This is a genomic window from Puniceibacterium antarcticum (assembly GCF_002760615.1).
GTDB classification, from domain to species: domain Bacteria; phylum Pseudomonadota; class Alphaproteobacteria; order Rhodobacterales; family Rhodobacteraceae; genus Puniceibacterium; species Puniceibacterium antarcticum.
On the sequence record NZ_AWWI01000067.1, the window covers coordinates 1 to 41209 of the forward strand.

Below are 41209 nucleotides of genomic sequence, written 5' to 3' on the forward strand. Positions count from 1 at the left end.
AGCCTACAACGTCACCGCAAGCAGCGGCGCGCTCACCAGCGTCACATTTGCCCTGAGCAACCTTGATGTGACTGCGCCGTCGGTCATTCTTTCGACACTCTCGACGGCTACCGTGCCTGACCAGACTTTTGCAGTGACCGCCATCTTCAGTGAACCTGTGGACGGTTTTACCTCTACGGATGTCGCCGTCACCAACGGAAACGCAACCGCCCTGTCCGGTAGTGGCGCAAGTTATGTCATCACGATTAGTCCGACAGGTGGCGGTGAAACCAGTGTTTCCGTGCCCGCAAATGTGGCTCAGGACGCGTCTGGCAATGACAATCTGGCCTCGAACACGTTGTCGATCCAGAGCAACACGGTCACTGAAACGACCCGAGTCTTGACCAGGTTTATCGAGAGACGTGCTGGTCTTTTGCTGGGCAGTCAGCCGAGTTTGACAGGCTTTCTATCCGGGAACACGAGCAGTCTCTTCAACGCGAATATAACGAGCAGCCAAGGAAGTTTCAAATTCTCGTCCAGCCCAAAATCCGCAATCTGGACCAGCTTTCAAGGCTCGATGGCCAAGGATGATGACACTGAAAGCGCGTATTTTCTGGGCGCTGTAGGTGCACACGTCAAACTCAATCAAAACCTGCTGGGCGGGGTACTTCTTGAGTATGACTATCTGGAGCAGGACACCGGGGCGTCCAATGTCACGGGTCATGGCTGGATGGTTGGGCCATATATGGTAACGAAGATACCGAATAAAGATCTCTATTTTGAAGGTCGACTCCTGTATGGCCAAAGCTCAAACGAAATTTCACCGTTTGGGACATATACGGATTCGATGAGCACAGAACGTTTTCTTGCGATGATGAAAATTTCGGGTGACGTGCAGTATCGTGTTACGACGCTGACCCCGAAACTGCAGCTTTCCTATGCATCTGAAGACCAGGACGCCTACAAAGATAGCCTTGGAAACGAAATCCCTAGCCAAGGCGTCGCGTTGAGAGAACTCGAAATTGGCCTCGACTTTGCGACGGAAGCATCGTTCCCCCAAGCCAGCGGCGAACTAACGCTGACAGGAGGTGTCAGCGCCATTTCCAGCGACATGACTTATTCGGGTGCCGCAAGCGAAACATCCGGCGGCTCAGGCGGGCCTCGCGCCAGGGTAAACCTTGGCTTCAACTATCGGCTATCCGACCAGGGATTGATCATTTTCGACACCTATTATGACGGTCTCGGACTTTCTGACTATGAGAGCTATGGACTTAAAATCGGGATGAAGCTGGAGTTTTAAACCCAACGTCGTTATCTATTGATCGTTTTTGGGTAGTCTCGGATTGTGATTGAGCGCACGGTGGGGATGTGTTTCGTGTAGAAGCTCCAAGCGTATCCGCATTGCGAGACGATGTTGCCGTAGCTTTCGAAGATGGAGATGGCGAACCGCTTGCCCCAGATGTTTTCGATGGGGTTGAGTTTCGGCGCGTATGGCGGCAGCGGTGGGATGCTGTCGGGAGGCTATGATGATGTAACCGCCCCCGACAGCATCGATGTGCCAAGGTGGGTCTGCTAATGATCCTTAAAAAGGTGACAACGCCAGTGGGATGTGTGGTCAATGACTTAAGAGTGGCTGCAGACTTATGGAACGCGGAAGGATCTTTTTCGTCGATTTGACCTTTTCCAATCATCCGGACAGATTAAGGGCTTGGCATCTTGGCATGCCTCGCTACCTTTAAAGGCCAAGATGACACCGCGTCGTGTCCAACCCTCGTTCTCAAGGAGCTTATCCAGCGATGAGACCCCATTTCATACGCGCCGCCGCAGCCCTCAGCCTTTCTGTTGCCGTTGCTTCGCAAGCCGCCGCCGCCGATATAAAAGTTTCTTCCAAGATCGACACAGAAGGCGGCCTGCTGGGGAATATCATAGCGCTCGCGCTCGAAGATGCGGGCCTTCCAGTTGAGCGCCGTTTGCAATTGGGCGGCACACAGGTGGTGCGAGAGGCTATTCTGGCCAGCCAGATCGACATCTATCCCGAATACACGGGCAACGCGGCCTTCTTTTTCGGCGAAGCTGAAAGCGACGTCTGGAAAGATGCCTCTGCCGCCCATGCCCGCGCTGCTGAACTGGACGGTGCGCAGAACGCCATCACCTGGCTTGACTCTGCCCCGGCCAACAACACCTGGGCCATCGCAGTGACCGGCCCGGTCGCATCGCAGAACAAGCTGACCACCATGTCCGAGTTTGGAGAGTGGGTCGCTGGTGGCGGTGCTGTGAAGCTTGCCGCCTCAACAGAGTTTGTCTCTTCTCCTGCAGTGCTGCCCGCCATGCAGGACACCTATGGCTTCACCTTGTCTGCGGATCAGACAGTGATCCTGTCGGGTGGCGATACAGCCGCGACCATTCAGGCCGCCGCGCGCGGCACCTCTGGCGTCAATGCGGCGATGGTCTATGGCACCGATGGCGGCGTTGGGGCGACGGGCCTTGTGGTGATGGAGGACGATCTGGGCGTGCAGCCAGTCTATGAACCCACGCCGATCCTGCGCGACGAGGTTCTTGCGGAATATCCATCAATCCCGGATGTGCTCAATCCGATCTTTGCCGGACTTGATATGGCAACCTTGCAAAAACTGAATGGCCGGATCCAGGTCGGGGGTGAGCCGACCGAGGCCGTGGCGCGTGATTATCTGACCCAAACCGGAGTGCTGGACTGATCGGGCGCACACTTTCGATAGGGGCGCTGCTTTCTCCTCCGGGTGTTCTGTTCGCGGCTTTGGGGGGCGGCGCACTTCTGACGCCGTTCATGACGCTGGCTGCCAACCGGATCGTTGAGGGCGCGGGGGTCGCGGCATGGAATATTGCACCGGCCTCCGTCACGGTGCCTGGCATCGTGGCGGTGCTGATTGGCTTGACGCTGGGGATGTCGGCAAACCGGACGCGGCTGCGCCTTTCGGGCGCTGTGCTTGGGCAGGCGGGGCTGCTCTGGTTGCTGATGCAGGGCGCACCGGCCCTGCTGGACGGTGCGGGGGATTACGCCCGTGTGTCGCCCGCCGTGGGATTCTGGTGTCTGCTCGTGGTTCTCATGCTGCTCATGGCCGATGCGCTGGCTGCGCTGCGCCCGGGGCCGCTGCAACGCGGGGCCTTGCTCGCGGTAGTGCTGGTCGTCCTGGGGGCTGTTCTTTGGTCCGGCGCCCTATCTGACCTGTCGGTCCTGAAGGAATACGCTGGGCGGCGTGACGCGTTCCTGAGCGAATGCATGCGGCATCTGGGGCTTGCCTTTGGGTCTTTGGCGGCGGCAGCGGTGATCGGTTTTCCCTTGGGGGTTCTATGCCATCGTCGTGCGCAGCTGCGCGGCGCGACCTTGCCGGTGCTCAGCTTTCTGCAAACGATACCGTCGCTTGCCATGTTCGGACTGATGATCCCGATCCTCGGATGGGTCGGGGACACGGTGCCGGGCGCGCAGGCTATCGGCATCGCCGGCATTGGGTTCGCGCCGGCCTTTCTGGCGCTGGTGCTTTATTCGCTTTTGCCGGTTGTTGGCAATACAGTCGCGGGCCTCGCTGCCGCACCTGCGGCGGCGATCGAGGCCGCGCGCGGCATGGGCATGACACCCGGACAACGCCTTTTACGGGTCGAATTTCCGCTGGGCCTGCCGATCATCCTGACCGGCTTGCGCATCGTGCTTGTGCAAAACATAGGCTTGGCTGTCATCGCCGGACTGATCGGCGGGGGCGGCTTTGGCACATTCGTCTTTCAGGGTCTTAACCAGACCGCGACTGACCTTATCCTTCTCGGCGCTTTGCCGACGGTGGCTTTGGCACTGGCGGCCGCTACTGTGATGGATATTCTGGTCGACCTCGCGCGTCCCGCAAGGAAAGAAATCTCATGATCGAGATCGACCGCATCACCAAGGTCTATGAGGGCCAGATCGCCGTAGAAAATGTTTCCATGACGGTCGAGACGGGGACTATTACCGTGATCGTCGGCACATCCGGTTCTGGAAAGACGACCCTTTTGCGCATGATCAACCGGCTTGAAGAGCCGACATCCGGCGACGTGCGCATCAACGGTGATTCCACGCGGTCGGTCAGGCCGCATATCCTGCGAAGGCGCATCGGTTATGCGATCCAAGGCCACGGTCTGTTTCCACACCACACGGTCGCACGCAACATCGCTGCCGTGCCGGACCTGTTGAACTGGCCCCGGGACAAGATCCGCGCCCGGGTAGATGAGTTGCTCGCTCTTTTTTCTATGGACCCCGCGCAGTTTCGCGACCGCTATCCTGCAGAACTTTCGGGTGGCCAGCAGCAGCGTGTGGGTGTGGCGCGTGCGCTGGCGTCCCGGCCGGATCTGTTGCTTATGGATGAACCCTTTGGCGCGCTTGATCCGATCATCCGGAACCGGGCGCAGGAGGATCTGCGTCGCATCCAGCAAAAGCTCGGATCGACGATCATGCTGGTGACACATGATATGGAGGAAGCCATCCGTCTGGGGGATCGCGTCGCAGTTATGGATGGCGGCAAGCTTGTTCAGCATGGCCCCCCGGCAGAGATCATCACCCGGCCCGCCACCGATTTCGTAGCGAACATGGTCGGAGATGTGGAACGGCCCTTGCGGCTCTTGTCTCTTATCCCGGTGATCGAAGTGATGGAGGACGGGCGTGTCGAGGGTGCGGCCCTGTCGACACAGGCGAGCTTGCGAGACGCGCTGTCCGCCTGCCTCTGGACAGGGCGTGCCGAGGTTCCCATCGAGCGCGATGGCGTTCTTGTCGGCCGGGTGACCCTTGATGCGATCCGTGCGCGGATCGGGTCGCACGCATGAGTTTCGGCAAGCTCCTGCGCCCGGCTCTGGTTGCGCTTCTGCTTGCGCTGGTACTGCGGCCGACGTGGTTTATCCCGCTGTTCCGACCGCTCGCTCCTGCGGGTGGCCCGGTGATCTACGAACGCGCGTCACTCTTGTCTCTGTCGCTCAGCCATCTTGGTCTTGTCGCGGCAGCCTCGGCGGCGGCCACGGTTGTTGCCGTGACGATGGCAATACTGGTGACCCGTCCGGCAGGGGCGGCGTTCCGTCCGCTGTCGCGCACCATCACCAATGTGGGGCAGACCTTTCCGCCTGTCGCTGTGCTGGCGCTGGCCGTGCCAGCCCTCGGGTTCGGTGCGGGGCCGACATTGGTCGCGCTCTTTCTCTATGGCCTGCTTCCCATCTTCGAAAACGCGATCACCGGCCTTACCACCCTTCCCGTGGCCACGATGGAGGCTGCGCGCGGCATCGGCCTGAGCCGTTTGCAAATTCTGCTCCGGGTCGAGTTGCCGCTGGCCCTGCCTGTGATACTGACGGGGATCCGGCTCTCTGTCGTGATCGCACTGGGGACCGCGACAATCGGCTCCACAGTTGCGGCCCGCACGCTGGGCGAGGTGATCATCGCCGGTTTGCTCACCAACAACACCGCCTTTGTGCTGCAGGGCGGGCTGATCGTAGGGCTCTTTGCCGTGCTTATCTACGACGCGATGGTCCAGCTTGAAAGGCATCTCTCGCGTCGGATGGACAGCGCGTCATCTCTGTCTTGAAGACGCACGATGGCGCCCTAATCGGCTTTAATCACGGAACCCGCACCTGTCTGCCGCGTGTTGTCACATCAACCAGCCTTTGGTTGGCGTGGCGTCGGCTTCATGCTAACGCGGCGCGACGCAGAAACCAAACAGCAGCTACAGGCGTCGCCATTTTCCGGCCCAGATTATCGCTCATTTTGTCAGGCTATAAGTCCGGTTCAATCTGAGCCCGCACGAGATTGAGGAGATGTTGTTTGAACGAAGTTAGGTGGGCTCTCGATCAGGTGCTGTATCGTCGCTGGCGCGCGAGATGGTCGCAGGGACAGAGCGTCCGCATGCCCGTCACGGTCCGGAGGCATACAGCAGACATGCCTCGCGGCAGCGAGGGCAGCGTGGCTGTTCAGGATCAGTCTCCTTTGAGCGAAGCCATCCCACCACTGCCTATTGCGAGACGACGACAAACCCTTGACGCTCAAATGCCATTTTCGCCTCGGCTCCGCGGAGAAAATCGAGGAACTCTGCCTCGGCAGGAAAATCACGGTTGGCAAGGTCAGCGGCTGGATAAATGATCGGAGGATGGCTGTCTTCGGGGAAAGTGCCCACAACAGTAACATCATCTTCTGCGACCGCGTCTGTGGCATAGACGATGCCGTAGGGAGCCTCGCCGGTCGCGACGAGAGCGAGCGCCGCGCGCACATTATCGGTTTGCGCCACCTTCTCCTCGACATCGTCCCAGAGACCAAGGGATTCGAGCGACGCCTTGCCGTAGATTCCGGCTGGCACCGCATCGACCAGCGCCATGGCCAGCCTCCCGTCGCCAAGCAGGGCTGCCAGGTCCATGTCCGGCCCGATGCTGATTGGGGCGGCACCGGTGCCGTTGGCAATCAGAACGATGGAGTTGTTCAGCAAGTCGAAGCGCGTGCCGCCTTCCAGCAAACCGTCTGCCTCGAGCGTGTCCATCCAATCTGTATTGGCCGAGATGAAAATGTCCGCGGGTGCGCCCTGCTGGATCTGGCGGGCCAACGCCGAGGACCCTGCGAGCGAAATGACAAGGTCATGGTTGGTCGCGGCTTCGAACTTCTCTTCTATTTCGGCCATTGCATTGGCCAAGCTTGCTGCAGCGAAGATGGTGATCTCATCCGCAGAGGCAATGGAAGGGACGCCCAAGGCAAGGAACAGTGCTGCTGCAGAATGGCGGATGGCATAGCGAAGATGCGTTGGCGTGAACATGCGGTGAGCTCTCTGTTCTGATATAGTTGGGAAAACATATCGCAAGTGAGTCTCAAGCGATCAAGCGCTATTTTTCATCGGACATATCCCGTAGCAAGGAGCGAATGACGTTGATCCGCGCTGCGCCCGCCTCGGCCATGATCTCTTCAAGCTTGCGATATTGATGCAGAACCTCTGCTCCCGTCTCAGTCAATCGCGCCCCGCCGCCTTTTGATCCACCGCGCGTCGAATCCACAAGGGGATCTTTGAATGCCCCGTTCATTTCCTCGACCAGCATCCAGGCCCGCTTGTAGCTCATGGCCATCGACCGCCCCGCAGCGGCAATGGATCCTGTGTCCCGGATCCGCTCCAGCAGATCGGCTTTGCCGGGGCCAAGCATCGCGTCCTCACCAAAGAGGATGCGAATACGAAGGCAGGAGGGCGCGGCTGTCGGGTTTGTCATGCTCACCTCTATGCCAAAGTCGCGGACTGCCATGCAAGTCCCATCGCGATCCGGTTTGGGCGGGCACATTTGTGCCTGCGCTCCTTTGGATATGTTCTATCAGACATAACCGTTTTCGGCATGGGTCGCAATTTTTCTAGGCTGCAGACTCATTGAGTTTCACAGCCAGAAGAGGATCGTTCCGGCCAAAGCTCTTGCGCATGGGAAGGTCTCGGTGCATCGGTCGTATCGTGCGGCAACGCGCCGCCAGTGCTTGAGGTGCAAATTGAGCGCGGCACGCCAAAACAAGCTCACCAAGCCGCTCAAAGAGGATCCTAAGGCGTTTCCAAGTTGAACGCCGCGCTGCCAAAGGGTAGCGGCACAATGTAAAAATCCCTAAATCTATGCCGTGCCTGAGAGGCTTTCGTTATTCTCGTGAAGTTGTCGCTTTCGCCGTATGGGCGTACCATCGCTTTGTACTCAGCAGGGCGAATGTCACGGACCTAGTGGGACAGCGCGGCGTCAGCCGTGACGTTTACTTGAGAGTACAAAAACCTCAGCACTCACAATGTGTCAAAGTTCCTGTCGCATCAAGTTCTACCGTCCAGTGGAGGGTATGAAGCGTCAACGGATTATTTAATCTTGCCCCTGAGTTTCAGCGTCAAAGGAAGCTTTTGCGGGTTTCACAACCCCGCGGCCTTGGTCAGGTTGACGCGGAACCGGTCGCGGCGGCGCTGGTAGCGGCGGGTCATCTCGGCGCTGGCATGGCCAAGCTGCTTTTGAACATAGCGTTCGTCCACCTCTGCGCTGCTTGCCAGCCCGGCGCGCAGGCTGTGGCCGGAGAAGAGGGCCACGCGGTCCTTCTCGGGCAGATCGCCGCGAATACCCGCATCCAGCACGCAGCTCTTGATCAGCCGCGCCACGTGTTTGTCGTTTAACCGGGCCTCCAGCGCGCGTTTGCCATCGCGCGAGCTGCGCACAAAGACGGGGCCAAAGTCGATCTTTGAAAAGTGCAGCCATTGCTCCAGAGCATGCACCGGGCAGGTCTGCTCTGACGATCCTCGCCCAATCTCGACCTCGCGCCAGCCAGTCTTGGCGTTCAGGGTCAGCAGGGCACCGCCCTCAAGGATCTCGATCCAGCCGCCGGAGTCCAGCGTGTCGTCCTTGTGCACATCCAGGCTGACAATCTCGGACCGGCGCAGTCCCCCGGCATAGCCCAAAAGCAGGATCGCCCGGTCGCGCAGCCCGCGCAGATCAAAGGGCAGGGTGGCGACCATGGCCAGGATGTCGTCGCGCAGGATCGCCTCTTTCTGCACCGGCGGGCGGGCATGGCGGCGTTTGATCCCGGCCAGAATGGTTGCGATGTGGCGGTTCTGGCGATCCAGCGGCAGCCCGCGCTGCGCAAAATTCCAGGCGAGACCGGACAGGCGGCGCTCAATCGTTGACACCAGCAGGGCAGGGGCCTTGCCCGTGGGCGCGGCGAGATCTGCGATATAAAGGCCGATCATCTCGGATGAGGGAGGCAGGGGGGCCGCGCCCTTCATCCGGCACCAGCGGGTGAAATGCGCCCAGTCCTTGGCATAGGCCTTGAGCGTGTTGTCAGAAGCAGCGGCCCGCGCATAGCCCCGGGCTGTCTCGATAAGGTGATCGAGTGCGCCCGAGCCAGCCAGATCTGCGGGCAAGGTGAATGGATCTTGCTCGATCCGGCCTGCCGGAGTCTGCGGCGTGGCGGCTGATGTTTTGGTGGATGGGGACATGTTTCTGAGGATCCCGGGGATGAACTGCATCTATCGGGTTGGATATCTTATCACGTCAGACAACGCAATTATTGGACATGACAGAAACGGAACTTTTGCGGCGGCTTGTCTGGCGTCATCTCCTGAGCAGCTCTGCTCCTGAATGGGTTCCTTACATGAGGCAATCCCGGATGATCCCGTCGATAACCTGTCCTGCAGTCCGCCCAGGTGACCAGATTGTGACGACCCGGCAGAACCTGGGGGCGGGCAAATACCGGCAGGTGGAACAAGACGCTTTCTGCCTCAAACCTTGGCTGTGGCCGGACCCAAAAATGACAGGACGGGCCTCAAATGAGCCCACTCATCACATTCGAGTTGCGCCGCCGCACGCTGCTTATCGGCACCGCTGTGGATGCCATATCCGCAACATATGCCGACAGAAGTATGGCGCAGGACGCGAAGGTTATCACCGCAGGAGCCACGGCTATACCAAAATGAAATGTCTGAAGCTCCTCGGCCATCGCCTCATGGTGCGCAACTTTAATGACCGTGTCGCAGAGGTTCGGGTCCCAGTAGCGGTGCTCAACCGCTTCAAAATGCTCAGCACTCCCGTCATTCTGGCCATGTGCCAAATGCGTCCGGGGAAAGGAGAGATGCGACTGACATTCCATTTGTGTAATGGTTTCATTGAAATACCTTGACGAAGCTCTTCTTCAGGTGGTCTTTTAAGAGGGGAGATTAAATTGCGCACACTCGCTGATCAACTCAATACCAGAGTCCTTGGATCTGGAACCATACCGGTTATGTTTGCGCATGGTTTCGGATGCGATCAGATGGTTTGGAAGGACATTGTACCAGCTTTCGAGAACGAAGCCAAAACCATCGTATTTGATCAGGCTGGCTCGGGCAAAGCCGACCCGCTCATATACGACCGTCAACGGCACTCGTCACTGCACGGGTACGCCGACGATCTTATCGCTTTGCTCGACGAACTTGATCCGGGGCAGGTCCATTTCGTAGGCCATTCGGTAAGTGCCATGATTGGCGCGCTCGCGTCACTCAGACGCCCTGACCTTTTCGCGTCTTTAATTATGATTTGCCCCTCAGCTTTTTACCTCAATACAGCGTCCTACAAAGGCGGTTTTGATAAGAAGATGCTAGAGGAACTTATTGAGCTTATGGATAGCAATTATATTGGCTGGGCAAAGGTTTTTGCGCCTCTTGTTGTCGGGAATCAAAGTAGTCCGGAGCATGTCGAAAAATTTGTTGAGACCCTCTGTCGTACCGATCCTGAATATGCCGGCGGTTTTGCCCGGATAACGTTCTTTTCGGATTGCCGAGATGAGTTGACCAAGGTCCAGATCCCGACTGTCATCCTGCAGTGTCTGGATGATCCGGTTGCACCTGACGAGGCGATCCGCTTTGTCCATGATGCGGTTAAAGGCAGTGAGCTTGTTCAGCTGAACGCCTCTGGCCACTGCCCGCATATCACCCATCCGCAAACGACAATCACGGCGCTCAGGCGTATTCTGAAAAACAATTTTGGCCTGAGAATGACAGATGTCGTCTGAAGTCGGCTCAGATACTGTGCCGGACCTTGCAGCCAATGCCCCATGCGGATTGGTGCAGATACGCCATGACGGCTTGATCAGTGCCGCCAACGCCGAGTTTCTTCACTGGATCGGGACGGCGCCAGAAAATGCAATCGGCATTCTGAAATTTATGGACGTTCTATCGCCCGGAGCTCAGATATTTTTTGAGATGCATCTTATGCCCCGTCTGAAGATCAGTCATCGGCTGGAGGAGACTGCATTCCATATCCAGCGTCCCGGTACCGGTCGATGGGACGTTCTGATGACCGGACGCGTTCTGGATGACGTTGGAAATATTGCGCTCGCCTTGGTCCCCTCGGGCAACAGGCGACGTTTTGAGCGGATTCAGTCGGGGATGCGCGACGCGGCAGAACAGGAAGTGAACTGGCTCCGTCAAGTTGAGTCCCTTGGCCATGTTGGCGCGTGGTCATATTCTCTAGAAAGCGGAGTCATGGAGTGGTCCGACCAGATGTTTGCGCTGCACGACCTGCCCGTCGGGGAATCCCCTGGAGTGGAGACGGCTGCCCATTTCTTTGCTGCGGATCAGATGCGCAACGCTTGGCGCGCCGGACTCAGGGCAGCGGAAAACGGTGCGCACTTCGAGTTTGAGGCACGTATCATATCTGTGCTCGACCGGATACGGCACGTGCGCGTCAAGGGCCAGGCCGAGTGGAAGTTTGGGCGTGTCCGGCGCGTGGTTGGAATCTTTCAGGACATTAGCGAACAGCGGCAAGCGGAGGAGGAGCGAGATCTCGTCAAGAGCCGTGCCCTGAGCGTGACGGACAATCTGCCCGGCGCGGTCATGAGTTTCGAAAAGGGCGCAGGAGGCGCAGTCGCGGTCACCTTCGTGTCCGCCGGATGCGAAACCCTGTGGGGCTACCGGCCCGAAGATATTTGCAGAAATCCTGCACTTTTAGATGGAACTACGCGTGGGGAGGATCCTGTAGGATTGCTTGCTGCGCTCGAACTGGTATCCGAACCACGCCTGCAGGGTCGCTTTCGAATTATTTCGCTAGATGGGACTGCGAGGTGGATCGAGATGAAAGGCACTGTGTCCCGGGTTCAGTCGGACAGGCTAAGAGGCGACTGCGTCCTTATCGATGTCACGCGCGAGGTTTCTGCGGAAGTCGAGCTCGCCTCAATGGCTCAGATTGCTCAGCAGGCTCAGAAACACGACAGCCTTGGCAAGCTGACCGGAGGGGTCGCTCATGACTTTAACAATCTTTTATCGATTGTTTCGGGGAATCTCGAATTGCTCAAAGAGGAGATCTCTCCTGAGGAAAAACTGAGTTGTATAGATGTGGCACTCGACGCCGTCCAAAGAGGCGCTGGACTCACTCAAAGCATGCTGGCCTTCGCGCGGCGCACCCGGCTGGAGCCGTCGATTTTTGATATCAACGATCTGGTTCGCAAAACTGCAAGTTGGGCGGGCCGAACGCTGCCCGCGACGATCAATATCGCGCTTGAGCTGACCGAAGAGCCACAGATGGTGAAAGCTGACAGCAATCTGGTTGCAAGCGCGCTCCTGAACCTGCTGATCAATGCTCGCGACGCCATGCCTGAGGGTGGGCAACTCCGTATCATGAGCAAAACAAAAAAGATTTCTTACCCAAAAGCCGCCGAGTTGGCGGGTGACCTTTCTGTCGGCAACTATACTGTTCTGTCTGTCATGGATTCAGGCGAAGGCATCCCCGACCGGAACCTGCCGAAGATCTTTGAACCTTTCTTCTCAACGAAGCCGCCTGGGAGGGGCTCTGGACTTGGGTTGTCAATGATCCACGGATTCATGAAGCAATCAGGTGGAATTGTGACAGTGCAATCCAAGCTGGGCTCGGGAACCACCTTTCAGCTCCTTTTTCCAACCGCCGAGGCCCAAGCCGGAACCGAAAAACCACTTATTCTTTCAGAAAATGAAAGCGAACGCAAAAGCGCGCGCATCCTCATTGTAGAGGACGAAGCGGACGTCCTGACGGTTCTGCAAAAGCTCCTGAACGCAGCCGGATATGCCACCATTGCTGCACGGTCCGGTGACGAGGCTCTCGCAATCCACACACAAGATCCGAATTTCGACCTCTTGCTCACTGATATTGTGATGCCCGGCAAGGTGCAGGGCAACGATCTCGCCCTCCTTTTGCGCCGCATACGGCCAGATCTGCCTGTGATTTTCATGACCGGCTACGCAAGCAGTGTCGTTTTTGAGATGCAAGGAGTTCTTCCCAGTGACAATTGGCTGGTCAAGCCGATCCTGCGTCACGATTTATTGGATGTCATTGCTCGGGTCAGACAAGACGATAGGGACAGTTTATCGACGCGCCCCAGTCGCACACAGAGCGATGGCACACTCAAGCAAACCGACAGGTTCCCGAACTAGGGTTGATTTCGACAGTAACGCGGCGCTGGGTTGGTCGATATCGCACCAAGTAAACATGGAGGCGGTTCTTGGCTTTCGAACTTCTGCGGATGTCATTTCGTCGCGAAGCACGTGAACCAGATTTGTAGCCCGGTCATGAACGCAGTTTCCGTTTGAACGTCGCCAGTATCTGAAAACTGCAGCCCTCGGAAACAGTGTTTTTTGTTTGCCCTCCCCTTGGCACGGACTGCGACTCCGTCTACCAGACGACTCCCGGTCGCAGCCTACCCGGGTAACAAAACAAGGGTATGAAAATGAAAACCATCGTCATCTGCTCCGGCGGATTGGACTCCGTTTCGCTTGCACATATGGTTGCGAGCGAACATCAGCTGACCCGCTTGGTCTCTTTTGACTACGGTCAGCGTCACCGCAAGGAGCTGGACTTTGCAGCCCTTTGCGCAAAACGTCTTGATGTGGCTCATGAAGTCATCGACTTGCGCGCCATCGGGATGGCCCTGACGGGGTCTGCCCTGACCGACGATATCGACGTTCCGGACGGTCATTATGCTGAAGAAAGCATGCGCATCACCGTGGTGCCGAACCGAAATGCAATCATGCTTGCCGTGGCGTTCGGGGTCGCGGCCGCCCGTGGCGATGAGGCCGTCGCCACAGCCGTGCATGGCGGGGATCATTTCATCTATCCTGATTGCCGCCCGGCCTTTACCGAGGCCTTCGAGGCAATGCAAAAGTTCGCGTTGGACGGATATGCCGACGTGTCGCTTTACACACCGTTCGTGAATCGGACCAAAGCTGACATCGTCACCGCAGGCACCCTCCACAACACGCCCTTTGCCGAAACATGGTCCTGTTACAAGGGCGGAACTCAGCATTGTGGACGCTGCGGGACCTGTGTCGAACGGCGCGAGGCCTTTGACTTGGCGGATGTGGTTGACCCCACGACCTATGAAGACCCGGATTTCTGGATCCAGGCTGTCGCAAGAAAGGCCTTTGGCTGATGTATCGGATTACAAAGGAATTCCACTTCTCTGCCTCGCATCAGCTTTCGCATCTGCCGCAAGGTCACCAGTGCGCGCGGCTACATGGTCACAACTATGTGGTCGTGGTCGAGCTTGCGGTGGTGTCCCTCAATGCAGCAGGGTTCGTGCGGGACTACGGCGAGCTTAAGCCCTTGAAGACCTATATCGACGACACCTTTGATCATCGCCATCTGAACGACGTGATGGATATCCCCTCGACTGGCGAAAACATGGCACGGCATTTCTATGAATGGTGTGTGGCGCGCTGGCCCGAAACAACAGCGGTGAAGGTCAGCGAAACGCCAAAGACATGGGCGGAATACCGACCATGAGCCAGTTGCGTATCGCTGAAATATTTGGTCCGACGATCCAGGGTGAAGGGGCATTGATTGGTGAACCCACCGTCTTTGTGCGCACAGGCGGCTGCGATTATCGCTGTGTCTGGTGCGACAGCCTGCATGCGGTGGACCCGGCATATCGGCGGACATGGGCCGCAATGACCACTGATGGCGTCTGGGCGGAAATCACGCGCCTTTCAAAGGGCAAGCCGTTGACCATCTCGCTGTCGGGTGGAAACCCCGCCATTCAGGATTTCACTCAGCTTATCTTACGAGGTCACAGCGCAGGCTACCGGTTCGCCTGTGAAACCCAAGGATCAATCTCGAAACCCTGGTTTGCGGATCTTGATACCCTTGTGCTCAGCCCAAAACCGCCCTCCAGCGGCGAAACGGTCGACTGGGAGGCGTTCGAGGCCTGCCTTACTGCGGCAGAAGGGGCCGGGCTGATCGTGCTGAAGATCGTGATCTTCGACGATCGTGACTATGCTTGGGCACAAATGGCCGCAGAGAGGTATCCCGCACTGCCGCTTTATCTGCAGCCCGGCAATCTGGAGGTTGATCCGGCTGTTCCGGTCGATCCGCAAGACCTGTCAGACAAGTTGTTATGGCTGGTCGAAAAGGTCATGGCCGACGGCTGGTTCGCACCCAGGGTGCTGCCGCAACTTCACGTCCTGCTCTGGGGCAACAAACGCGGGGTCTGACCCGGCTGAGGAAAAAACCTATGGAAACGATTTACAGCAACCTGACGCAATTGGGCGGCAAGACGGAATTGCCCGCCTCCCCCGAAGAGGCCACGCTGGAGCGGGTCGCGAACCCGCAGGCCGACGTGTCCTATTGCGTGCGATTCACGGCGCCTGAATTCACTTCGCTCTGTCCGATGACCGGCCAGCCGGACTTTGCGCATCTGGTCATCGACTATGTCCCCGACGCGTTTCTAGTTGAATCGAAATCCCTAAAGCTGTTCCTTGGCGCGTTTCGCAATCACGGCGCATTTCACGAGGATTGTACGATTTCAATCGCCCGGCGTCTGGTCGATCTGCTGTCCCCGCGCTGGCTGCGCATCGGAGGATACTGGTATCCGCGTGGTGGTATCCCGATAGATGTTTTCTGGCAAACCGGAGCGACACCCAACGAAGTTTGGATCCCAGATCAGGGTGTGCCGCCTTACCGTGGCAGAGGCTGACAAGGAAGCTCCTGTTTCCCATCGGCCTTTTGAAGGTGGCAAGTGGCCTTGAGAGGCCGCAGATGATGGACCGCCGCCTGCAGCAATCACCGCGAGCCTGTGGCAGGGGGTGAGAATTTGGCGGGTGGCTGGTTCAGCCAGGCGGCATCTTCAACTTATCCGATCTTGTCGAAAAGGAGGTCAACACCCCCGGTCAGGCGGCCTTCAACTGACAGGTGATGACGTCCCAAATGCGGTGAGCATCTAAGCGAGATTTACGACGGGCTGGGGTGGATACTTTGTACCAGATTTCTCAACACGCTTCCGGATCGTCTCGTAGCGCACGATGATGCCGCGCGCCGCAAGCAGATCTCCGACATCGCACAGCCTCAAGGCAAGCCGAAAACAAGATCAGACCGCATAGCCAATGATCTCGGGCGGGAAACGATGGCCTTTGAAAGCGCCGGAATGTTTGGCTTCTATCCTGTCGGTCGGTAGGATTTCAGAGCAGGCTCCGCAATTTGACGACGCGGTTCAGGGCTGTCGGGTCTTTGCCTGGGCCTTGGGACCATTCGCCGATCTGTTGGTCTTGCAGCTTTGGCTAGGTTTGATCGTTTTAATTGGTCGGGGTATGCGGAAATTAACAGCCGCATACCCCAGAGGGTCAGTCGGGGGCTTCGACAAGGATCTTGACCTGGGATTTATCGGCCACAAGCGCCTCGAAACCCTGCGCCACGATATCGTCAATGGCAATGCGCTTGGTCACCAGCTTGTCAGCACTGAAATAGCCCTGGGTCATCAACTCCATGACGGCCGGATAGACGTTGCGGTAGGCGATCGTGCCTTGCAACTGACGCTCTTTGAGCACGACCGTGTTCGGCTGAAACGCGGCGTCGCCTTCCCAGATCGACACGATCAGCGTCTGCCCTTCGTGACGGGTGCTGTCGATGCATTGCGGCAGCACCTTGGGCACGCCCGTCACTTCAAAGGCCACATTTACGCCGCCGGTGGCCTTGCGGATAGTGTCCACCACATCGCAGGCTGACGGGTCCAGCGCCGAGGTCGCCCCAAGATCAAGTGCCTTTTGCCGCCGTACCTCTGACGGTTCGACCACATGGATCTGCCCGGCGCCGGCGACGCGCAGCGCCTCGACCACCAAAAGGCCGATGGGGCCTGCGCCAAAGACCGCTGCGGTATCACCTGCCTTGATCTTGGACAGGCGCACGGCATGCAGGGCCACAGCCGCAGGTTCCACCAGCGCGCCCTGTTCCATCGACAGACTGTCGGGGATCTTGTGCACCATGCGGGCGGGTACCACGGAATAGGCGGCAAAACCACCGTGACCGCCCGACAACCCGACAAAGCCAAGCGTGTCGCAGAGGTTGTATTTCCCCTCAAGACAGGCGGGGCAGGTGCCGCAGGCAAAGATCGGTTCAATGGCCACCCGGTCGCCTTTCGCGAGGCCGCTCACACCTTCGCCCAGATCAGTCACTGTCCCGCTGAATTCATGGCCCATGGTGATCGGGGCCTGATCGTGGCTCAGCGGGTGGTCCGTACCCACCGGGATAAAGATCGGCCCGGCAAGATATTCATGCAGATCACTGCCGCAGATACCTGTCCAGGCGACTTTGACCTTGACCTCTCCCGGGCCGGCTGTCGGCTCGGTCACGTCCTCGACGCGGATATCTTTGACTCCATGCCAGCGTGCAGATTTCATGGTATTTCCTTTTATTTTTCAAGTGTAAAGGCGGCCCCGGCCGTGCCGCAAGGGACCGCCGCAGAGGCCAAAACGCTCAGCGGTAGACCATACCGCCGTCGATCAGGATCGACTGTCCGGTCATGTAATCGCTGTCAGGTCCGGCGAGGTACGAGACAAGGCGCGCCACATCCTCGGGTGTCTGCGCCCGGCCAAGCGCGATTGAGCCGACGAACTTGTCAAAGGTCTCGCCCTTGGCCGCGCCCGTCAGTTCGGCAAAGCGGCTGTCGATCTCGGTCCACATGTCGGTGCCGACCACGCCGGGGCAGTAGGCGTTGACCGTGATGCCATCGGCGGCAAACTCACGGGCCGCGCATTGTGTCAGCGCCCGCACGGCAAACTTGGTCGCGCAATAGGCCCCCAGCATCGGAAAGCCCTCGTGCCCTGCGATGGACGCGGCTGAGATGATCTTGCCCTTTGTACCATCGGCCTTGAACCGCGCCGCCGCCGCCTGAATGCCCCAGAGCACACCCTTGACGTTGACGGCGTGGACCTTGTCGATTTCTTCTTCGGTGATCTTTGCGATGGACTGCACCTGTGCGATGCCCGCATTGTTGATCATGATGTCGAAGCCGCCAAGCTTTGAAGCCGCGGTCTCAATTGCGTCGATGACTGCGGTGCGGTTCCTGACATCTGCGGTGATGGTGCAGACCTTTGCGCCGCTGGCCGTCAGCTGTGCGGCGGCATCGGCAAGCTGATCGGCGTTCAGATCGACCAGTGCAATGGCCGCCCCATCCGATGCAAGACGCATGGCGATGCCCAAACCGATACCGCGCGCGCCGCCCGTGATGACGGCGACTTTTCCTTCAAGTGACATGGAATTCCCTTTTTGAATTTTCTGGACCCTGAGGCGCGCCCGGCCACAGAACGCCGGGCGCGCGCTGCATCACGACAGGTGATGCACGTCCTGAAGGCCGTAGACGGCGGTATCGAGCCCCTCCATCCGGGCCTTCAGCTGCAAGGCCAGATACAGTGAATAATGCCGCGACTGGTGCAGGTTGCCGCCGTGGAACCACAGGTTGTCCTGCTGGGTCGGTTTCCACATGTTGCGCTGTTCCCCTTCCCAGGGGCCGGGGTCCTTGGTGGTGTCCGAGCCAAGGCCCCAGACCTTGCCCACCTTGTCGGCGACCTCCTGGCTGATCAGATCTGCAGCCCAGCCGTTCATCGACCCATATCCGGTGGCCATGACAACCAGATCAGCCTCAAGCCGCGTGCCGTCCTTCAGGACAACCGCATTTTCGTCAAAGTGATCGACCTGACCTTTGACCAGCTTCACCTCACCGTCGATGATCAGCTGGCTCGCGCCCACGTCGATGTAATAGCCCGACCCGCGCCGCAGGTATTTCAAGAACAGGCCCGATCCGTCGTCACCCCAGTCGAGATCAAACCCCGCCTTTTCCAGCCCGGCGTAGAACGCAGCGTCGCGTTCGCGCATCTGATCATAGAGCGGAATCTGGAATTCATGCATGATCCGGTAGGGCAGGGAGGCAAAGACCATGTCGGCCTTTTCCGTGGTCATGCCACTGGCCACCGCCTCTTCGGAATAAAGCGCGCCCAGACCGATCTCCATCAGGCTCTCAGATCGCACGATGTGGGTCGAGGACCGCTGAACCATGGTGACATCGGCATCGGCCTCCCAGAGGGCGGCACAGATGTCATGGGCCGAATTGTTCGATCCCACCACGACGACCTTCTTGCCGGTCCAGTCATCCGGACCCTTGTGCTGCGAGGAATGCTGGATCTCGCCCTTGAAGCTGTCCATGCCCGGAAAGTCCGGCAGGTTCGGCTTGCCCGACATGCCGGTGGCCAGCACCAGTTGCGTCGGGTGCAGCACCACGCGTTCGCCGTCGCGCATCACCTCAACTGTCCAGCGGCCCTCGGAATCGTCAAACTGCGCACTCTCAACGGTCGAGCGGGTCCAGTAGTTGATCTCCATGACCTTGGTGTACATTTCCAGCCAGTCACCAACCTTGTCCTTGGGTGTGAAGACCGGCCAGGTGTCGGGAAATTTGATATAGGGCAGGTGGTCGTACCAGATCGGATCGTGCAGGCAGAGCGACTTGTACCGGCTGCGCCACTGATCCCCCGGGCGGTCGTGCTTGTCCAGAACGATGGTCGGCACACCCAGCTGCCGCATCCGCGCCCCCAGCGCAATGCCCCCCTGACCACCACCGATGATCACCGTATAGGGCTGTGTGTCATAGCCAAGCTTGGCCTCTTCGGCCTCGCGGCGGTCTTTCCAGCTGTCGCGGTTCTTCTTTGCACCATGTTCGGCGCCCATCGGGCGGCGCGTGCCACGGTTCTCCTCAAAGCCTTTCAGTTCTTGCAGCGCGGTCAGCAGGGTCCAGATCCGGTCATCCTTCAGCCGCATCAGGCCCCAGCCGCGCCCCGCCTTCGTCTCGAAGGTGATCCATGCCGTGGTCACGCCGCCCTCCTCGGCGGGGACCTCACCGGCCTGTAGCTCAAATTGGCGCGGCTGCGTGTGGGTCAACTGCTGCGTCAGCATGTCCGCGACGCCATCCGGGCCTTCTACCGTTTTCAGGTTCCACGTCACGGCAACAAGGTCGCGCCAATAGCTGTCGGTTGCGAACAGCGCCTTGGCGCCCTCCACGTCGCCCGCCTCCAGCGCGCCGTTAAGCGAGTCCAGCACCTCCTGCGTGCGGGTTGTCACGGTTGAATCAAGCATCATCTCTCCTCCTCTGAGCGTGTTGCTGTCGCAGAGTATCGTGGGGGATCCGCGTTGCGATCCACCGCCACGTGCGCCCAGATGCATAAATAATGGGCGCTGCGATGCGGCATGTTGCGGGCGCAACGCCGTGCAACGGATCAGGCGGGCGGTTGCACCCCGGCCCGGCGCATCCGGCGCAGAATGGTAGAGCGGTTGACCCCAAGACGGCGCGCGGCGCGGGACATGTTCCACCCGCAGGCCTCCATCACCAGTTCCAGCGGTTCTTCGGTGTCGGGGCTGTGCGATGCCGTGTCGATCGGCTTCGGCAGATCCGGCTGATCAAGCACCCGGCCTTCGCAAAGGGCAACGGCCACATCGAGCACCTGTTCAAGTTCGCGCAGGTTGCCCGGCCAGTGACGGCCCAGCAGCTCGGCGCGGGCAGAGGGCGACAGGCGCATATCATCGGGCGCGCGCCGCCGCAGCAACCGGTCCAGCAGCCAGCCCAGATCCTGCCGCTGGCGCAGCGGCGGCAGGGTCAGCGTTGCCCCGGCAAGGCGGTGGAACAGCGCGCGCGGCAGATCAAGCGCACCGGGGTCCAGACAGGTGGTTGAAACCGGTCTCAACCCGCTGTTGCTGTCCAGAAGGGCGATCAGCGCAGCGCCTGTGCCCTCCGTCAGCTCTTCGATCCGGCGCAGCAAAAGCGTGGTGGGGCCAGTGATCTCCCGACAGGCATCTGCCAGTGCGTTTTGCGACAGCCCTGCGCATTCAAGGGTGACAAAGCCGCTCGCCGTCCCCACCATATGGACGGCGCGGGCCAGTTTCGTCTTGCCCGTCCCGGTTTCCCCCGTGATCAGAAGCGGCACGGTGGTCCCGGCCAGCTTGGCCGCCCGCGCCAAAAGCTGCGCCATCGTCGGATCATTGCCAGAAAGCTCGGTCAGCGGGCCGCCCTGCCGACTGCTGCGCAACGCCGTACGGGGGGCCTGAGGCGCAATCGCATGTCCGAAAAGCGCGCCACCGTCGCGCATTCTGATCACACGGTCTTCGGTTCGCCGGTCCCGCATCAGATCAGGCAGATCGTCCACCGTCAGCCCCAGCACCTCGTCGACGCGGCGCCCAAGGATCACGCCCCCCTCGGGGAACAGCCGACGGGCCCCGCGCGTGTAACCCAATATCCGGCCCGATCCGTCCAGCCGGATGGCGGCTTCGGGATCCACATCCAGAAACTCGGGACTGTCTGACAACCGCAGCACCCAGTCGCGGCGGCTTTCGGCCATGAGGTTGGCGAGCTCCACCCGCCGCGCGGCATTGGTGACAAGGCTCATGGCAAGGTTCTGACTGCGTTTCGGGGATGGCGAGCGCAAAAGCGAGATGTCGAGAACCGCCGCCAGCCCGCCCAGACTGTCAAAGATCGGCGCGGCCGTGCAACTCAGCGGTGTATGTGCATTGCCGAAATGATCGTCCTGATGCACCGTCACCGGCTCCTGCGTGACGATACAGGCCCCGACCCCGCAGGTCCCGGCAAGGTTTTCGGACCAGTTGGACCCAAGATACAGCCCGGCTCCGCGCAGATTATCGACAAAAAGATCATCCCCGAAGAAATCGACACAGACCCCTTTGGCATCGGTCAGAAGCAGGACGTAGCTTTGTCCTGTGACCTGCCGGAACAGGCTCTGCAGGCTGCAGCGGGCCGCACTGATCAACCATTCGGCCTGCTTGCGATGGTCACGAAGTTCCGTCTCGGTCACGATATAGGCCGGATCACTGCGCGTGGGATCCATACCGTAAAGTTCGACACAGCGCCTCCAAGACTCGGATACGAATGTATCACGTCCTGTGGCTGTGCCGCCCAGCACCCGTTCGATTTCTTCGACGTGCTGACGTTCTGCCATGCCGCTTGTCCTCCCTGCGGACAAGGTTAACACAGGCACGCAGGCTGACAGAGACGACTTTCGTCGGCCACACATGATGCGCGTATTTTGGCCACCTGGTTGGAAAAATCCTGCCGTCTTGGCGCCAATGCCGATCCGCCTCAGTCGGACTGAGGCGACAGTGACGCCGTGTCCAAAGAAGAAACGACTGTCCAAAACGGGCCGTCACTCAGGCATCAATCAACCGCAGGGGGGCGGTAGACCTCTGATAATGCAACCAAGGACGACGTGGCCGTTCGCGTCAAAGGCGCGCCAAAGCCAGTGGTTGTTACCGGGATCGAAATCACGCTCAGCACACACGACATCGCGCAGGCTCAGGGCAAAACGATGATGCGCCCAGACAGCCTGAGAGATGATGGAACGGGTAAACGGCTGGTCCTTCAGGCGTCGTAGTGAAACTTGGCGGACCCTCAGCGATCGCTATGCTCGCAGCGGGATCACGTCGCTAACATGACAAAGGCGTTCTGGCACCTGACGCATCCAGACCTTCGTCGCTCTGCGCGCGTGTCGGCGTGTCTGGATCATTTCGGGACACTTGGCGGAGTTTTATGGGCGGATACAGGCTGCCCGTCGCTGCGGCGCAATGAACTGGCTGTAAAGGAGAGGTCTTCTGATGCGGGTTCGCGGCGGAACGTTGCGGCGATCCGTTCGAGAGAAATCGGTGACCGCGCCTCAAACCAGCGTGTCTCTGGCTCCTGCTTCAGCTGATAGGCGCCATGCCAGAGGGCGGGTCTTATGTTCATCGTCATTCTCCCTTGAAATTGCGCCGCACGGCAGCTGCCGTGCGGCGCAGAGACGTCAGGTAGATTTGGGCTGCACGTTCAAAGTCGTCATCATCCCGCTTGCCAGATGCGGCATGTGGTGGCAGTGCAGCATCCACTGTGCCGCCTCGCCGGCATCAAGTGCAACTGTAACCTGGGCCATCGGCGGGACGTAGACCGTGTCGCGCCGTGCGCCGGAAAAGCGCTGACCATTGATCGCGACGACCTGAAACACATGGCCATGCAGGTGCATAGGGTGGCCCATCATCGACATGTTGTGAAAGGTCAGCTCGACCCTGTCGCCGCTTCGGACGGAAATTGGGACGTGGTTGTCCCAAGTCTGGCCGTTTATGGTCCAGACGTAGGGCGACATCGCCCCGCCCAGCATGACCATCTCGGCGCTGACCACCGGACGATCTTCCAGAGGCTGCATGGCCCTCAACCCGCGTTCCTGCATCAGGTCGAGGTCGAAGGCCGGGCTTTGCGTGTCGCCCAGCTCGTCGATGCGGGATACGTTGGCACCCTTGGTCGCAAGGATCAGGCCGGACTGGTCTCGGGTCCCCTCTCGCCGGGCGAGGACTGGAAAGGCGCCCTGACCAGCGGGCAGATCAAGAAGGATATCGAGCCGCTGCGCCATCGCGATGCCAAAGCGCCGCCCCGTCACGGGGTGCACGTCGTGCCCGTCAACGGCCCTTAGGGTGCCCTTGACAGCCCCAGTGTCGATCCAGAAGCTGGTTGCAGCCGCGGCATTGATGATCCGCAGACGAACGCGACCGCCGACCTCGACCGGGACCACCTGCGGATCAGTCAGCGTGCGGTCGTTCACAAGGTAGGCGTCGAAGTCGAAGTCGTTGAGGTCCATCGCCATGCCACCCATGGCGTTGTGGTCCATGTTGCCCATGGTCATGCCACCCATGCTGCCGTGATCCATCCCGCCCATATCCATGGCCCCATGGTTAGACCCATCCATGGTCATACCCGGCAGGACGTCGGCTCCCGGCATCGCTCCTGCAATCCGGGCGAGCACCTCCTCGGGGGCTTGGAAGGAGAAATCATGCAGGAACATGACGACCTCTTGCCGATCTTCGGCCACGTCCTCCGCTGTGCGGACGATCAGTGGGGCGGCGAGCAATTGCATTTCCTGTGTGGGGATGTGGCTGTGCATCCAATGGGTGCCGGGCTGCGGCGCAAAATCGTAGCTGCGCATCTCGCCGCGCGCCAGTTTGGGCATCGGCATGTCCGGCACGCCGTCCTGCATGTTGGGCGGGATCTGACCATGCCAGTGGATCAGGGTTTCGACGTCCAGTGTGTTGCTGAGATCAACTCGGAACCGCTGAGACGGGTCAAGGATCAGGCCAGCGCCGCCGCTGGCGTTCGTCAGGCCATATACGGTGGCTGCTCGACCGCCGATGTCGAGCGTCCGGCTACCTGCTGTCAGCGACAGGATGGAGGTCTGCGCCTTGGCGGTGTTAGCGAAAAAGGGCGCGGCGCTCAGCGCAGCACCGCCGGCCAGAAAGCCGCGGCGGGTGAAATGATGTGTCATGGTTGCTCCGTTGGTCCTTCGAGGACCTGGCGTGGGAAGATGTGCGCCGAGGCGCGACGATTCTCAGGCGATCGGAGCAGTTTGTGGGGGGCGAAGAGAGGGGTCGGGGCTGCGGCCATCGTGAAGCGGCGTCATGCTGGACGCGTAGTCGCCAGCGATCAGACGAAAAGCGGTGACCGGCATCGCTGCCGACACAGCGGGTGTCATGCCGACGCAGATGATCTGACAGGCGGCATGGGCCAAACCGGTGGACATGTCATGATCAGAATGGGACTGTTCCATGGCCGTCATCATGTCATGCGGACCAGCGGCCATAGACATGTCCATCTGGTCGAGTGTGAAAGTCCCGACAAACGTCACCACAAGCATAAGAAGCACAGCGATGCTGCTTGCAAACCAATGCCGACATGTGACGCTACGCTTCATGCCCAAGTCGTAATCCAGCTTTGCAGCGCTTGCAATCGCCCTGCCGCAAACGTGACCCTGCACCGGTGTTGTCACGTTGACTGGCATCGTCAACTTGCCGGGCCTGCTCTGAAATCGTAGCGACCGATAGGACAAAAGCCAACATTCCGGCGCGGTCAAAGGCCACCGTTTCGCGCCTGAGATCAGTGCCCACGCGGTCTGTTCTTATTTTCGGTTTCCCTTGAGCCTGCGCGATGTTGCGGATCTGCTTGCGGCGCGCCGCATCATCGTGAACTACGAGACGATCCGGAAGTGGGTTACCAAATTTGGCAAAAACTATGCCGCCTTAAAAGTGAATCGATTGTTTGCCACCTGTGGGCCGCGCTTCCAACGCGAAAAGCGATGACTGTGTTTCAGCTGAAAGGCGGGACGCTCTAAACAACAGATCAAAAGGCTCACATCGACGGACGCGGCGCCGAGAAAAGATCCCTCTCATGGATTGCAGGCAAAGCACTGGCGGGCAATGCATGGCCCGCTTCAAATCGCCCGGCCAGACACAGCTCTTTTTGTCTGGCCACGATCACGTCCAAACCGTATTTCGCCCTCGCCGCCACAAACTATCCGCCCCAGCCTGTCGACAATCTCGCTCAGATGCTCACAGCATCTGGGGCGCCATCACCTGTGAGGTGCAGGCCGATTGAGCGGGGTGTGGACCTCTTTTTCAGCAAGATCCGATAAGTTGACGATGCGGGTCGCGGGGACGGGCATGGGCGTGACCATCTTGCTCAATCACGGAACAGCACGGTGGCACGCTGCTGGCGTCGCAGAATGCAAACGGCGGCGTGACGATGCGCCTGCGGGTCAGCGACACGCGAGAAAGGGCGATGGCATGATCGACGGTCACGCAACCGGATGTATGCGCCGTGTCGAACTGGCCCAGATCGCCGACCTTCAGGCGCATTACAACGGCCTTACCCCGCGAGAGAAAGTGGTCATGGCCCTTGTCGTGACCAGCCTGATGAACAAGCAGGTTGCCGCACCGCTCGACCTTAGCGAGATCACGGTCAAGATCCACCGCGGCAACGTCATGCGAAAGATGGTGGCGCAGTCCCCGGCCGATCTGGTCCGCATGGCCGAACATCTGGGTGTGCGCGACGACAGCATCAGCCGGTATAGCATCTAGGTATGATGGCACCGCCACGGCTCAGGCACTACATCCCTTCTATCGGGCACACAGACTTCCTCTGAGTTTGATCTTCCTGATGTCCCAGCCCCTTCTGATAGCCATCCTCGATGACAATCCGGCGTGCGTGGCAGCGTCCATTCGCTGCTGTGCTCGGCGGGGATGGACGGCGTTAGTTTTGTCGCCGCCTAAGAGCTGCTGGACTAGGACCGCCTCGGCGACTTTGACTGCGTGGTGACGGACCTGCACATGGCGGGCATGTCCGGTATCGAGTTGCAGGCAGAGATGCTGCGCCGCCACTGTGCCAAGCCGGTGATCATGATGACGGCCTATCCGACCTCCGCCGCGCGCCAGCAGACCATGACCTGCGGTGCCTGCGCCTTCCTGACCAAACCGCACGACCCCGACGCCCTGCTTGACGCGATTAAGGCGTTCACCGCCTGACCTCGGCCTGTCTGCCTTGTTCAGCTCGCCAGACTGCCCCGCGCGCAGCAGCGAGCCGCTTCAATCTCTAGCCATACGAAAACCATATGCTTTCCATACGTATTCCACACGTCCGCCTGCTAATCATTTTGGACACTGGCGCTGGCCGCCTCACCTCCGGATCCTAGGGCAAAACAAAGGGGAGGACAGGCTTTGTCGACCCTGCCCAGATCGTTGCAAAAATTGCCCTGGCTTACTTCCGGATAAAGGCCAGCAGGTATGGATTGATGATATGTGCGTGGGTCGCGAGCATCCCATTTGGAAAACCTTCATGGATCATAATTTCACCATTCTGCAGCAATTCCATCTGCTTGACTGCTGCGGTCTTGTAGGGGACCACCTGATCATCATCTCGCTGGATGACCAGAACAGGCACGCTGATCGCCTTCAGATCCTCGGTCTGGTCGGTCTCGGAAAAGGCCTTGATCCCCTCATAATGGGCCAGCGCGCTGCCCGTCATGCCCTGCCTGCACCAGTTGTGAACCACCGCCTTGGACACCTCCGCGCCCTCACGATTAAAGCCATAGAAAGGTCCTGCGGCTACATCTTAAAAGAACTGCGCCCGGTTTACCGTCAGCGCTTCGCGAAATCCGTCGAAAACCTCCATCGGCGTGCCTTCGGGGTTTGCGTCGGTCTTCAGCATCATCGGGGGAACGGCGCTCATTAGAACCGCCTTGGCCGCACGGCCGCGCGGCTGGCCAAACTGCGCGACATAGCGCGCGACCTCTCCACCTCCGGTGGCGTGGCCGATATGCACAGCATTGCTGAGGTTCAGGAACTCGGCCACGGCCGAGGCGTCCGCAGAATAGGGGTCCATGTCGTGGCCACCTTCAACCTATGACGACCGCCCATGCCCGCGCCGGTCATGGGCGACGACGCGGTAGCCTTTGGCGACGAAATACAGCATCTGCGCATCCCAGTCGCCTGAAGACAGGTCCCAGCCGTGGTGGAAGACGATCGGCTGGCATTGTTCTCTCCTTTTGTGTGTGGACACCGCTTTGGATGAAGGGAATCTGCAAGCGGAGCAGTGCCTACGGAATCATACGAAGGTGCGCCGTTTCGCGGAGCAGATATGGATTGGGATAATGTCGTAAGTTTTTGCAATTTATGAGGAAAACCCTTTCACTATTAACATTTATGCTGGGAGATGCGCGAACTTTTGGAACGTGGATTGTTCAGTCTTGGCGAACGGTCTCTTGTGGATGATGCCAACCAGTGCGGGCATGTAAAGCGCATCGCGCAATGGCTTGCCCCCCGCGCCCGATCAACGCGCGGCCCTGCCCTTTACCAGACTGGCGGATGATGCGCGGCAGGCTGCGCACAAGCGTGCCGGTCTCCTGCGGCAGGATTGACAAGACGGCGGGTGCGACAGCCCCAATCCCGGGTGTGGAGCACAGAATGTCGCGGTTGCGTACAGTGATCTTGGCGTTCAGCTCGGCAATTGACGATCCATCCGGTCGAGCCCCGCCCTCGTCTGACGTTTCAGAACCGCGATATCCTGAAGTGGGAGGTGGCTTCGCAGTCTCGTACAATACTTGATCAATCAAGTGTGCGCGGCCTGCAAGTCACTGAAAACGCGCATTTCACTGGAAAATCCACTTGGGGGCGCAAGGTCAAAAGTCGCTCACCAAAGCGCCACCAAATCTTTGCCGTGCCATTTGCACTGGGCGCAAAATCCCGCAGCCGCGCCATCGGTCTCCCCGCGGGCTGCAGCGCTTTGAAACCTGGAAGGAGGTCGCCGGGATCGTTTGGGGTGGCCGACATTTACGGCAACCCCGGTTTTGAAGAGTTAACATGATAACTCTGGCGGTCTGCCTATTTCTTATGCAAGGCCCACGGGCCGTAAAGAGCATCATCCGGCTGACAGCAGTCGAGAAAATGAATATTTCAAAGATGCTACAATCACCATTTGTCTAAAAATGTGAATATTAGTCAGTATCTTACGGAATAGTTGTCAGGTCCTGCAGTCTCCAAAGCTGCTCCTATGTATAATCCTAGATTATATTATAAGTCGATTATAAATCTATATTTATACTGGAAGTTCATCCCGCTGGCGGCCCAATTGCGATCGAGGACGCGATCCGGAACGTGTCCCGCTTCTCGCAACCGACAGGAACCTGCCATGCTGAAACATCTTCTCTCTGCCTCGACGGCTACTCTATACCTTGTCGGCGCTGCCTCTGCCGAGGTCGCACAGATTAAGGCAGACGGTTACGCCGTCGCTGTTGACGGGACATTTGCGCCCCATGCCATGCCGACGATGTCCGGCGGTGTCGAAGGCTTCAACATCGATCTCGCCGCCGCCATTGCAGAAAAGCTGGGCGTGCCCGTCACGGTCACTGCCGCGCAGTTTTCGGGTTTGATTCCGGCGTTGCAGGCGGGCACCTATGACTTTCTGGTCGCCCCCACCACGGTTACCGAAGAACGCGCCGAAAATCTTCTTTTCACCGAAGGTTTCATGGACACCAACTTCCGCTTTGTCGTGCCCAAGGGGTCTGAAGCCGCCGGTTTCGACAGCCTTGAAGATTTCAAAGGCATGACCATCGCCGTCAACAAGGGTTCGGTCTACGAACGCTTTCTGGAGGAGAAAGCGGACGAGATGGGATGGACCATCGTGAGCTATGGCACCAACACGGATGCGATTCAGGCCGTCCTGTCGGGCCGCGCCGAAGCAAACATGGCCGGAGCGACAGCTTCAGCCTGGGCGGCCAAGAAGAACCCGCAGGTTGAACTGTCTTTTGAATACGCTACAGGTTTGGTCTGGAGCTTGCCTTTCCGCAAAGACGACGTGGCCACGCGCAACCTGATCGACAGTGTGCTCGAATGCCTCAAGTCCGATGGCACCATGGCCACCCTGTCGGAAAAGTGGTTCGACGTCACTCCGACCGAGGGTACGACCATCGTGACCCCGACCCCTGGCTATGGCACACCGGGTTTTGACGGATACGAAGACACCGAACATTCGGTCAGCTGCGAGTTCTGATCCGCACGGGCAACATCAGTCTCATCCAAGTGATCCGGCAGGACCTGTGGGCCCTGCCGGACACAATTTGCGCTAACCCCAAGGCGACCCACATGAACGCAGACCGCACCATGCTAGAAATCACGGCTTTGGAAAAACGATTTGATCAGACCGAAGTCCTGAAGAACATTGATCTCAGGGTTCGTGAGGGCGAGATGGTCTTTGTGATCGGCCCGTCTGGTTCGGGTAAATCTACCATGCTGCGCTGCTGCAACCGGCTGGAGGAGCCGACCTCTGGCGCGATCATGATCGACGGACAGCGCATCACCGACATTCCCCGGCGGGATCTGGACCGGATGCGTCTCAAGGTCGGCATGGTGTTTCAGGGCTTTCATCTTTACCCTCACATGTCGGTTGTGAAAAATGTCATGCTGGCCCAGACCAAGGCGCTGAAACGTCCCGCGGCCGAGGCCGAAGCACGCGCGCTTGAGATGCTGGATCAGGTTGGTCTGCGACACAAGGCCGATGCCATGCCAAACGAGTTGTCGGGCGGTCAGCAGCAACGTGTCGCCATCGCTCGCGCGCTGGCGCTTGATCCCAAGGTGATGTTGTTTGATGAGCCGACATCAGCGCTTGATCCCGAGCTTGTGGGCTCTGTCCTGAAGGTGATGAAGGATTTGCGCGCGAAAGGCATGACCATGCTGGTCGTGAGCCACGAGATGGCCTTTGCCCGCGAGGCTGCAGACCGCGTGATCTTTATGGATGGTGGATATGTCGTGGAGCAGGGCACCCCTGACGAGGTATTCGGCAATCCAAAATCTGACCGGCTCAAGAGCTTTCTGGCGCGCGTGTTGAACACAGATGAGGATGCCGCCTGATGCGCTTCCTTGAGACATTTTTCAACACGCAGGTCATTGCAAACTACCTGCCCGACCTGATCGACGCGATGGGGGTGACGCTGGGCCTTGCCGTGACGACGATCATCGCCGGCGTCCTGGGTGGCGCGCTGCTTGCCTGCTTGCGTGTGGCAGGGATCCGTTGGGTGAATTTCTTCATCATCGTCTTTGCCAACATGATGCGGGCCTTGCCGCCGCTGGTCCTGATCCTGATCCTGTACTTCGGAATGCCCTCTCTCGGGATCAACCTGTCGGGGTGGATGGTCATTTATCTTGTCCTGTCAGCGGTCCTGATTGCGTTTGCCGAGGAGATCTTCTGGGGTGGGCTGACTGCGGTGCCTGCGGGCCAGTGGGAAGCAGGCCGGGCCACGGGCCTGTCCCGGGCGCAGACCCTGTTCTACATCGCCTTTCCGCAGGCGGCCCGCATGGGAATTCCACCGCTTGTCAACCGCACTCTGGCCACGACAAAGCTGACGGCCCTTGGATCTGTCATAGGCGTGAAAGAGATCCTGTCGGTTTCGTCCTCCGCGCAAAGCTTTTCGGGTTCCGCGACTCCGCTGACAATGGCCGCCATTGCCTATCTCGTCATCTTTGTCCCCGCCGTGATCGCGTCGCACCGGATCGAACGGCACTACCAATATGCGACATAGGGGGCGGACATGGACGCATTTCTGAACACATTCTTCAACTTCGAGATCATGGCCCAGGCCCTGCCGCTGCTGCTCAAGGGCGCGTTCATGACGCTGAAGCTTTGCTCAGTCGTCATCCTGTGTGGTCTGATTGGGGGCCTGGGGCTGGCGCTGGCCGCTCTCTCGCCCAATAAGCTGCTGAAATGGGTGTCGGTTGTCTGGATTGATTTCTTCCGGGCCTTCCCACCGCTGGTTCTGCTGGTCTTTGTCTACTCGGGCCTTCCGTTTGCGGGCATCAAGATGAGCCCCTTCATGGCCGTTGTGGTCGCATTCTTCCTGAACAACTCGGCCTATTTCGCCGAGGTGTTTAGGGCCGGCATCAAGTCAATCCCGCGGGGCCAGTCCGAGGCCGCCCGTGCAACGGGCCTGTCAACTGCACAAGCGATGTTCCATGTGATCCTGCCGCAGGCCGTGCGCAACGTTCTGCCGGACCTGCTGTCAAATACGGTGGAGGTGGTGAAGCTCACTTCGCTCGCTTCTGTCGTGTCGCTGTCCGAACTGCTCTACTCGGCCAACATGGCCCGTTCCGTCACCTATAACGCCTCGCCGCTTGTGCTTGCAGCGGGCCTCTACCTCCTTGTGCTCTGGCCGCTGGTTCGGGTGACGTCCCGCTACCAGCGCGGCCTGGCCGTAAACTGACCTGAAAGGACCCCCAAATGACCAAGATGACGATCGCCGGTGCCCAGATCGGTGGCATCCAGAAGGACGAGACCCGCGAAGAGGTTGTCGCCAGAATGATCGCGCTGATGGACGACGCCCACGAAAAGGGTGTGGCATTCATCGCTTATCCCGAGATGACGCTGACAACTTTTTTCCCGCGGTTCTATGTTGAAGACCGCGCCGACTTCGACCACTGGTTCGAAACCGAAATGCCCAATGCCTCCGTGCAGCCGCTGTTCGAGCGCGCCCGGGAGTATGGCATGGGCTTTACCTTTGGCTATTGCGAACTGACGCCGGAGGGCGAGCATTTCAACACCTCGATCATCGTCTCACCTAAGGGCGAGATCCTGCTGAGCTATCGCAAGACCCATCTGCCGGGCCATGCCGAGTTCGAACCGGAGCGCACGCATCAGCACCTTGAGAAACGCTATTTCCTGCCCGGCGACACTGGATTCAACGTGGTCCGTAGCCAGGGGATCATCATGGGAATGTCCATCTGCAACGACCGCCGCTGGCCCGAAAGCTGGCGCGTGCTGGGCCTGCAGGGCGTGCAGCTGGTGTCCATCGGCTACAACACCCCGTCCCAGAACAACCTGTCGAAGGACGAGGGTATCGAACGGCGGATGTATCATCACGAGCTGTCGGTCTGTGCAGGCGCCTACCAGAATTCCACCTATGCCATCGCGGTTGCCAAATGTGGCATGGAGGACGGAAATCACATGTTTGCAGGCTCCATCATTGTGGATCCGGACGGATTTGTGATTGCCAAGGCGCAGGGCGAAGGAGACGAGCTGATTGTCGCTGAAGCGGACTTTGACAAATGCACCTTTGGCAAGTCTACAGTGTTCAACTTTGACGCGCACCGCCGGATCGAACATTACGGCCTCATCGCGTCTCAGACCGGTGTGAAGGAGCCTTCGGAGTGAGTTTTGATACAGTCATCCACGGCGGCACGATCGTCACCGCCGACGGGCAGTTCAGGGGTGACATCGGTATAACCGATGGACGTATCTCCGCTGTCGCAGAGGTCCTTGACGGAGGGGTCGAACGCGTGGACGCCGGCGGCCGCCTTGTCATGCCGGGCGGTATCGAGGCGCATGCTCATATCGCGCAAGAAAGCTCATCCGGCGTGATGACGGCGGATGACTACCTGTCCGGTTCTGTCTCTGCGGCCTTCGGCGGCAACTCCTCGTTCATACCTTTTGCCGCCCAACAGCGCGGCCAGAGTGTCGATGATGTGCTGGCCACGTACGACGCCCGTGGCGCCCGCTCAGTCATCGACTACAGCTATCACCTGATCATCTCGGACCCGACTGAGGCAGTGCTGCACGACCAGCTACCCCGCGCCTTTGCCCGTGGCATCACGTCCTTCAAGGTCTTCATGACCTACGATCTGATGAATCTGGGTGATGGGGGGATGCTGGATATTCTGGAAGTTGCCCGTCACCACGGTGCGATCACCATGGTTCATGCCGAAAACAACGACATGGTCAAATGGATGAACCGCCGTCTGGCCGACAAGGGCTTGACTGCGCCGAAATATCACGCGATTTCCCGCCCACAGCTGGCCGAGGAAGAGGCGATCAATCGGGCCATTCAACTGGCCAAGCTCGTCGATGCACCGCTGTTCATCGTACATGTCTCGACCGCAGGCGGGGCTGAGATCGTGCGACGCGAAAAGTTCAACGGTGCCAAATTGTTTGCCGAAACCTGCCCGCAATACCTTGCCCTGACGCGCGACGACCTCGACCGGCCCGGCATGGAGGGGGCAAAATACATCTGCTCGCCGCCTCTGCGCGGGCACGACACACAGGAGGCGCTGTGGCACCATATCGCGATGGGAACCTTTGAAAGCGTCAGTTCGGATCACGCGCCCTACCGTGCCGATGCAACAGGCAAGTTCCTGAACGGGCCCGATGTTGCATATCCCAAGATTGCCAACGGAATGCCGGGCATCGCCACCCGCCTGCCCTACCTGTTTTCCGAAGGCGTAGTAAAGGGCCGGATCACGCCGGAACAGTTCGTCGCACTGTCCTCGACCAATGCGGCAAAGACATTTGGCTGCACCACCAAGGGCCGCATTGCGCCGGGTATGGACGCGGATATCGCGATCTGGAACCCGGACGTCGCCCGCACCGTCACCCATGCGGATCAGCATGACAACATGGACTACACACCGTTCGATGGGATGGAAATCACTGGTGTGCCCGAAGTGGTGATGAACCGCGGTCGCACCATCGTCGCCCACGGAGTTCTGAAAGCCAGCGAAGGGCAGGGCCGGTTCTTTGGCCGCGCCCCGGTGGACCTGCGTGGCAAACCGGGCTTCACAGCGCCTGAATTCGACACCGCACAGAACTTTGGAAGCGTACTTAGATGAAGATCCTGGTCATCAATCCCAACAGCGCCGTGACCGTCACGCAGGGCATTGCCACGGCCCTTGCCCCCTTGGGCGATCACTTCCGGGTCATGGATCTGCCAGAGGCTCCCTTGACAATCGCCAGCGATGAAGATGTCGCGCGCGCCGGAATTGGTGTCGGCGCATTGGTGCAACGGATAGAGGCTGATGCCTACATCACCGCTTGTTTCTCGGACCCCGGGCTGGATCTGGCCCGCAGTCTGACAGCCAAGCCTGTCATCGGGATACAAGAGGCCGGTATCCTGACCGCCATGGCCCGGGCCGATCTGTTTGGGATCATTGCCCTTGGGCCAAAGTCCGTCCCGCGCCATCGTCGCAAGATCAGAATGATGGGCGTCGAGGCACGCTTGGCTGGAGAACTGGCCCTGTCAGGTGTCTCGGCAGAGGCGTCGGGCCGGGACGAAAGTGTCTACGCCGAAGTCCGCGCTGCCGCGGAACGCCTGGGTGAAATGGGTGCGGGCGCGATTGTTCTGGGTTGTGCTGGCATGGCCCCGATCCGCGCAAGACTGGCGGCTGACACAGGCCTTGCTATCATAGACCCGGTGATGGCTGGTGGTGCCATGGCGCTTGGCGCGGTTCTGGGATGATGCGCCAAGGGGATCTCCCGGACGTCTCTCTACGCCTCCTGGAGATCTTTGCCGGAATGATGAGGTGCGCCACTACAGTAGAAACGGCAGAGTTCCTCGGCATATCGCAGCCCGCCGTCTCTGCCGGATTGCGGCAGCTTGAGCTTCAGCTTGGGCTTTCGCTGTTCGAACGGACAGGGCGGCGCCTTTCCCCTACCATGGAAGCACGTGATCTTTTTGAAGAGATACGCCCGCTGTTTGGTATACTTCGCTCGTTTTCCACGCGCGCACAGAACATGCGTTTGGGGCAGATCGGACGCTTGCGGGTGATTTCCACCCCCCCGCTTGGGTATTCTCTGGGCGTCAGGGCCCTGCGCAGTTTCCATGCAGCCCGTCCGGACGTCTCTGTCAGCTATGACGTGCGGCGGCTGGAAAACGTGGTAGATACGGTGCAAACCGGGCTGGCGGACATCGGACTGGTGCTCAACGAAGAAAAGCTGGAAACGGTGAACTCCGAACTGCTGACACGCAGCCAGATGGTCGTTCTGATGCCGACAAATGATCCACTGGCTGCAGAGACCTCTATCACTCCGAAGATGCTTGCTGGCCGATCCGTGATTGGCATTGATCAGGCCTCGCAGCTTGGTCGGCTGGTTTCGCGGGGCTTTGTTCAGGGTGGCGGCAGTTACCGGCCCAGCATCGAAGTCCGCTACTGCCAGACTGCCGCCGCGCTGGTGGCTGAAGGGATGGGAGTGACCGTTGTCGACCCCTATTCAGCCGAGCCCTATCTCTGCCGCGGCCTTGTTACCCGCCCTTTCAGCCCGGCTTGCGAGGTTCGCGCGCTGATACTCACGCGCAAGGGGGTGCCGCATTCGGGGCTGTTGCTGAATTTTGTGGAAGAACTGCGCCGCCAACTTCCCATAGGCACTCCCAAACCGCATCATCCGCCAGGGTATTGAACTGAGACGATTCCGCAAAGGTCATGCCCCGTTTTTTTCAGCTCTATTTCGAGCAAAATATCCTATGAAGGAGACGGAGAATGGTATCGAGAGGTGTTGTCATATTAACCTGCTGAAGCTGGCGGCTGGAGCACGATTTGGGTAGTCGATATGGATGCAGGCTGACAACTTCAGTTGCGAGCGCCACCGCTTTGTGCCCAAAAGGATCATACTCCCTCTCGTGACATTTCTTTGGAATGCACTGCCGGGCGGCGTACAAACTGCGCTCGTATGGGCCGAAAGGCGCGAGGTCGCGTCCGGCCTCAAACACTGGTCCAAAAGTTGCTCAATAACCGCGGCAACCGCGGCGAAAACAGCCCTCTGCCGTTTTGCGAACGGGAGTGGGCGATGCAGGGCTTCCGATCATCCTGTATTCTAAAGCGCTTCGTTTCACGGCACTCCGCAAACCGCAATTCTTTCTCCCTACCAGCGCGTCGTTTGTTTGAAATCGCCATCCGGTACCACTGACTGAAAGCACTTGAGGCATGGCAAGCTGCTGCCAACCGTGATTGATGCAGCACCTGCACGCCAATTTGCGGACGCGGCGCGTTAAAGCGAAAACACCCCCCGAGGCATTGTCAGAACGTCAAAGCCCGGCAACCTGATGGGATCCGGCTCGAGGACTTCATCAGGACCAGCGGCGTTGGCACCGCGCAAACCGACCGGACGAATGACCGCTAAGCAATGAGATTAAAATCATAAAGAAAACTATTGCAAAACAGGGCGTGCCCACAAACGACAATTCCCGCTGGATTCACGAGATGGGTCCCTCATGGATTTTGCGCAGCAAGGGCCACTGCATCCAAAACGTTCAGTCCCCGGAAACCGCTACTGCACACTTTTTAGTTGCAAGAAAGCGTTTCGCTCCGCATCCTGATCCTAGTGTATCTAGTGTTAGGGTTTGAGATGCCGCGTTTCATGACTTGTATCTGTTTTTTTTTAGGCGCTTCTCAGGGTGCTTTCGCTCAGGGCCAGCCCCCTGCCTTGCCGCTGCCGTCTGAAATGCCACTCCTTGATTATGAAAACGCGCTCTATCCCTTTATAGCAGCACGGGATTATGTCGGCCTGGGCTGGACCCCTGACAAGAGCTGGCGCGACACTGGCCCATTCGTGCTCGAGAGCTCTTATGGTGTTCACCCAGCTGTACGGATTTACTATTCGCCCCAAGTGATCGACTGGCTTGAAGGCGGGCGGCTGGGCGCGGTGCCGGATGGTGCGATGGTGGTAAAGGAAATGGTCAGCCCTCCGGCTGCCCGCTATAATGAATACCGGCAAATGTTGGACTACATTCACCCGGATGACCCTGCGCTGGTCGAAGCGGAGATGATTGAATACCTCAGGAAAGACAACAACCTGAACTGGACCGTCATGGTCAAGGATAGCGCGGTCAGCCACGGTGGCTGGTTTTTTGCCTCGGTCGCGCAGGATGCAAAGGTTGACAGTTTTGACGCACCTTTCAATCCGCCCTCGGGGCAGGCGGGGGCGGGCACCTGCATGCGCTGCCACGCCTCTGCGGCAAACGAGCTGATCTTTTCCGCCCTATCGAATGTCGAAGGATATCCGGGCGAGCCCCTGATTTTCAGCGTCGATGAGAGCTGGCGCAATCTGGAAGATTTTCCGGCGGGGCCGTTCAACCTGCCGAAATGGCAGCGGCCGGCGATGGGTGTTTCCCAATCGCAGCTGATCGGCGATCAGTTCCATAATCGCAGCCTGCTGGCCAAGATGAACGCCGCTGCACCCGACTCGCCAGAGGACGTTAACCCGGTCTTTGCCAAAATGTTCCCGCCCGTCGGTGGCATCAACCTGCCCCCGGATCAGGTGCTGAAAATGCCCAGTGAATGGCTGGATCACGTGCCGTCACGTCCCGAAGATCCGCAACATTTCCTGACCTCGGACAATTGCGTTGGCTGTCATGGTGGCCTTGGCGGCCCGCCTTCGGGCACGACGATGTTCCTGCAGGACGGACCAAGCTATGGCGACGGCTACAACATTTCGGAATATGGCGAATGGCGCTGGTCGCCGATGGGTCTGGCAGGGCGCGATCCGATCTTCTTCGCCCAGTTGGAAAGCGAATTTGCCCTGCTTGAGGCCTCCGGCAATGGGGATTTGGTGGCGAATGTCGGTACGACCTGTCTGTCCTGCCACGGCGCAATGGGCCAGCGGCAGTTGCAGATTGACGCCCATGCCAACCCCGATGCGGGACTGGATCCGAACAATTTCAAGGTCGCCTACACCTTGCTGCACGACCCGCTGACCCAGGCCGAAAAGGAGGCACAGCTGGCCGACGGCACCTATGCCTATCACCAATACGGCAACCTCGCACGGGAAGGGATTTCCTGCGCCGTTTGCCACCACATCGCCCCGCCACAGCGCGCCGAGGGCCAGCCAGAGTATAACACGCTCGACACATACCTCATGAATGGCACCACGGGTGTGTTTCGTCTGAACAACTCGGACCAGCTGATCGGTCCGTTCAAGGATGTGCGCCAGAAGCCGATGCAGAATGCCATGGGCATCACACCGATGCACGACGCATACATCAAGGACAGCGAACTCTGTGGCGCGTGCCACACGATCAACCTGCCCAATGTGGATGCCAACCAGAATACCCCTCTGCCCGGATATACCGGTGCTGATCAGGCGGTGTTCAATCAGGCCTCGGTCAACGGATCAAACCTTCTGAAGGACCTTTACGGCGTGACTTTCCCCGAACCCCTGACCCGGTTCCAGCATTCTGTCGAACAGGCCACCTATATCGAATGGGTCAACAGTTCCTACGCCGATCCGGACACAGCGCAGAGCTGTCAGGATTGTCATATGAAGGGGAATTTCGAAAGCGTCGACGGCACGATCAAGGTTGATCCGATCACCACCCAGATCGCAACGATTCAAGACAGCATGATGCCCGAGGTCGAAAACCGTCTGCCCACCGAAGACATCGCCGTCCCCTTCCGCGAGGGGTACAAGCGGCACAATTTTGTGGGCCTCAACGCCTATATGGTCGAGATGGTGAGACAGTTCAGCGACGAGACGGGAATGAGCCTGACCGACCCGATGACCTACGCCGACAACGGAGCGCAGCTTTCCATCGACACGATGGAGCTACAGGCGAGGAGCGAGACGGCCGCCATTTCGGTCGATGTGACAGCTGGCGATGATGGGCTGGTCGCTGCTGTAACGGTCGAGAACCTAACCGGGCACCGCCTGCCCTCGGGCGTCGGGTTCCGCCGCGCGTTTCTTGAGGTTAAGGCCATTGGTCCGGATCAGCGGGTGCTCTGGTGTTCGGGGTGTTCCAACGACGCCGGCGTGATTGTCGGCGCTGACGGCAATCCGCTGAAGACCGAGTTTCTGGATGTTGTGCCGGAAGGCGCGACCGAAGCGCTGTATCAACCGCATCACCGAATGATCGACAGCCCCGATCAGGTACAGATATACGAAGAGCTGACCCAAAACGCCGATCGCGCATTCACCACTAGTTTCATTCATCGCATTTACCACCCCAAGGACAACCGCCTGACACCGCATGGCGCGCTGACACCGGGCACCGACGCTTTCAAAGCCAAATTTGGGGAAAGTGAAGTGACAGCGGCCTTTATGAAAGCGACCATGCCGGAAGGGGAGGCTGCACATGATCCAGATTTTTCCCCCGGAGAGGACCGGCTCGACTACCGGATCACCCTGCCCGAGGGGACCGATCCGGCAGCAGTCACCGTGACGGCGACGCTCTATTCCCAGGCCATTCCGCCCTACTATCTCAAGCAGCGGTTCGAGACAGCGCCGAAGGGTCCCGCGACGCAGCGGCTCTATTACTTTGCCAGCAGACTAAAGACCGAGGGCACCCCGATCGAGGGTTGGAAACTGCCGACAGCGTCAGCTTCTGCGCGAATGCGGTAGCGCAGCACGCTGAGTTAGAATGTCGCAATTAGAAGAAGAATTCGCGGTAATCCTCCGCAAAATGGTTCTGTCGCAAATTTCTGAAGTTTACGAGGAAAACCCCTTACCCGGACACGCTTGTTCTGCGAAATGCGCGAAGTTGTTTGCGTCAGATTGTGAAGGATTTCAGTGGACGATCACGACGGATACAATCCGCGAAATGTCGCCCGATGCGATCTATCTAATGCCTTTGGTTGCCATGTTCATCTATTTTTCCTAACTTTATCAAAGCCAGTCAATAACTTGGCAATACCCATCTGAGGATGTTCGGCGAAACAGGGGGGCAGGTGAGGGAACGTAACCGCGAACTCTCCATGAACGGTTTGTCATCCCGAAAATGTGACGGTTTTACCGCTGTGATCGCCTTCTTCCAATGTTTCCAAGATGAACTGTGAGAGGTCGTCGCGGGGCACTTCCGTCTTTCCATAGATGCCATCGTGGGACACATTCCAGGTTCCGGTGCCAGGTTTGTCAGTCAAGGCAAGAGGTTGAACTAGGGTATAAGATGCGGTCGAGCCTTTCAGTATCTGATCTTGCTTTTCCTTGTCAGCCATCTGTTCGCGCAGGATCAGCCGGTAGAACAGCTTGAACATGAACGGCAGGTTTGGGGCCGTGTCCCCGGTTCCGAAGGCTCCGACGACAACGATGGGGATGTTCCGGCCCTTCGGCAGGCCTTCAAGAATATTGCGGGTTCCGATTTCGCATATGTCCTTGGGTGTCGTGCGACCTGCGCCGAACATCAGCGCAAAGGCATTCTGGGAATTGCCTAGGCTGATCACAACTGCGTCTTGCCCGTTCAGTGTCCTCACCACGTCGGATTTGTCCATCGCGTCACCCTCTACGACATTCAGCCCGTCGGCCGGAGCAATGCGATCTGCCCGTCGCGCAAAGGCCGTGACGTTGTGTCCTGCCGCCAAGGCCATTTTTATCACTGCCCGCCCGGTCCCCCCTGTCGCGCCGAACACCACCACCTTCATGCTGTCAGCACCGCAAAAAGAAGGGCGATCAGGACAGAGTTCACGATATGCAGCACCTGTTCGATGTTCTGGGTCTGCCTATACTGCCTGTGTGCAAGCATCGTGTCCGGATTATCTGACCGCGCAACAGCGGCCATGTCCAGCGCGTCCTGCTTTCGCTTTCCCCTGAATTCGATGATATTAAGTGTAATAAGTGCCGCAAGGGCTCCCAGAATAAGCACAGGCCTGATCCAGGTTCTCTCCATATCTTGATCTCCAGTTGTGTGCGACTGTCCAGTTTGATTTACACTTAATTGAAAAGCTCCAACAGTCGAGACCCGCAAACAAATGAGTCTGCAAAACAATCCACTCTGCTTCGTGACAGGGGCATCTTCCGGGGTTGGTCTGCACGCCACCCACGCACTGATCAAACACGGCTGGCAGGTCGTCATGGCCTGTTGCGACGTTAAAAAAGCCGCGGCAGCCGCAAAGTCCCTGAATTTTCCGGCGCAGAGCTTCGAAATCATGCCTCTTGATCTAGGATCGCTGCAGAGCGTGCGCGCCTGTCATACAGCGTTCCGGGCACAGCGCAGGCCATTAGACGCGCTGGTCTGCAACGCAGCGACTTATCTGCCGCAGTTCAAGGCACCAATGCGTTCCCCCGAAGGGTATGAGATCAGCGTGGCCACCAACTACCGCGGGCATTTTCTTCTCGCCAATCTGATGTGTGAGGATCTGCAGAAATCCTCGGCACCCCGTCTGGTAACACTTGGCACAGTCACCGCAAATTCAGAGGAATTCGGCGGCAAGATCCCGATCCACGCGCCCGCCGATTTGAGGGATTTTCAGGGGTTTAAGGACGGGTTCAAAGATGCCGTCCCCATGATCGACGGCAAGCCTTTCAAACCGGGCAAGGCCTACAAGGACAGCAGGCTGTGCTGCATGATGATGAGTGACGTTGCCCCCTGCAGCTAATCCAGTTTGAGATAGACTCTGGCCCAACCGAAAGGAC

The 41209-nt window shown here is 58.9% G+C and carries 39 protein-coding genes and 5 pseudogenes; 26 read left to right on the plus strand and 18 right to left on the minus strand.

All coding sequences use genetic code 11. The features are described from left to right. The 5 genes from P775_RS10745 to P775_RS10765 all read left to right on the plus strand — a co-directional run. Positions 1 to 1279: Ig-like domain-containing protein (locus tag P775_RS10745; protein ID WP_143520872.1), on the plus strand; the 1279-nt coding region annotated here is incomplete at its 5' end. A gap of 496 nt (positions 1280 to 1775) precedes the next feature. Further along, positions 1776 to 2693 carry a glycine betaine ABC transporter substrate-binding protein OsmF gene (gene osmF / locus P775_RS10750; protein ID WP_099911016.1) on the plus strand — a complete coding sequence of 306 codons (918 nt, stop codon included), beginning with the start codon at positions 1776 to 1778 and terminating at the stop codon, positions 2691 to 2693. A gap of 89 nt (positions 2694 to 2782) precedes the next feature. Continuing rightward, the gene (locus P775_RS10755; protein WP_180287408.1) at positions 2783 to 3868 is read left to right on the plus strand and encodes an ABC transporter permease; all 1086 of its coding nucleotides are present in this window, start codon (positions 2783 to 2785) and stop codon (positions 3866 to 3868) included. Further along, on the plus strand, positions 3865 to 4800 hold the full coding sequence (locus tag P775_RS10760) for an ABC transporter ATP-binding protein (protein WP_099911018.1): 936 nt from the start codon (positions 3865 to 3867) through the stop codon (positions 4798 to 4800). Before P775_RS10755 ends, P775_RS10760 begins: the two co-directional genes overlap by 4 nt. After that, a complete protein-coding gene (locus P775_RS10765) occupies positions 4797 to 5546 on the plus strand; it encodes an ABC transporter permease (protein WP_099911019.1) in 750 nt (249 codons plus the stop codon). Before P775_RS10760 ends, P775_RS10765 begins: the two co-directional genes overlap by 4 nt. A gap of 423 nt (positions 5547 to 5969) precedes the next feature. Here the strand turns inward: P775_RS10765 and modA are convergent, their stop codons facing one another. The 3 genes and pseudogenes from modA to P775_RS10780 all read right to left on the minus strand — a co-directional run. Next, entirely contained in the window at positions 5970 to 6758 is a 789-nt protein-coding gene (modA, locus tag P775_RS10770) for a molybdate ABC transporter substrate-binding protein (protein ID WP_099911020.1), read from the minus strand. Between the two features lie 67 nt (positions 6759 to 6825). After that, positions 6826 to 7200, minus strand: a complete 375-nt coding sequence (locus P775_RS10775) for a winged helix-turn-helix domain-containing protein (protein ID WP_099911046.1) — start codon at positions 7198 to 7200, stop codon at positions 6826 to 6828. A gap of 159 nt (positions 7201 to 7359) precedes the next feature. Then, positions 7360 to 7458: pseudogene (locus tag P775_RS10780) on the minus strand (IS5/IS1182 family transposase); the annotation flags it as partial. Between the two features lie 125 nt (positions 7459 to 7583). On the opposite strand from P775_RS10780, the pseudogene P775_RS29805 reads away from it, so the two are divergent. Further along, positions 7584 to 7703: pseudogene (locus P775_RS29805) on the plus strand (IS6 family transposase); the annotation flags it as partial. A gap of 159 nt (positions 7704 to 7862) precedes the next feature. Here the strand turns inward: P775_RS29805 and P775_RS10785 are convergent. Then, on the minus strand, positions 7863 to 8936 hold the full coding sequence (locus P775_RS10785) for a tyrosine-type recombinase/integrase (protein WP_099911047.1): 1074 nt from the start codon (positions 8934 to 8936) through the stop codon (positions 7863 to 7865). 330 nt (positions 8937 to 9266) lie between these two features. Between P775_RS10785 and P775_RS28050 the strand changes: the two genes are divergently transcribed. From P775_RS28050 to queF, 7 genes are all read left to right on the plus strand, one after another. Beyond that, entirely contained in the window at positions 9267 to 9413 is a 147-nt protein-coding gene (locus P775_RS28050; protein ID WP_180287409.1) for a hypothetical protein, read from the plus strand. Positions 9414 to 9658: 245 nt separating this feature from the next. After that, entirely contained in the window at positions 9659 to 10486 is an 828-nt protein-coding gene (locus P775_RS10795; protein ID WP_245875633.1) for an alpha/beta fold hydrolase, read from the plus strand. Beyond that, positions 10476 to 12878: a hybrid sensor histidine kinase/response regulator gene (locus P775_RS10800; protein ID WP_099911023.1), complete on the plus strand. Its 2403-nt coding sequence runs from the start codon at positions 10476 to 10478 to the stop codon at positions 12876 to 12878. Before P775_RS10795 ends, P775_RS10800 begins: the two co-directional genes overlap by 11 nt. A gap of 293 nt (positions 12879 to 13171) precedes the next feature. Then, on the plus strand, positions 13172 to 13873 hold the full coding sequence (gene queC / locus P775_RS10805; RefSeq protein ID WP_099911048.1) for a 7-cyano-7-deazaguanine synthase QueC: 702 nt from the start codon (positions 13172 to 13174) through the stop codon (positions 13871 to 13873). Continuing rightward, positions 13873 to 14226 carry a 6-carboxytetrahydropterin synthase QueD gene (gene queD / locus P775_RS10810; RefSeq protein WP_099911024.1) on the plus strand — a complete coding sequence of 118 codons (354 nt, stop codon included), beginning with the start codon at positions 13873 to 13875 and terminating at the stop codon, positions 14224 to 14226. The genes queC and queD overlap by 1 nt, the downstream gene beginning before the upstream one ends. Then, positions 14223 to 14933, plus strand: a complete 711-nt coding sequence (gene queE / locus P775_RS10815; RefSeq protein WP_099911025.1) for a 7-carboxy-7-deazaguanine synthase QueE — start codon at positions 14223 to 14225, stop codon at positions 14931 to 14933. The genes queD and queE overlap by 4 nt, the downstream gene beginning before the upstream one ends. 20 nt (positions 14934 to 14953) lie before the next feature. After that, positions 14954 to 15415 (plus strand): preQ(1) synthase, encoded by a 462-nt coding sequence (queF, locus tag P775_RS10820; protein ID WP_099911026.1) that lies wholly within the window; start codon positions 14954 to 14956, stop codon positions 15413 to 15415. 273 nt (positions 15416 to 15688) lie between these two features. Here queF and P775_RS29810 read toward each other — a convergent pair. The 9 genes and pseudogenes from P775_RS29810 to P775_RS10850 form a co-directional block, all read right to left on the minus strand. Continuing rightward, a pseudogene (locus tag P775_RS29810) lies at positions 15689 to 15877 on the minus strand (IS6 family transposase); the annotation flags it as partial. Positions 15878 to 16058: 181 nt separating this feature from the next. Further along, a complete protein-coding gene (locus P775_RS10825) occupies positions 16059 to 17111 on the minus strand; it encodes a 2,3-butanediol dehydrogenase (protein ID WP_099911027.1) in 1053 nt (350 codons plus the stop codon). Positions 17112 to 17187: 76 nt separating this feature from the next. Next, entirely contained in the window at positions 17188 to 17967 is a 780-nt protein-coding gene (locus P775_RS10830; RefSeq protein WP_099911028.1) for an acetoin reductase, read from the minus strand. A gap of 69 nt (positions 17968 to 18036) precedes the next feature. Continuing rightward, positions 18037 to 19836, minus strand: a complete 1800-nt coding sequence (locus P775_RS10835; protein ID WP_099911049.1) for an NAD(P)/FAD-dependent oxidoreductase — start codon at positions 19834 to 19836, stop codon at positions 18037 to 18039. Positions 19837 to 19976: 140 nt separating this feature from the next. Beyond that, positions 19977 to 21707 (minus strand): sigma-54-dependent Fis family transcriptional regulator, encoded by a 1731-nt coding sequence (locus P775_RS10840; protein ID WP_099911029.1) that lies wholly within the window; start codon positions 21705 to 21707, stop codon positions 19977 to 19979. Between the two features lie 261 nt (positions 21708 to 21968). Further along, positions 21969 to 22160: pseudogene (locus P775_RS29815) on the minus strand (hypothetical protein); the annotation flags it as partial. 107 nt (positions 22161 to 22267) lie between these two features. Continuing rightward, the gene (locus tag P775_RS27555; RefSeq protein ID WP_143520873.1) at positions 22268 to 22489 is read right to left on the minus strand and encodes a hypothetical protein; all 222 of its coding nucleotides are present in this window, start codon (positions 22487 to 22489) and stop codon (positions 22268 to 22270) included. A 55-nt stretch (positions 22490 to 22544) separates the two neighbouring features. Further along, positions 22545 to 24050 (minus strand): multicopper oxidase family protein, encoded by a 1506-nt coding sequence (locus P775_RS10845; protein ID WP_099911030.1) that lies wholly within the window; start codon positions 24048 to 24050, stop codon positions 22545 to 22547. Between the two features lie 63 nt (positions 24051 to 24113). After that, entirely contained in the window at positions 24114 to 24428 is a 315-nt protein-coding gene (locus P775_RS10850; RefSeq protein WP_143520874.1) for a hypothetical protein, read from the minus strand. Between the two features lie 229 nt (positions 24429 to 24657). Here P775_RS10850 and P775_RS10855 point away from each other — a divergent pair. From P775_RS10855 to P775_RS10870, 3 genes and pseudogenes are all read left to right on the plus strand, one after another. Continuing rightward, positions 24658 to 25156 (plus strand): annotated as a pseudogene (locus P775_RS10855) (hypothetical protein). A gap of 188 nt (positions 25157 to 25344) precedes the next feature. Further along, positions 25345 to 25638 carry a response regulator transcription factor gene (locus P775_RS28480; RefSeq protein ID WP_245875634.1) on the plus strand — a complete coding sequence of 98 codons (294 nt, stop codon included), beginning with the start codon at positions 25345 to 25347 and terminating at the stop codon, positions 25636 to 25638. A gap of 231 nt (positions 25639 to 25869) precedes the next feature. Beyond that, on the plus strand, positions 25870 to 26082 hold the full coding sequence (locus tag P775_RS10870; RefSeq protein WP_281256074.1) for a response regulator: 213 nt from the start codon (positions 25870 to 25872) through the stop codon (positions 26080 to 26082). Between the two features lie 232 nt (positions 26083 to 26314). On the opposite strand, the gene P775_RS28880 is transcribed toward P775_RS10870, so the two are convergent. The 3 genes from P775_RS28880 to P775_RS29410 are packed head-to-tail and all read right to left on the minus strand — an operon-like array spanning position 26315 to position 27115. Beyond that, positions 26315 to 26620, minus strand: coding sequence for an alpha/beta fold hydrolase (locus P775_RS28880; RefSeq protein WP_245875635.1), 306 nt, complete (start codon positions 26618 to 26620; stop codon positions 26315 to 26317). A gap of 48 nt (positions 26621 to 26668) precedes the next feature. Beyond that, positions 26669 to 26938 carry a hypothetical protein gene (locus tag P775_RS28885; RefSeq protein WP_245875636.1) on the minus strand — a complete coding sequence of 90 codons (270 nt, stop codon included), beginning with the start codon at positions 26936 to 26938 and terminating at the stop codon, positions 26669 to 26671. A gap of 18 nt (positions 26939 to 26956) precedes the next feature. Further along, entirely contained in the window at positions 26957 to 27115 is a 159-nt protein-coding gene (locus P775_RS29410; RefSeq protein ID WP_281256075.1) for an alpha/beta fold hydrolase, read from the minus strand. A 1128-nt stretch (positions 27116 to 28243) separates the two neighbouring features. Between P775_RS29410 and P775_RS10880 the strand changes: the two genes are divergently transcribed. The 9 genes from P775_RS10880 to P775_RS10920 all read left to right on the plus strand — a co-directional run bounded on the left by P775_RS10880 (position 28244) and on the right by P775_RS10920 (position 39202). Beyond that, positions 28244 to 29104, plus strand: a complete 861-nt coding sequence (locus P775_RS10880; protein WP_099911034.1) for a transporter substrate-binding domain-containing protein — start codon at positions 28244 to 28246, stop codon at positions 29102 to 29104. A 110-nt stretch (positions 29105 to 29214) separates the two neighbouring features. Further along, entirely contained in the window at positions 29215 to 29961 is a 747-nt protein-coding gene (locus P775_RS10885; RefSeq protein ID WP_099911050.1) for an amino acid ABC transporter ATP-binding protein, read from the plus strand. Continuing rightward, a complete protein-coding gene (locus P775_RS10890; RefSeq protein ID WP_099911035.1) occupies positions 29961 to 30629 on the plus strand; it encodes an amino acid ABC transporter permease in 669 nt (222 codons plus the stop codon). The genes P775_RS10885 and P775_RS10890 overlap by 1 nt, the downstream gene beginning before the upstream one ends. 9 nt (positions 30630 to 30638) lie before the next feature. Next, complete coding sequence (locus tag P775_RS10895; RefSeq protein ID WP_099911036.1) at positions 30639 to 31307, plus strand: amino acid ABC transporter permease; 669 nt, start codon at positions 30639 to 30641, stop codon at positions 31305 to 31307. A 17-nt stretch (positions 31308 to 31324) separates the two neighbouring features. After that, the gene (locus P775_RS10900) at positions 31325 to 32254 is read left to right on the plus strand and encodes an N-carbamoyl-D-amino-acid hydrolase (protein WP_099911037.1); all 930 of its coding nucleotides are present in this window, start codon (positions 31325 to 31327) and stop codon (positions 32252 to 32254) included. Further along, a complete protein-coding gene (hydA, locus tag P775_RS10905) occupies positions 32251 to 33705 on the plus strand; it encodes a dihydropyrimidinase (RefSeq protein WP_099911038.1) in 1455 nt (484 codons plus the stop codon). Before P775_RS10900 ends, hydA begins: the two co-directional genes overlap by 4 nt. Then, complete coding sequence (locus P775_RS10910) at positions 33702 to 34331, plus strand: aspartate/glutamate racemase family protein (protein WP_099911039.1); 630 nt, start codon at positions 33702 to 33704, stop codon at positions 34329 to 34331. Before hydA ends, P775_RS10910 begins: the two co-directional genes overlap by 4 nt. After that, a complete protein-coding gene (locus P775_RS10915; protein WP_425439899.1) occupies positions 34331 to 35269 on the plus strand; it encodes a LysR family transcriptional regulator in 939 nt (312 codons plus the stop codon). Before P775_RS10910 ends, P775_RS10915 begins: the two co-directional genes overlap by 1 nt. Positions 35270 to 36310: 1041 nt before the next feature. Beyond that, positions 36311 to 39202 (plus strand): cytochrome P460 family protein, encoded by a 2892-nt coding sequence (locus tag P775_RS10920; protein WP_180287411.1) that lies wholly within the window; start codon positions 36311 to 36313, stop codon positions 39200 to 39202. A gap of 365 nt (positions 39203 to 39567) precedes the next feature. Here P775_RS10920 and P775_RS10930 read toward each other — a convergent pair whose 3' ends face one another. Both P775_RS10930 and P775_RS28895 read right to left on the minus strand, forming a co-directional pair. Beyond that, positions 39568 to 40218: an NAD(P)-dependent oxidoreductase gene (locus P775_RS10930; protein WP_099911043.1), complete on the minus strand. Its 651-nt coding sequence runs from the start codon at positions 40216 to 40218 to the stop codon at positions 39568 to 39570. Then, on the minus strand, positions 40215 to 40724 hold the full coding sequence (locus P775_RS28895; RefSeq protein ID WP_245875640.1) for a hypothetical protein: 510 nt from the start codon (positions 40722 to 40724) through the stop codon (positions 40215 to 40217). The genes P775_RS10930 and P775_RS28895 overlap by 4 nt, the downstream gene beginning before the upstream one ends. On the opposite strand from P775_RS28895, the gene P775_RS10940 reads away from it, so the two are divergent. Next, entirely contained in the window at positions 40624 to 41172 is a 549-nt protein-coding gene (locus tag P775_RS10940) for an SDR family NAD(P)-dependent oxidoreductase (RefSeq protein WP_245875639.1), read from the plus strand. The genes P775_RS28895 and P775_RS10940 overlap by 101 nt on opposite strands. Positions 41173 to 41209: the final 37 nt, after the last annotated feature.

What these genes read in the sequence shown, in the direction of transcription:
- P775_RS10825 (WP_099911027.1), bottom strand. Translation starts at nt 17,111, where the DNA reads ATGAAATCTGCACGCTGGCATGGAGTCAAAGATATCCGCGTCGAGGAC.
- P775_RS28895 (WP_245875640.1), bottom strand. Translation starts at nt 40,724, where the DNA reads ATGATTTCGAAGCTCTGCGCCGGAAAATTCAGGGACTTTGCGGCTGCC.
- P775_RS10835 (WP_099911049.1), bottom strand. Translation starts at nt 19,836, where the DNA reads ATGCTTGATTCAACCGTGACAACCCGCACGCAGGAGGTGCTGGACTCG.
- queE (WP_099911025.1), top strand. Translation starts at nt 14,223, where the DNA reads ATGAGCCAGTTGCGTATCGCTGAAATATTTGGTCCGACGATCCAGGGT.
- P775_RS10885 (WP_099911050.1), top strand. Translation starts at nt 29,215, where the DNA reads ATGCTAGAAATCACGGCTTTGGAAAAACGATTTGATCAGACCGAAGTC.
- P775_RS27555 (WP_143520873.1), bottom strand. Translation starts at nt 22,489, where the DNA reads ATGAACATAAGACCCGCCCTCTGGCATGGCGCCTATCAGCTGAAGCAG.
- P775_RS10785 (WP_099911047.1), bottom strand. Translation starts at nt 8,936, where the DNA reads ATGTCCCCATCCACCAAAACATCAGCCGCCACGCCGCAGACTCCGGCA.
- P775_RS10890 (WP_099911035.1), top strand. Translation starts at nt 29,961, where the DNA reads ATGCGCTTCCTTGAGACATTTTTCAACACGCAGGTCATTGCAAACTAC.
- P775_RS10765 (WP_099911019.1), top strand. Translation starts at nt 4,797, where the DNA reads ATGAGTTTCGGCAAGCTCCTGCGCCCGGCTCTGGTTGCGCTTCTGCTT.
- queF (WP_099911026.1), top strand. Translation starts at nt 14,954, where the DNA reads ATGGAAACGATTTACAGCAACCTGACGCAATTGGGCGGCAAGACGGAA.
- modA (WP_099911020.1), bottom strand. Translation starts at nt 6,758, where the DNA reads ATGTTCACGCCAACGCATCTTCGCTATGCCATCCGCCATTCTGCAGCA.
- P775_RS10845 (WP_099911030.1), bottom strand. Translation starts at nt 24,050, where the DNA reads ATGACACATCATTTCACCCGCCGCGGCTTTCTGGCCGGCGGTGCTGCG.
- P775_RS10920 (WP_180287411.1), top strand. Translation starts at nt 36,311, where the DNA reads ATGCCACTCCTTGATTATGAAAACGCGCTCTATCCCTTTATAGCAGCA.
- P775_RS28885 (WP_245875636.1), bottom strand. Translation starts at nt 26,938, where the DNA reads ATGGACCCCTATTCTGCGGACGCCTCGGCCGTGGCCGAGTTCCTGAAC.
- P775_RS10895 (WP_099911036.1), top strand. Translation starts at nt 30,639, where the DNA reads ATGGACGCATTTCTGAACACATTCTTCAACTTCGAGATCATGGCCCAG.
- P775_RS28050 (WP_180287409.1), top strand. Translation starts at nt 9,267, where the DNA reads ATGAGCCCACTCATCACATTCGAGTTGCGCCGCCGCACGCTGCTTATC.
- P775_RS10840 (WP_099911029.1), bottom strand. Translation starts at nt 21,707, where the DNA reads ATGGCAGAACGTCAGCACGTCGAAGAAATCGAACGGGTGCTGGGCGGC.
- queC (WP_099911048.1), top strand. Translation starts at nt 13,172, where the DNA reads ATGAAAACCATCGTCATCTGCTCCGGCGGATTGGACTCCGTTTCGCTT.
- P775_RS10755 (WP_180287408.1), top strand. Translation starts at nt 2,783, where the DNA reads ATGACGCTGGCTGCCAACCGGATCGTTGAGGGCGCGGGGGTCGCGGCA.
- P775_RS10930 (WP_099911043.1), bottom strand. Translation starts at nt 40,218, where the DNA reads ATGAAGGTGGTGGTGTTCGGCGCGACAGGGGGGACCGGGCGGGCAGTG.
- P775_RS10800 (WP_099911023.1), top strand. Translation starts at nt 10,476, where the DNA reads ATGTCGTCTGAAGTCGGCTCAGATACTGTGCCGGACCTTGCAGCCAAT.
- queD (WP_099911024.1), top strand. Translation starts at nt 13,873, where the DNA reads ATGTATCGGATTACAAAGGAATTCCACTTCTCTGCCTCGCATCAGCTT.
- P775_RS10760 (WP_099911018.1), top strand. Translation starts at nt 3,865, where the DNA reads ATGATCGAGATCGACCGCATCACCAAGGTCTATGAGGGCCAGATCGCC.
- P775_RS10880 (WP_099911034.1), top strand. Translation starts at nt 28,244, where the DNA reads ATGCTGAAACATCTTCTCTCTGCCTCGACGGCTACTCTATACCTTGTC.
- P775_RS10900 (WP_099911037.1), top strand. Translation starts at nt 31,325, where the DNA reads ATGACCAAGATGACGATCGCCGGTGCCCAGATCGGTGGCATCCAGAAG.
- osmF (WP_099911016.1), top strand. Translation starts at nt 1,776, where the DNA reads ATGAGACCCCATTTCATACGCGCCGCCGCAGCCCTCAGCCTTTCTGTT.
- P775_RS10910 (WP_099911039.1), top strand. Translation starts at nt 33,702, where the DNA reads ATGAAGATCCTGGTCATCAATCCCAACAGCGCCGTGACCGTCACGCAG.
- P775_RS10830 (WP_099911028.1), bottom strand. Translation starts at nt 17,967, where the DNA reads ATGTCACTTGAAGGAAAAGTCGCCGTCATCACGGGCGGCGCGCGCGGT.
- P775_RS28480 (WP_245875634.1), top strand. Translation starts at nt 25,345, where the DNA reads ATGATCGACGGTCACGCAACCGGATGTATGCGCCGTGTCGAACTGGCC.
- P775_RS10775 (WP_099911046.1), bottom strand. Translation starts at nt 7,200, where the DNA reads ATGACAAACCCGACAGCCGCGCCCTCCTGCCTTCGTATTCGCATCCTC.
- P775_RS10915 (WP_425439899.1), top strand. Translation starts at nt 34,331, where the DNA reads ATGCGCCAAGGGGATCTCCCGGACGTCTCTCTACGCCTCCTGGAGATC.